The following is a 56,731-nucleotide window of genomic DNA, read 5'->3' on the forward strand; positions in this document are numbered from 1 at the left end:
GCCTTCCCACCCTCGCTCAGCCAATGGATGCGCGAGCATGGCATAGATGCCTACCAGAGCTATGGCACGGCCGATCTGGGCCTGATTGCCTATGAGACTAGCGCCCGTGAAGGTCTGGTGCTGGACGAGGGCGTGATCGTGGAGATCGTGCGCCCCGGAACCGGCGACCCTGTGGCGGAGGGCGAGGTGGGCGAGCTGGTCATCACCACGCTCAACCCCGACTATCCGCTGATCCGCTTTGGCACGGGTGACCTCTCGGCCTATCTTCCGGGAACCTGCCCCACGGGTCGCACCAATGCCCGCATCAAGGGCTGGATGGGCCGCGCCGACCAGACCACCAAGGTGCGCGGCATGTTCGTGCATGCCAAACAGGTGGCCGAGGTCGTCAAGCGCTTTCCGCAGATCGTCAGGGCCAGGCTGGTGGTGACGGGTGAGATGGCCAACGACCAGATGCAGTTGCTGGTTGAAACCACGGAAACCGCACCGGGCTTTGCCCTGCAGGTGATCGACGCCTTGCGCGAAGTCACCAAGCTGCGTGGCGAAGTGCAGATGGTGTCTCCCGGCAGCCTGCCCAATGACGGCAAGGTGATCGAGGACGCGCGCTCCTATCAGTGAAGCTCTGAAGAGCTGCCGGCATTCGACTGGCTCTGCGACCTAAAGGTTTTGTACTGGGACTTGAGCTTGGCCAAGCCCCTGCACATGTGTCGCCAATACGCGACAGGCAATCGGTTTGCTTTAACGCAAATGCAATGTGATCGCCCGCTCCATCAAGGGATAACACTTAGAAAATAACAAAAACCCCACAGATTAGCGCTACCTAGAATCCGGCTTTACGTCACGACAAGTCAACCGTCCTGGTCTGCTTGCACATTATTTTTAGGGAGACACTGTGAAAACTATTTTCAAGATCGCCACCATCGCTCTGGCCGCCACCGCAGCCATCAGCAGCCATGCCGACAGCTACCCAGCCGCTGGCAAGACGATCACGATCATCGTGCCTTTCACGGCAGGCGGCCCCACCGACAAGGTGGCTCGCGACCTGGCCGAATCCATGCGCAAGCAGCTTAACAATGCCACCATCGTCATCGACAACGCAGACGGTGCCGGCAGCACGATTGGCACGGCCAAGGCCGCACGTGCACGCAATGACGGCTACACGCTGCTGCTGACGCATATCGGCATGTCCACCATCCCGACGCTGTACCGCAAGCTGTCCTTCAACGTACTCAACGACTTCGAGTACGCCGGCATCATCAACGATGTGCCCATGACGCTGATCGGCCGCCCCACCCTGCCCGCCAAGAACTTCGCCGAAGTCAAGGACTGGGTCAGCAAGAACCAGGGCAAGGTGAATCTGGCCAACGCCGGGGTGGGCTCGGCATCGCACCTGTGCGGCCTGATGTTCCAGGCCTCGCTGCAGCAGGACATGACGCCCGTACCCTACAAGGGTGCAGCTCCTGCGATTGCCGATCTGATGGGCAACCAGGTGGACCTGCTGTGCGACCAAACCACCAACACCACTTCGCAGATTGCCGCCAAGAAGGTTCAGGCCTATGCCGTGACCACTGCCAAGCCTCTGACCACGCCTGCACTCAAGGACCTGCCCACGCTGCAGTCCCTGGGCCTGAAGGACTTCAACGTGACCATCTGGCACGGTCTGTACGCCCCCAAGGGCACGCCTGCCGATGTGGTGCAAAAGATCAACGAGGCCATGAAGGCTTCGCTCAAGGACCCCGAGTTCATCAAGCGCCAGGAAGCCCTGGGAGCCGTGATTGCCACGGACGACCGCACCAACCCTGCGGGCCACAAGAAGTTTGTGGAAGCCGAAATCGCCAAGTGGGGCAAGGTCATCAAGGCCGCCGGCATCTACGCCGACTGAGAACGCACGATCCGTTCAACGCAAAAAAGCCTGCATCTGCAGGCTTTTTTGTTGGGCAGCCGGAAGGTGGCCGGATCTACCAGGTCACTTCCTTGCCATCGGCTGCGCTGCGCCTGAGCATGTCGACAAAAGGCACGATGCGCTGACCCAGGACCACGCTGTCCTGGCTCGCAGGCGCTGAATCCTCATCCTGTGCGTCCTCCTCCGGCTGCTTGCGCCTGGCGGCCTCTTCGGCGGCAGCTGCCTCCAGCGCGGCAATGGCGGCCGGAATCTGCTCCACGGTGATGATGCCGTGCACCTCGTCGGGCGACTTGCCGATGATTTCCAGCAGCTTGCGGCCGTTGGCATCCAACATGATGAGGTCTGCCGTGGCACGCGATTTGAATTTGTAGGGCATGAGCGATTCCTTCAACGGTAGATGTATTCGCGGTTGAAAGGATAGCCGCTCTGCGCACCCGCCATCGCACCGCTGCGCAGATCGCCATCGGGTTTGCTGCACAGCATCTGATGCAACGCAATCCAGCCATGCTCGAAGCCCATGGCCGAGCCCGCCAGATAAAGACGATAGGCACGCAAAGCCTTGGCGGCCTTTTCCTCGTCGTACTGGGCTTGCAAAATGCTTTGAGCTTCGCCCAGCCTGGCCTCCAACCCATCCGACCAGGCCCAAAGCGTGCGCGCGTAATGCGGGCGCAAGTTCTCGGTATCCACCATTTCCAGTCCGCTGGCCGCCAGATCATGCAGCACGCGGCTGACATGCATGAGTTCTCCACCGGGAAAGATGTAGCGGTTGATGAACTCGCCCATGCCGGCACCCAGCTCCACATTGCTGACACCGCCCGCCGTGATGCCATGGACCAGGGCCAGTCCGCCGGGCCTGAGCATGGAATAAATGGTTTCGAAGTATTCCTGCAGATTGGCGCTGCCCACATGCTCGAACATGCCGACCGAGCCGATCTTGTCGAACGGCGCCACATCGCCCATTTGCCGGTAGTCGCGCAGCTCGACCTGAACCTTGCCCTGCAGGCCCTTCTCGGCAATCAGACGCTGCACATGATCGAACTGGTTGCGCGACAGCGTGATGCCATGGGCCTGCACGCCGTAATGCTCGGCCGCCCAGAAGATCAGCCCGCCCCAGCCGGAGCCTATGTCCCAGAAGCGCTCGCCAGGCTGGAGCTTGAGCTTTTTGCAGATGTGATCGAGCTTGGCCTCCTGCGCCTGCGCCAGGCTCATGCCCTGCTCCTTGTAGTAAGCGCAGGAATAGACGCGGCGCGGGTCCAGCCACAGTGCGTAGAAGTCGTCGGAGAGATCGTAATGAAACTGAATCTGCTCGGCATCGCGGGTCAGCGTGTGCATGGCCAGCGACCTGGCCTTGGAGACCGTCTGCCCCAGCCAGGAGGGCGTACGACTGACCGGATCACCGCGCAGCAGCCCGGCCGCTGCTCCCATGATGTCGCGGGAGCTGCCCTTGACCTCCACCCAGCCTTCGACGATGGCCGAACCAATCGAGCCGATCTGGCCGTCCAGCAGCGCCGCAACAGCCTTGGGAGAGCGAAAAATGAGTTGAACCGCACTGTGTTCAGGCCCGATACGCTCGCCCGAGGGAAGCTGTATCGATGCAGTCACAGGAAGTCTTGCTAGCAGCGGCTCCAATGTGCTCAACAGGTTTTTCATGAAAACCATTGTTCACATCGACTATGGCAGGGTCAAGACGGAAAACATCCCTGCCTAAAACTGCCTCCAGGACTGGCAGAGGATCAGCTGCTGGCTTTCACCAGCCTGTCGTAGGCCTTGAGGGTGGCTGGGGCCACAGACTGCAGCACTTGTTCATAAGCCGTCTTGTGACGCGCCAGCAAGCGCATGGAGGCAACGGTGCGGCTGCGGCAGAACCAGTGGCAGGTGTGTTGCATCAGCATCAGCTCGGCCGTCATGGTGAAGGCTCGGCGCTTGCGCTCCTCCTCGTCAGCCGCATCCCCCACACGGGCGGCCGCCAGCGCCTGGGCATGAAGCTTCATGGTCTCGCGCACATCCATGGTGGCCGAAGGCAGAACCCTGGTCATATAGGGCAGCGCCAGCGGCAGGGTACTGGCACGCGTCTGCTCGGCCGGCAGGGTGGCGAACTCATCCGCGAAACGCTGAAACTGGCTCACCAGACTGCTCTCGGTATTGGCCAGCACGGGCCAGATCTGTTCACGCCTCTGCGCATCCTTCTCGCCGATGACACGCAGATATCCCTCCATCAGATTGGCCATGAGCTTCTCGATCTGAAAGCGTGCCAGATGCTGGGCCAGAAGCTGGGTGTGCTGACGCTGCTCCTGCTTCTTGAGCACGTAGAGCACGGTGGTGACAATGATGGCGAGCGTTAGAAAATCCATGAAGCGAAACCAGACAGGCGGACAAGCGCAATGAGAAAAAGGATGAGTGTAGTCAGCCTGAGGGCTTTGCTGGGAATTAGTGCCGCAATTGCAGGCCTGACGGGCTGCAGCAGCGCCGGCTATTACTGGCAAGGTTTCAAGGGACAGATGCAGATTCTTCAGGCCGCACGACCTATTGATGACTGGCTGGCAGAAGACAGTACCTCCGCAGCACTGCGTCAACGCCTGCAGACTGCGCAACAGATGCGCCGCTTCGCCAGCCGGGAGCTGGCTCTGCCCGACAACGCCAGCTACACCCGCTACGCTCAGCTGCAGCGTCCGTTTGCGGTCTGGAACGTGGTGGCAGCCCCGGCCTACAGCCTGGAGATGCACCAATGGTGCTTTCCCGTCACCGGCTGCATTGCCTACCGAGGCTACTTCAGCAAGAGCGACGCACAAGCGCAGGCACGAACGCTTCAGTCCCTGGGGTTGGAGACCAGCGTCTATGGCGTGCCTGCCTACTCCACGCTGGGCTATCTGAACTGGCTGGGCGGCGACCCCTTGCTCAGCACCTTCACCTCCTGGCAGGAGGGTGACTTTGCCGGCCTGCTGTTCCACGAACTGGCCCACCAGCTGTTGTATGTGAAGAATGACACGGCCTTCAACGAATCCTTTGCCACCACGGTGGAACGCATGGCCACGCCCTTGTGGCTGCACAGCCATGCCAGCGCCGCCACGCAACAACGTTGGCAACAGAGCCTGCAGCGGCGCGAGCTATGGCAACAGCTGACGCGCGAGACCCGCCAGCGCCTGCAACAGATTTATGAACAGAAAAATACTGAAGCCTTTGATGCCAAAGTGCTGGAAGCCATCAAAAGCAAAGTATTTGACGAATTCCGCGCCACTTATGCGCAGCTCAGAGCGCAATGGATTGCCAGCGACGAGCCCCTGCTGACCAGCCTCGCCCTGCGCGAGCAGTATTACCGGCGCCTGACCCAGACCGATGAATGGGTGGCCCAGGCCAATAACGCCAGCTTCGGTGCCCTGGCCGCCTATGACGACTGGGTGCCGGCCATGACTCGCTGGTGGCAGCAACTGCGCGGCGAAGGCCCGGCCACTCCCGAGACCTGGCGCAGCTTCTATGCGCAGATGCGCGAGCTGGCAGCCTTGCCTGCTGAAGAGCGCAAGCTGCGGCTATGCACCCAATGGGGAAAAGCGGCAGAAACAGCGACTCAGTGCCAATAAATACTTCAAATTGACACAAAACAATTTTTTACAAGGGTTAACCATGTAGGAGGCTTCAGCGGTTTTTAAGAAAGTCCCGCCAGACTTCTCCGATACCTATTTTTTGCCGTCCACCGTGGCTACCCAAGACTCCGTTTCTGCCCCATTTTTCAAGGGGCTTTTTCAACCTCGCACGCCTCAGTTCATCGCTCTGGCCCTGGCCATCTGGCTGACACTGACGGCGAACTGGGCCCTGTGGCTGCGCCTGCCTTCCCTGGATGGCTATCACGGCAGTCTGGCCCTGCTGGCCCTGCGGGTTGTGCCGCTGGTGCTGGGCGCCAGCCTTCTGCTGACCTCTTTGTTTGCCTGGCCGCGCTTTACCAAGCCGCTCTGGGTGGCGCTGCTGCTGGTGGCGGCCAGTTCCCAGTACTTCATGGTCAGCTACGGCACCGTGATGGACAAGGGCATGATTCACAACATCCTGCAGACCGATGCGCGCGAAAGCTCGGACTTGTTCAACATCAAGCTGCTGGCCGAGGTGTTGATCATCGCCATACTGCCAGCCATCTGGCTGTGGAAAACCCCGCTCAAACGCGCCAACAGCGCCTGGCGCAATATGCTGCGCACCGCCTTGCTGCTGCTGGGCGGCATTGCCCTGATAGCCGCATCGCTGGCCGTTTCCTACCGCGATCTGGCCCCCGTGGTGCGCAACAATCTTTGGCTGCGCTACATGATCAACCCGATCAACCCCGTGCTGTCCGCAGCCTCGGTGGCGCTGGATCCTCTGCTCAACAAGCCCAGGCCTTTTGTCAGCATAACGGGCGGCGCGGCCCTGGGTGCCAGCTATGCCGCAGCCCAGAAACCGCCGCTGCTGGTGCTGGTGGTGGGCGAGACTGCACGCTCAAAGAATTTCAGCCTCAACGGTTACGAGCGCGATACCAACCCCGAACTGGCCAAGCGCGATGTGCTGAGCTGGCGCAATGCCCGCTCCTGCGGCACCAGCACCCGCGAATCGGTGCCCTGCATGTTCTCCAACCTGGGCCGCGAAGGCTTTTACGCCTCCAAGGTCGAGCATGACAACCTGCTCGACGTGCTGCAGGCCGCCGGACTGGCCGTGCTTTGGGTGGACAACCAGGCAGGCTGCAAAGGCGTGTGCAAGCGTATCCCCATGGCCGATACCGCCGACAGCGTGAATACGCCGGCCGGCAAGACGCTGTGCGCCCAGGATGGCGAATGCCTGGATGCTCTGCTGCTCAGCGGCCTGGACGAGCGCATCGCCAAGCTGGACCCCGCACGCCGGGCAAAGGGCCTGGTTCTGGTCATGCACCAGATGGGTAGTCACGGTCCCGAGTACTTCAAGCGCTCCACTGCAGACCTCAAGGCTTTCAAGCCCGAGTGCGCCACCAATGCACTGTCCAGCTGTTCGCAGCAAAGCGTGGTCAATGTCTACGACAACTCCATTCGCTATACCGACCACTTCCTGGCCCAGACCATAGACTGGCTCAAGACCCAGCAAAACCAGTTTGAAACCGGCATGTTCTACATGTCAGACCATGGCGAATCGCTGGGCGAGCTCGGTGTCTATTTGCACGGCATGCCTTACGCCATGGCGCCCGACGATCAAAAACATGTGCCCATGATTGCCTGGCTGGGAACGCTGGGTGCGCGCACCGGCCTGAATCAGGCCTGTCTGAGCAAGACTCTGGACCAGCCGCTCTCGCACGACAACCTGTTCCATACGGTGATGGGATTGATGGATGTCACTTCTCCAACCTACAAGCAGCCTCTGGATGCATTTGCCAGCTGCCGCACGGCCAGCTAGCCATTGACTGCGCAGCACAAAAAAAGCCTGCCGGATGCACGATCCGGCAGGCTTTTCCGCTTTCAGCAGCTGCGTATCACTCGCCCTGAGAGCCGCGGCGCGCCCAGCCCGTGGTGTGCTTTTCCAGCAGGTTGAACAACTCGTACATCACCATGGCCATGGCTCCCACCACGATCAGCCCCGCAAAGGCCAGGCCCATCTGCATGGAAGAGCCGGCGGAGACCAGCAGATAGCCGATACCCTCGTTGGCAGCCGTCATCTCGCTGACCGTGGTGCCGACGAAGGCCAGCGTGATCGCGACCTTGAGCGAGCCGTAGAAATACGGCAGGGAGCGCGGCAGGCCGACCTTGATCAGCACGTCCCAGCGCTTGGCTCCCAGCACGCGCAGCACATCCTCCAGTTCGGGCTCCAGCGTGGCCAGACCCGTGGCGATATTGACCATGATGGGGAAAAAGCTGATCAGAAAGGCCGTGAGAATGGCCGGGCCTGCGCCGATGCCGAACCAGACCACCAAAATCGGCACGAACGCTGCCTTGGGCAAGGCGTTGAAAGCCGTCATCAGCGGGTAGAAGGCCGCATAGGCCAGACGCGAGGAGCCGATCAGAAAGCCCAGCAGCACGCCCACCACGATCGCCAGGGCAAAGCCTGCCATCGTCACCCAGTAGGTGCGCCAGGCATGCATGGCAATCGTGCCCGCAAACTCATAGAGCTGATGGCCTATGGCCCAGGGGCTGGGAAAGATGAACTCCGAGACGCCTAAGCCCGAGCAGATGATCTGCCAGAGCAGGACGATCAGCAGCAACAGCAGCCAGGGAGCCCAGCGCTCGGCGGTTTTTTGATGTTTCATGATGCGCCTTATTGAGGAATGGCGGCAGCGGTTTCGGGGCCGCTCTTGCGCAGGGCGCCGATATGGCCGCGCAGCTCGTAGACGATGTCCGAGAACTCGGGGGTGTAGGTGACCTCCAGATCACGCGGGCGCGGCAGGTCGATGTCGCGGCGCACCACGAAGCGGCCCGGACTCTTGCTCATCACATAGACGGTATCGGCCAGGAACACGCTCTCGCGCAGATCATGGGTGACCAAGATCACATTGAACTTCTGCTCGGCCTGCAGGTCGCGCAAAATGCACCACAGCTCTTCGCGCGTGAAGGCGTCGAGCGCGCCAAAGGGCTCGTCGAGCAGCAGCATCTGCGGCTCGTGAATCAGGGCGCGGCAGATGCTGGCGCGCTGCTGCATGCCGCCGGAAAGCTGCCAGGGAAACTTGCGCTCATAGCCTGCCAGACCCACCTTGCCCAGCAGCTCTATGGCACGCGCCTCGTATTCCTTGCGCTTTTGCTTGAACTGCGAACGGTGCGGCTCCACGATCTCCAGCGGCAGCAGCACATTGTCCAGCGTGGTGCGCCAGGGCAGCAGCGAGGAGGACTGAAACGCCATGCCCGAGATCTTGAGCGGCCCTGCCACGCGCTGGCCATCGACCGTGATGCGTCCCATGGACGGCATCTTCAGGCCCGTGGTGAGCTTCATGAACGTCGACTTTCCGCAGCCCGAAGGACCGACGATGGCGATGAACTCGCCGCGCTGCACCGTGAGGTCGATGGCCTCCACCGCAAAGTGATTGGCCTGCAGCAGCTCTTCGTTATAGGCCAGCCAGACGTCTTTGAATTCGACGAAGGGCCGGACAGCTTCTGTATCTGATGATTTCATAAAAACAGGCTGTAGCGCCTGTCACACAAGCGCATCCAGCTATCAATCAATGAGCAATTACTTTTTGGGAAAGACGTCGAGATCCGCGACTGGCGGCAGAAAGCGGCCGTTCCAGAGCGTCTCGGGGTTCACGCGTGTCTTGGTCGCATAGACGTCCGAGATCTGGGAAGCCATCAGCGCCATGCGTGTGGAGCTGACCTGCCCAAAGCCCTCGCCACGCGCGTCGGCGGTGTTGATCACGGTGTCGATCGCCAGCTGCAGACGGCGGGTTTCGAGCGCCGTGTTGACGATGCCGTCGCGCTCCTTCACATAGGCAATGGCTGCGCCGGGATTAGCCATGACTTCCTTGGCGCCCTTGCTGAAGGCCTTGAGGAAGGCACGCACGGCTTCGGGGTTCTCGCGCACCAGCTTGGCGCTGGCGATGATGGCGTTGCCATAGAGCTTGACGCCATTGTCGGCAAACGGCATGACTGCCACATCGGCCGCCTTCACGCCCCGCGCCTCCAGGTTCAGCAGCGAAGTAAAGGTAAAGCCCGTGATGGCATCGATATCGCCGCGCACCAGCATGGTCTCGCGCAGCGGCGGATCCATGGTGGTCCATTGCACATCGCCGACTTTGTTGGCCTTGGCAAACAACGGAAAGCCGCGTCGGCCTGCATCAAAGACCGGCGCTCCCAGCTTCTTGCCCGTCAGGTCCGCCGGCTTGGCGATGGCGCTCTTCTTGAGCGCCATGACCGAGGCCGGCGTGTTGTTGTAGACCATCATCACGGCCACGGGCTTGTCCTTGACTTCGGGGTTGTTGGCATGAAACTCCATGAGCGCGGCCAGATCGGCAAAGCCCATGTCGTAGGAGCCCGATGCCACGCGCTGGATGGCGCCGCCCGAGCCGCTGCCGGCATCCACCGTCACATTGAGCCCTGCGGCCTGGAAATAGCCCTTGGCGACTGGCTGCAGAAACAGCGCCGCAGGCCCTTCAAAACGCCAGTCGAGCTGGAATTTTATGGGCGTTGCGGCAAAGGCTGCCGTGGCGCTGGCAAAGCTGCCCAGGGCCAGAACGGATTGTAGGAACAGGCGCTTGGTTTGCATGGTGGCTTCCCTCTCTCTATGTCAACGAATTGCGGTTGAATGCGTGCCGGGGCTCAGACTTTCCAGGCGCCCTGGTGTGAACTGCTGGCCTCTTCGATCAAGGCCGGCCCGATACATTCGATGGTGTGCGAAGCGGTCTGAAACACATCGCGGCAGGACAGCTCGGCATCCTTCTGATCGAGCCGCTCGCCACGGAACACGCGCAGCCGCTCGGCATCGATGCCATAGACCACGCGGCCGATGGCGGACCAGAAGATCGCGCCGGCACACATCACGCAAGGCTCGGCAGACGAGTACAGCGTGGCGACGGCCAGCTCATCGCGGGAATGCAGGGGGCTGGCCAGGCGGATGGCGGACAGCTCGGCATGGGCCGTGCAATCGCCGCTCTCGCCGTTGGCATTGCTGGCCCGGGCCAGCACGCGTCCGTCGGCCGCCACGATCAGCGCTCCAAACGGCCGGTTGCCGCGCTCGCGCGCCGTATCGGCAAGCGCAATGGCTTCACGCAGATAGCGGCCATCGCTGTCGCTCAAGGTCTGGGCTTGAGGCAGGGACATGGAGGCTTCCTCCTCAGGCCTTGAGCATGCGCGCCGACCTGGCGGGCAACATGCTGCTGTTGAACAGTGCGTCGGCAGATGGCGTGGTCTTGAGCGCAAAGGTCTGCACCACGCTGTCCAGCTGCTGCTCCATCAAACGCTTGCTGAAGTCGCCCAGTCCATGGCTTTTCGTGTCTGCCGCTGCCACATACTGTGCGGTGATGGACCAGCGCTCCAGCTCCAGCTTCTCATCGAGAATCGACTCGCGCTGGCGCACGGCGGCAATGCCTGCTGCGGGGTTGGCAAGGCATTCCACAATCGCACGGTTGGTGGCGCGCAGGAAGGCGGCCACGACCTGCGGCTTCTCGGCGATCAACTGGCTGGACGCGAGAATCGCATTGCCATACAGATGAACGCCTGCATCGCTGTAGCGCAGTATGGAAAGCTCCTCGGGCTTGAGGCGCGCAAAGAGCGACACCGCCGAGTCATGGAAATAGGTGGCGGCATCCACATCGCCACGCACCATGACGTTGTCGCGTGCCGAGAACTCCGTCGTCGACCAGGCAAACAGATCGGCGGGCAGATTCTTGCGCCGCGCCACCATGGGCCAGGCTCGGCGCGTGGACTCCACTGCCGCTGCAGCCACCTTCTTGCCCTTGAGACTTGCGAAGTCCGAAGTGATGCCTCTGTCCTTGCGCCCGATGATCACAAAGGGCGCGCGGTTGTAGTACTGGTAGACGGCCTGCACGCGAGGTGTGCCGGCGTTCTGTGCATTGAACTCGATCAGCGAACTGATATCGCCCAGTCCGAGCTGGTAGGCACCACTGGCGATACGTGTAATCGAAGCCACCGAGCCCGACCCTACGTCCAGACTCACTTCCAGCCCCTCATCGCGGTAGTAGCCGTTTTGCTGGGCCAGAAAGAACGGCGCCGTCTGGCCGTTGACGCGGAAATCCAGCGTGAATTTCAGCGGAGTCAGCGACTTGCCCTGGGCATGAACCCAGGGTGCGCCGCAAAGAGGCAGGGCGGCAAGAAATTGGCGACGTAGCATGGTGGAACTCTCAGGTCTCTGGCGACAGGAACGCCAGCAGCTGCCGCTGCTGACAGGACTTGAGCAATTTCCGGGCACTGCACGCGGATGCAGGCTGAACGCTTCTACTCGTTCAACCTTCTAGCAATTGGCGTGCCTGCTTTGGGTTGCGCCTCGCCAGGTATCAACAAAGTGCATGCAAAAGAGATGGATGCATGGATTCATGCATGGCAATGCACCAGATTGAAGCCATGCACCAAAACCAAGAGTGTCAGCGCCCTGGTAAATGGCTGGCACGCTGTTTGCTGCACTCAAATCAAGAGTAGAAGCGTTCAGCACGGTGCTCTGACCTTCCTCCGGTCAGCAGCTTCGCGGGTCATTGCTCTTGAAGTGGGTGCGGCACACAGCCGCGCCTGGTATCCACACTTCAGATGCCCGCACCAAGCCTCACTGGCAAAGCTGGTGTCTGAAGTCATCGCAAGAGAAATTCTTATGCAGACCATGACCAGCCACTCTTACAGCCTTGGCGAACTGGACAAGGAAGCCCGCATGGGCGGGCAAGGCGCAGAAACCTCGGCGCGCGAAGTTCGCGTCATAGACATCAGCGACTTCGAGCAGCGCAAGCAGGAGATTGCCGAGCAGATCTGGAGCGCTTCGATAGAAATCGGCTTCTTCCAGGTTTCCGGCCACGACATTGCCCAGGCCGATATCGACGCCGCGTTCGGTAGAGCCGAGCAGCTATTCGCCTTGCCGCCCGAAACCAAGTCGCAATGGCCGCTATCGCGCAATGCAGGCTGGGAGCACAAGGCGCAGATTCGCCCTTCCACGCGCACTCCCGACCAGAAAGAGTCCTATCAGGTCACACGCCCGCGCATGCAAGGCTTGTGGCCCAGCGAGCAGGAGTTGCCCGGCTTCAAGCAGGCCACGCTGGCTTTTGAGCATCAATGCTGGCAGGTTGGCATGCAGCTGCTGTCCTGCTTTGCCTACAAGCTGGGCTTTGACGATGAATTCTTCACCCGCGCACATGACCCCGCCGTGCCCAGCTACCAGAGCACGCTGCGCATGCTGCATTACTTTGCAGTGGACCCGGCGCTCAAGGACGAAATCGGCCTGTGGCGTGCAGGCGCACATACGGACTTCGACTGCCTGACGCTGTTGTTCCAGCGCGCCGGCCAGGGTGGGCTACAGGTGCTGCCCGGCAAGGAGGCCGAGACCCAGCAATGGACGCCCGTGAAGCCCGTGGATGGCGTCATCACCTGCAATATCGGCGACATGCTGATGCGCTGGAGCGACGACCAGTTGCCCAGCAACTTCCACCGCGTGCGCAACCCTCAGCCCCATGAGTACCAGGGGGCCCGCTATAGCCTGGCCTTCTTCTGCCAGGCCAATGAGGATGCGGTGATAGAAGGGCCGGCCAAAAAATATCCGCCCATCACAGGGGCGGAATATTTGCGTCAGCGCATCAGCGCCAATTTCTCGAACAGGTACTGACACCCCCTGAGCAGCCCTGCCGCTTCCTCCAAGGGGACGACACCTTCGGGGCGGCCCTTCCTCGGTGTCCCTGGCTGGGGGGCACCAGTTTCCAGCCCCCCGTCTCTGGTGCAGTGTGATGTGGTCCGAATTGAAACGACAAAGCCCCGGAGCCCGGGGCCTTGTCGGCGATCAGGGGTGGCGCGGATCAGCGCAGCGACTCGATGAGATCGATGTACTGCTGCTTGGCCTCATCCGGCGTTGTGCCTTCCAGCTTGGCCCAGGCATCCCACTTGGCGCGGGCCACCATGTCGGTGAAGCTGGGCTTCTTGGCTTCGTTGTCACCCTCGGTCGCCTGCTTGTACAAGGCATAAATCTTGAGCAAGGTGGCGTTGTCGGGACGCTCGCCAAGCGAGGTGGAATTCTTGACGGTCTCTTCAAACCGGGCGTTCAGATCGGACATGAAAGGTCTCCTGGGCTTTAATAGTCGAGGCCAGTGTAGCCAAAAATCCGGAAAATTAGAACGACCGTTCTTTTTATTTCACAAAGTACTGCAACGCCGGCAAGCAAGCAGCCCTTTGCGGCACGCACTCCCTCAAATCCGCCTCTTCGTGATTCGCCTCGCGGCAGCAGCAACGGACTGCCTTCAGAACATCATGCGCAGACCCGCATCAAAGCCCAATGCGCTGCGTGGCTGCATGCCGGGGCTGTTGCTGTAGGCCGGTTGCGGCATGATGACCGGGCTGCTGACGGCCAGCGGCGTCACCCCCATCACCGCAGGATTGTTGTGTCCATTGCTCACGCTGATGCGCGACACCGTGGTGTAGAGCGCCGTGCGTTTGGAGAGGTTATGCACATAACCCAAGGCCAGCTTGTTCACCGATGCGTCGCCGGCTCCCTGCCCATTTTTGAATTGCACCCTGGCCACCGACGCCCTGAGCTGATGCAGTCCGACAGGGATTTGCACACCAGCCAGAAGCCCGTCATAGCGGTCTGTGGCCCGCACATCGCTGCGCGCATTGCGCACCTGCGACCACTCGCCCAACACACGGACCGGACCGAAGTTGTACGAACCTCCCAGGTTCAAGGACTTGATGGTTTCCTTGCGGCCGTTGAAAGTGCCCAGCATGCTTTCGCCATAGCCCAGCGCAATATCGGTGGGGCCGCTGGCCCAGCCAATGCGCCCACCGGCATAGCGGCCGCGCCTGGCATCATTTTCCGGGAAGGCATACATCAGCTGACCATAAATTCCGCCCAGCCCTGTAGGCAGGTGGTAGCCGATGGAATTGTTGGCGCGCAGATAATTGTCCGTGCCTGCCGACAAACCGTTTCCCAGCAAGCGTTCGGGCAGCGTACCGCTGGTCTGCGTACTCAGCGCACGGTTGATGGCCAGGTTGCTGCTGACCACCGCCAGCAAATTGACGCCCACGCCGTTGACGGAATAGGGATCAAAGGCCCAGTCATTCAGAAACGACGGTGTGTGATCACGCCCAAGGCGCAGCTCGCCCCAATTGCCCGCCAGGCTGACGGTGGAGCGTCGCCCAAAGTTCAGCGCGCCGCCGCCCGTGTCGTTGGTCACTGGCGCTTCCAGCCACATGCTGGCAGACATTCCAGCACCCAGATCTTCAACGGCACGAACACCCAGACGGCTGGCCAGATTACCCGAGGGTGACAGCGCCCATATACCTTGGCTGGCCGTGCGGCCGGAGCCATCCCAGGAATTGCTGCGCACCATGTAGCGGCTGACGCCCGCATCCATGACACCGAACAGCGTCACCGATGACTGAGCGCTGGCCAGGCTGCTGGCGGACAAGGCAAAAAGACTCCAGATATAGCGTGAAATACGTGGCATTTCATGTCTCCTTTTCGTTATGAATTCGCGGTATTGATCCGCGAAATCACTCTAGAAAAGGAAGGCTGCAGCTCTTGTGCAGTTGATGCCATTCATTGCTTATTTGGTGCCATGATCCCAAGGTGAAATCCCTAGGAATGTCGCCCTGCCGCATGGCCAATGTCAGAAAAAAAAAAGCCGGCGCCTTGGGAAAGGCACCGGCACGGATTTTCGCAATGGTTTTACCCGCCCAATATTTGCGCCCAGCAGCTCATGGCACAAGTACCGTGGCCCCCACAGTCTTGCGCGCTTCCAATGCACGATGGGCTTGTGCCGCCTCGGCCAGGGCAAACTCCTGCTGAGGCTCGCTCACGATGCGCCCCGCCAGCACGTGCTCAAACAGCTCTGCAGCCATCTCCAGCATATGTGAACGGGGCTGGATGTAATGCATCATGGCCGGCCTGGTCATCCAGATCGAGCCTTTGGCGGCCAGCAGCGATGAGTCCACCACCACGGAGCCGGAAGAGGTTCCGTTGCTGACCAGCGAGCCACGCGGCTGCAGGCAATCGAGCGAGTCCATCAATGTGTCCTTGCCTACCGAGTCGTAAACCACGGGAACGCCCTTGCCTGCCGTGATTTCCTTCACTCGCTCGACGATGTTTTCACGCGAAGTCACGATGGTGTGCGCGCATCCGTTCGCCCTGGCCAGCTCGGCCTTCTCATCCGTGCTGACCGTACCAATCATGTTGACCCCCATGGCGCGAGCCCACTGACAGGCAATCAGGCCTACGCCTCCGGCAGCAGCGTGATAGAGAATGGTTTCACCGCCCTGCAGCGGATAGACCTGCCGGAACAGATACTGGGCCGTCATGCCTTTCATCATGAGTGTGGCTGCAGTACGGTCTGAAATTCCGTCGGGCAACGGAATCAGCACTTCTGCAGGCATCACACGCGCCTGTGCATAAGCGCCTTGCGGACCGATCAGATAGCCAACGCGGTCACCCACCCGGATATCCGTCACACCCGTTCCGACGGCCTCGACCACACCGACGGCATCCGAGCCCAACCCGTTGGGCAGGGCCAACGGATAACGCCCGGAGCGGAAGTACACATCGATGAAGTTGAGCGCGATATAGCTATGCCGCACACGGGCCTGGCCTGGGCCGGGGTCTCCCACAGCAACGTTTTCCAGTCGCAGAACTTCTGGACCGCCAGTCTCGTAAAAGCGAATGGCCTGAGTCATGAAATGCTCCTGTATCTATTGAGGTGCAGCAAGCGCTGCAAAGCAAAATCCGGGCATCCTCAGTCGCAGACATGCCCGGACCGATTGACGAGCCGGCTCAGTTCAGCTTGATGCCGAAATTCCTGACGATCTCGCCATTGCGTTGGTATTCGGCCTGCAGATCGGTAGACAGCTGCTCCAGAGTGCGCTCCTGGCGAATCGGCTCAAAGCCTGTGGCCGCATAACGTGCCTGCACCGCCTGGCTGGCATTGACCTTCTCCAGCGTGGCATTGATCTTCTCCAGCAACGGCTGCGGCGTCTTTGCCGAAGCAAACACACCCGCCCAGTTGCTGAAATCAAGCTCCGGATAACCGAGCTCTGCCATCGTCGGCACCTGGGGGTAGTCGGCCAGCCGGCTTTTGTAAGCCACGGCCAGCAGCCTGACCTTGCCGCTGGGAACCAGCGGTTTGGTGGTCACGGAGCCGTCGAACATCAGCGGGATCTGATTGCCCATGATTTGTGCCAGTGCCGGTGCAGAGCCTGGAAACGGCACATGCTGCATGTCCAGGCCGGCCTTCTGATTCAGGATCGCCCCTGCGTACTGCGATGCCGTCCCCTGGCTGTAGGAGGCAAAGGACAGCTGACCCGGATGGGCCTTGATATAGGCAATGGCCTCCTTGGCATCCTTGGCCGGGAACTGAGGCGAAGCAATGAAGACCATGACGGAGCGTGCCATCTGCGAGACGGGTCTGACATCCTTCATGGCATCAAAGCCCCCCTTGAGCACATGCGGAACCTCGGTCAGGATATTGGTCACCGTCACCAGCAGGGTATTGCCGTCTGAGGGCTGGGACAGCATGTATTTCACCGCCATGGCACCGCCGGCACCGGGGCGGTTTTCCACAATCACAGGCTGTTTGAGCTCATGCGCCAGCTGATCGCTGATGATGCGAGCAAACACATCGATCGTGCCGCCGGGCGGGGCAGGAACAATGAGCTTGACGGGCTTGTCGGTGAAAGCGAAGGCGCTGCCAGTTGGCAAAGCTGCAGCCAGCGCAATGGACAGCAGGACTGGAATGCGTTGCATCGTGCGCTCCTTTGACCTCAGGCGACTTTGCGCAGAAAACCCTGCTGAGCACCGTTGCGATTCGGAGCAAAGCCGTTCCTTGCCAGGCTCTCCTCCACCGTGTCGTAGAACACGCCGATCTGGCAGATTTCGCGCGCCTGGGCAGGAGTGGCGATGGGGCGGCTGCATTCCTTGGCAATGCGCACCAACTGCTCGATCTGCTCCACCGTGCCCATTTTTCGGGTTCGAGTCTGATTCCACAGATTGTCTTCGGTGCCGCAGCGCACATGCAGGCCCATGGCAATGCCCATGAGATTGATGGGCAGCACGTTCAGCACCGAGGCCTCTACCGTGAGCACCGCACCGTCGGGCACGGCGCGCAAAAAATTGGCCAGGCTGTAAACGCTGGGCTGGTCCATTCCGCCGCCGATGGCCACCCAGTTCAGCACCAGCGGACCTTTGTAGATGCCGCGACGCATCAGCCGCTCAACCGACTCGAAGCTGTTGATGTTGTAGCACTGGAAGGCACTCTGAATGCCGGCCGCACTGAGGCGGCGTATATGTTCTTCGGCCCAGCCCGGCTGTGCAGGCACGGTCATTTCCTTGTAGGCATTGAACACCGCTGGGTCCTCCATCGAAGTGCCCTCGATATCCCGCACATCGAACTGCTCCAGAATGTTCATCTGCGAGGTATTGATGGTCACCGTCACCTGATCGGGCTTGGGGTCCAGCTCGGCCAGCATGTGGCGGGTATCGTCAGACAGCCATTTGGCGGCCGCGCCATCGGTTTCGGGTGCAAAGCTGATCGACCCACCTACCTGGATGATCATGTCCGGGACGCGGGCACGCACGCCGGCAATCAGCTCGTTGAACTTGGAAAGCCGCTTGCTGCCGCGGCCGTCGAGCTCGCGTACATGCAAGTGCAGCACCTGGGCGCCGGCGTTGTAGCAGTCCACGGCTTTTTGAATCTGCTCCTCCATCGTGACGGGAATTTCGCCGGGGAAGTCCTCCGGCAGCCACGAAGGTGCATAAGGAGCTGCAGTGATGATGAGAGGCTGCTGATTTTCGGCAACCAGGTGACCGTCGAGGAAATTCATGATGATGTCTCCGTTGTTATATAAATGCCATGCCCGCACTCAGAGCCTTGCGTACAACTGTGCTTCGCACCGCCCGGCCAGGTTCTGCGCCTTGCCACGAACGTCTTTCGATGCTCAGAAAGTCGGTGTGCCGATGATTCCGGCGCGCTCCATCTTTCGATGGCTGGGCGGGTAGTCCATCACCGCGTAATGCTGTGTCGCGCGGTTGTCCCAGATGGCGATGCTGCCGGGCTCCCAGCGCCAGCGGACCTGGTACTCGGGGATCGCGGCCTGGCTGATCAAGAACTGCAGCAGACTGGATGAGCCCTGGGTGAAGTCCTGGCCCACACGCACATTGGCGGGCGTGTGGAAGTTCGTGAAATGAGTGGTGAAGCCGCTGACAAACAGCACTTTTTCACCGGTTTCCGGATGTGTACGAACCACCGGGTGCTCCGCATCCGGAAACTGCGCCTTGAGGGCCAGACGCTTCTGCGCAGGCATGGCGGCGCCAAAGGTGCACTCAATGCTGTGGCGTGCCCGCAGCGGGGCTATCACGTCCTTGATATGCGATGGAAGCATCTCGTAAGCCAGCGCCATATTGGCCCACATGGTGTCGCCGCCGACCGGTGGACATTCGACGCAGCGCAGCACGCAGCCCATGGGCGGCACCTCGCGCCAGGTGGCATCGCAATGCCAGGAGTTTTCATACCGGTCCAGCGGCTTGTCCGGCGTCTTGTAGATCTGCACCAGGCCGGGATGCTCGGGGTCGCTGCCGACCACCGGATGGTCCTCCAGCTCGCCAAAACGCCGGGCAAAACCGACATGCTCGGCGCGACTGATACTCTGGCGGCGCAAGAACAGCACCTTGTGCTTGAGCAAGGCCGTCTTGATCTCTGCGAAAAGCCCATCATCGCGCAGCGCATCCGCCAGTTGCACATCGACCAACTCCGCGCCTATGGCACAGGTCAGAGGGTTTATCTGCATCACTGTCTCCTACACTTTTTTGAACCCAGGCTTGTTGCTAGTCTCTGCCGCCCGGTAAGTCCACTGTAGAAAACCTGTGTCACATAGGTTGTGCATTTCATGCCGCACGCTATGCATCTCATGCCAGAATTTCTCCGAATTTTTGCGTGGAGCAGTCATGGTCACTTTTGTGCGCGCGGCATCTCTGACGAATTTCTCGGAACTCTTCAGCGAACTGGGAGGAGACCCTGATGCGGCATTGCGTCGTGCCGGCCTGCGCCCAGCCGTGGTGCGCGAGCAGGATCAGCTGATCGATGCATTGACGGCCGGACGCCTGCTGGAAGAAGCTGCAAGCATCACGGGTTGCGAAAACTTCGGGCTGCGCATGGCGCAATCACGGCAGGTTTCAAACTTCGGTGTCGTCAGCCTTTTGTTGCTGCACCAGCCCACCTTGCGCAAGGTGCTGAGCACGCTGATCGAGCATGTGCACATGCTCAATGAGTCGCTGGTGATTCATATGGACGACGCCAATGGCGTCGTGGTGCTGCGCGAAGAGTTCACCCTGCCGGATGCATTGCCGCAATCCATGGAACTGGCAATCGGCGTGCTGTTTCGTACCTGCAACCTGCTGCTGCATGAGCAATGGCGCCCGCTGCGGGTCTGCTTCAGCCACCCCGCGCCCGGCGACACCGGCCTGCACAAGCAGATGTTTCGTTGCCGCGTGGAGTTTGATGCGGACTTCAACGGCATTGTGTTTCGTACCGAGGACCTGGATGCACCCAACCCCTTGGCCGACCCGGTTCTGGTGCGCTATGCCAAGACCATGGTGGACACCACGCAGCAGGGCCGTCAGGCCTCCATCGGCCAGCAGGTGCGCAAGGCCATCTATCTCATGTTGCCCTCGGGCAATGCCACCTGCATCTGCGTGGCCCAGGGTCTGGGGCGCAGCGTACGGACCCTGCAGCGCGAGCTTGATGGTGAAGGCCTGAGCTTTACCGACCTGCTGCAGGAGGTTCGCTCGGATCTTGCCCAGCGCTATGTGCGCAACCCTGACTACCCTGTGGGCCAGATCGCCTCCATGCTGGGCTACAACAGCCACAGTGCCTTCACACGCTGGTTCAGCACGCTCTTTGGCTGCCCGCCCGAGGTCTGGCGTGAAAGAAATCTTCCACCCAGCCCGCAGCGGCGGGGCCAAGCCTTCAGCCGCGCGTAGGCTGGTCCAGCCAGCGCTGGGCCAGCTTGACCCAGAAGGTCGCTCCCAGCGGAATCAGCGCATCGTTGAAGTCGTAGCTGGGGTTGTGCAAGGTACAGGGGCCACCGCCATGCCCGAGGGCGCGATGATCACCATCGCCGTTGGCGATAAAGCAGTAGGCACCGGGCTTTTCCAGCAGCATGAAGGCAAAGTCCTCGGCCCCCATGGATGGCTCTTGCGGCACCACACCGGCATCGCCCAGAATCTCGCGCATCACGGCCTGGGCAAATTCGGCCTCGGGGGCCGTGTTGATAGTGGGCGGGTAGTTGCGCACGAACTCGAACGTGCATTGCGTGCCATGCGCCGCACAGACGGCCTCGCTGATCTGCTGCATGCGCTGCTCAATGAGGTCCAGCACCTCCAGCGTGAAGGTACGCACCGTGCCCTGCAGCTCCACGCTGTCCGGCACGACGTTGGTCGCCTCGCCGGCATGGACCATGGTGACCGACACCACGCCCGCCTCAATGGGCTTGACGTTACGGCTGACGATGGTCTGGAAGGCCATGATGAGCTGGGCCGCCACGGGCACCGGGTCCACCACCATATGTGGCATGGCCGCGTGGCCGCCCTTGCCGCGCACCACGATCCTGAACTCATTGCTGGATGCCATGGCAGGCCCTGCCCCCACGGCCATGGTGCCGGCCTTCATGCCCGGCCAGTTGTGCATGCCAAACACAGCCTGCATGGGGAACTGCTCGAACAGTCCGTCGTTGACCATCTCGCGGGCACCGCCACCGCCTTCCTCGGCAGGCTGGAAGATGGTGTAGACCGTGCCCTCGAAGCTGTCGCGATGTGCGGCCAGATATTGCGCCGCCGCCAGCAACATGGCCGTGTGGCCGTCGTGACCGCAGGCATGCATCTTGCCCGCATGGCGGCTGGCATGGTCAAAGGTGTTGAACTCCTGCATGGGCAGGGCATCCATATCGGCGCGCAGGCCGATGGCTCGGCCGCTGCTGCCGCCGTCGCGGCCATGGATGACGCCCACCACACCGGTCTTGCCCAGACCGCGATGGATCGCTATGCCCCATTGCTCCAGCTTCGCCGCGACCAGATCCGAGGTCCGTATTTCCTCGAAACACAGCTCGGGGTGGGCATGGATATCGCGACGCAGCGCGGCAATGTCAGGGGCGCTTGCTTGAAGTTCGGGCAGCAGGGCCATGCGCTCTCTCCTTGGGGTCATCAATGGCAAAGATGCCATGATGGCCCAAAGCGAGAGAGCTTGCGCCCTGCGCGCCTCAAAGCCTCACACCCGGACCTTTCCGTCGCCCGTAAGCATGGACAGCTCGACAAAACGCGGCTTGCCAGCCTGTGGGCGGAAGGCGATGGGAAAGCCCGCAACCTGCTGGCCATTCATGGCCTCCAGTGCCGCCACCAGGCCATCGCGCTGCAGCCGGCCAGCGGCAGCGGCAGATTTCAGCGCTTCGCCCACGACACGGGCAGCCAGATAGCCTTCCATGCTGGAGTAATCGGGCTGCAGCGAAGCACCTCCTTTCTGCAGGGCTGCCTGAAACTCACGCGCCAGGGGGTGCGAGGTCTTGAAGGGAGAGGGCACGACCTGGGTGACCACCACCCCCTCGGCCTCCTTGCCAAGGGCCTGTGCCAGTGCCGAAGTGCCCACGAACGACACGTTGTAGAACTGACCGCCATAGCCTGCCTGGCGTGCCGCTCGCACAAAGGCAGCGCTGGCCGCATAGGTGCCGACCTGCACGATGACATCGGCCCCCAGCGGCACCAGAGTCTTGACGGCCTTGGTCACATCCTGGGAGTTGCGCTCCACCGTGGCTGCACCCACGGGTTTGAGGCCATGGCCTTGCAGCGCCTGCATCACCCCCTCGAGACCTGACTGGCCATAGGCATCGTTCTGATGAAACACCGCGATCTTCTTGAGGCCCAAAGAAACCAGTTGCCTAACCATGAGCGCGGTTTCATCGGCATAGGAAGCACGCAGATTGAAGACCGCCTGCGCCAGCTTGGGGTCGCGCAGGCCGGCGCCCCCTGTCAGTGGAGCAATCAGCGGCAGCTTGGCTTTCTGCAGCAAAGGCAGTGCGGCCATGCTGGTGGGCGTGCCCAGATAGCCAAACAAGGCCATCACATCATCGGCAATGAATTTCTGGGTATTGGCCACGCAGCGCTCTGGCTCATAGCCATCGTCCAGCGTGCGCAGCTCCACCTGGCGGCGGCCGATGCCGCCCTGGGCATTGAGTTGATCGAAATACAGCTTGGCGCCCTGCACAAACTGCATACCCAGCTGTGCCGAGGGGCCGCTCAGCGCGCAGGACTGCCCAAGCACAATGGGCCCGCTCGAATCCTGGGAATGACTTGCGCCGATCCAGCTCCCGGCTGCCACAGCTGCGCCAGCAGTCATGAATTGACGACGATTCCACTCCACTCGCTTGTACTGCATTGCTCTTGATCTCTCTGTACGGGCTACTCATTGCTACGGGCTGGATCGGCCCGCTCCTGGGGTCTTGCATCTCAGGTTTTTTGACATGGATGCGCGCCGCATAATAGGCCCACAAAACGGTCTTCAGACGCAAACCGATCCAGATTTTCGAGCCCACGACATGCCTCATATCGTTCAAGTACGCGGTGCCTGCCCGCATGACTGCCCGGACACCTGCGCCCTGCTCACCACGGTGGTCGATGGCACGGCCACCAAGGTGCAAGGCAATGCTGAACACGCTCACACGGGCGGCGTGCTCTGCGCCAAGGTCAGCAAGTACACCGAACGCACCTACCACGCCGGGCGAGTTCTGCAGCCTCTCAAACGCAGCGGCCCCAAAGGCAGCGGCCACTTCACCCCCGTGAGCTGGGACGAAGCACTGAGCGATATTGCCCAGCGCCTGCACGGCATCGCCCGGCGCGCGCCCGAAGCCATACTGCCCTACAGCTATGCCGGCACCATGGGACTGGTACAGAGCGAGAGCATGGACCGGCGCTTTTTCCACCAGTTGGGCGCCAGCCTGCTGGATCGCACCATCTGCGCCAGTGCCGGCAGCGAGGCGCTGACCGCGACCTATGGCGGCAAGCTGGGCATGCGTGTGGAGTTCTTTGCCGAAAGCAAGCTGATACTGATCTGGGGCAGCAACAGCATCGCCAGCAATCTTCATTTCTGGCGCTATGCGCAGGAAGCCAAGCGCCAGGGCGCCAAGCTGATCTGCATAGACCCGCGCAAGAGCGAGACCGCCGACAAATGCCACGAGCATCTGCAACTGCTGCCCGGCACCGATGCGGCACTGGCTCTGGCGCTGATGCACGAGCTGATCGTGCACAACTGGCTGGACCATGACTACATCGCCCAACACACTCAGGGCTGGGACGCACTCAAGGCCAGAGCATTGCAATGGCCGCCCGAGCGCGCCGCCAGTGTCTGTGGCCTGAGCGTGGAACAGATTCAGTCCCTGGCCCGCGATTACGGCACGACCAGGCCTGCGGCCATCCGCCTCAATTACGGTATGCAGCGCGCGCGCGGCGGCGGCAATGCCGTGCGCGCCGTGGCCTGCTTGCCGGCTCTTGTCGGCGCCTGGCGCCACCGCGCTGGCGGGCTGCTGCTGTCCGCCTCGGGGGTCTCGCCGTTCAAGCGCGCAGATCTGCAAATGCCGCAGTTGCTGGGCGAGCGTCGCCCACGCACGCTGAACATGAGCCAGATTGGCGATGTGCTGCTGCATGAGGGCGATGCCGGCTTCGGCCCCAAGGTGGAAGCCGTCGTGGTCTATAACAGCAATCCCGTGGCGGTGGCGCCAGAGTCGGCCAAGGTGGCTGCGGGCTTTGCGCGCGAAGATCTGTTCACCGTGGTGCTTGAGCATTTCCTCACCGACACCGCAGACCATGCCGACTATGTGCTGCCCGCCACCACGCAGCTAGAGCATTGGGACATCCACGGCAGCTACGGCCATACCGATGTGCTGCTGAATCGCCCCGCGATCGAGCCCCAAGGCCAGGCGCGCAGCAACGCGCAGATCTTTCGCGATCTGGCCATGCATATGGCCAGGCTGGACCCCGCTTTTGCCGCGGCCTGCTTCTCTGATTCCGACGAAGCGCTGTGCCGCGCAGCGCTAGCACAGACAGCCATTGATTTCGACGATCTTCTGCAACAGGGCTTTGCCCATATCCCGCTGCCCGATGCACCGTTTGCCGAGGGTGGCTTTGCCACGCCTTCGGGCAAATGCGAATTCGACAACCCCGCCCTGGCGCGGCTGGGCATCAACCCCCTGCCCGACTATCTGCCCAATTACGAGCCGCCCACGGCCGCCTACCCACTGGCCATGATCTCGCCGCCGGCACGCAACTTCCTCAACAGCAGCTTTGCCAATGTGGCCAGTCTGGCCCGCATGGAAGAGCGCCCGCTGCTGGAGATGCACCCCGATGACGCAGCTGCGCGCGGCATTGCCGACGGTGACCGGTTACGCGTCTTCAACCAGCGCGGCGAGCATGTCTGCCACGCCGCCGTCAACGGCCGCGCTCGCACCGGCGTGGTGGTGGGCCTGGGCATCTGGTGGCGCAAGCAGGGAGCCAACGGCACGAATGTGAACGAGCTGACGCATCAGCAGCTCACCGATATTGGCCGGGCGCCCTGCTTCTACGACTGCGCGGTACAGGTGGAAAAGTTCAAGGAGTTGTCAGCCTGACGCGGCTGCATTGTGGTTGACCATGAGCAGGGCCACGGCGCGAGCAACCATAATGCAGACACTCAATGAATATGCGGCCGGGGTCTGAGCCTGTCAGAGCACACAGGTACAGCGCAGAGCCGCCCTGCTCTCGCGACATCATCTGTGAAGAAATCTCTCCCCTGGCACCACCGGCTTGCGCCTAACCGGCTTGATTTGCGTCGACTGATCCTGGTCCTGACCATCTGCAGCGCGCTGATCCCGTTTCTCAACACCTTCTATGCCGGCTATCTGGTGCAGCGCCAGCAGCTGATAGACAACACGCTTGAAGGTCACCATGCCTATGCAACCAAGCTGGCGCAGAGCACGGATGATTTTCTGCAATCCGCCCTGCAGCAGCTGGAGTACAGCGCCAATCTAATGGGCGCGCACATGGATGACGTGGACTATCTGGCCAAGGAGGCCACACGTCTGCGCCTGCAAACCAAGAGCTTCAACTCCGTCACCATCATCGACCCTACGGGCTATGTGCTGGCGACATCGCCCGAAACCCTGCAGATCAAGGGCAAGACACTGCAAAGCGCCGGAGTGGCACAGACCTTGAGCACTCGCGGCCCCGTCATCAGCCAGCCCTATATGTCCACGGCCGGCAACTACATCGTCTTTGTCTCGCAGCCCATTTTCGACCCTCAGGGCGAATTCCTGGGAGCGGTAGGCGGCAGCATCTACCTCAAGGAAGACAGCATCCTCGACACCCTGCTGGGCTCGCACTTCTACCAGGATGGCACCTATGTCTATGTGGTGGACAAGAACAAGCACATCATCTATCACCCCGACAACAATCGTATTGGCGACCAGGTGATCAACAACGATGTCATCAACGCCGTGATCCGAGGCGAGTCGGGTACGGCGCCGGTCGTCAACAGCAAGGGCGTGGAAATGCTGGCCGGCTATGCCGTCATCCATGCCTCGGGCTGGGGCATTGTGGCCCAGCGTCCCAAGGCGGCCACGCTGGCCCCGCTCAACAAGCTGATGCGCTCCGTGCTCTACAAGACCCTGCCCATCGCCCTGCTGATGCTGGTGGTCATCTGGTGGAGCGCGCGCCGCATTGCCAGCCCGCTGCGCCAGCTCGCCAATGGCGCTCACGATATGGACAAGCCCGAGACGGCGCAGAACATCCAGGCCGTCAAGTCCTGGTACTTCGAGTCCTACGAACTCAAGAAAGCCATGCTCAAGGGCCTGGGCCTGCTGCAACGCAATATCACCAAGCTGCGCGAGGACGTGAACACCGATCCGTTGACCGGGCTGGGCAATCGCCGTCATCTGGAGGCAGCCATCAGCGCCTTTCAGACGCAAGCGCTGCCGTTCTCGGTGATTGCCATCGACATCGATCACTTCAAGCATATCAACGACGGTTTTGGCCACGATACAGGTGACGAGGTGCTCAGACAGCTCGCACGCACCATGCGCGAGGTCTCGCGTGTCGATGACCTGCCCTGCCGCGTGGGTGGCGAGGAGTTTCTGCTGCTGCTGCCCGGCACGGGGCTGGAGGCCGCCGCCCATGCCGCCGAGCGCCTGCGTCAGCTGGTCGAGAAAATGGAGATACCGCCAGTGGGCCATATCACCATCTCGCTGGGCGTGGCCCACTGGCCCGACAGCGATCCCGATATCAAGGCCGTCTTCCAGCAGGCCGATGCCATGCTCTACGCAGCCAAGCGAGGTGGACGCAATCGTGTCATGGTCAGTGAGGCCTGCGAGCCTCCCAGCGAGCTCTGAGCCCGGCAGCACCGTAGTTCCGCTCCCACACTCAAGGCGTATCCGCTGTCACAGCCGATACGCTTTTTTTGCAGCTTATTGTGTGACTCCGTTGCACCAATTTGGCCATTGACGCTTCAAATTAGTGAGCATGCACCATAAGCGTTAAAAGGATTGAGCGCAAATTGATCTGAATTTCATAACAAGTTACTGATTTCATTGAACTAATGCCTTGAGCCCTCTGACCTGGCACAGCTCTTGCTGAAAACCCTTGCCCCGCAACCCCGGATGGACAGCGGAATACACAACAGCAAAGGAATTTCAGATGCCAGAGCCAAGCAAGCATGTCAGTCGCAGACAACTGCTCTCGATGATCGGAAAGGTCGCGGGCGGCAGTGCCATGTACCAAGCCATGAGTTCACTGGGCTACGCCGCCGAGTCGCATTACAGTGGTCCGGTCAAGCTCGGCAACGCCAGACCTGGCGCGTCGGTTCTGGTGCTGGGCGCGGGCCTGGCAGGCATGGTGGCAGCCCACGAGTTGCGCGCAGCCGGCTACAAGGTGCAGTTGCTTGAATACCAGAGTCGCGCCGGCGGTCGCTGCTGGACGCTGCGCGGCGGCGATGAGTTCAGCGAACTCGACGGTACACGTCAGAAAGTGGGCTTTGCCAAGGGCAACTACTTCAACCCCGGCCCCTGGCGCGTGCCCTACCACCACCATGCGATGCTGGACTACTACAAGCGCTTCGGCATCAAGCTCGAAGCCTTCAACCAGGTCAACTACAACGCCTATCTGCACAACAGCAAGGCCCTGGCCGGCAAGCCCCAGCGCTTTCGCCATGTGCAGACCGATGTCTACGGCCATGTGGCCGAGCTGCTGTCAAAGGCCACCAATCAGGGCGCGCTGGACCAGAGCGTCAGCCGGGAAGACAAGGAACGCCTGCTGGAGAGCCTCAAGGCCTGGGGCGTGCTGGACAAGGAATACCGCTACCGCGCCAGCAATGCGGTCAGCGATTTCCGTGGCTACGACATCGACCCCGGCGGCGGCCTGATGGCGCAGGCCAAACCGTCGACGCCCATGGGCCTGCACGAGCTGCTCGAATCCAATTTGTGGCGCCAGATGGGCGTGGGCAATATCTACGAATTCCACAGCGCCATCTTCCAGCCCGAAGGCGGCATGGACATGCTGGCCCAGGCCATGGCGCGCGATCTGGGCTCGGCCATACGCTACAACGCCAAGGTCACCAGGATCGCCCAGAACGACAAGGGCGTGACCGTGGACTATGTGGACGCCCTCAAGCCCGGCGCCACGCTGCAGGCCCGCGCCGACTGGTGCGTGTGCACGATTCCGCTGTCCATCCTGAGCCAGATCGAAGTGCAGGCCGGAAGCGCCATGCAGAACGCGATTGCTGCCGTGCCCTACGGCAGCTCCATGAAGGTCGGTCTGGAGTTCAAGCGCCGCTTCTGGGAAGAGGACGAACGCATCTATGGCGGCATCAGCTACACCGATCTACCGATCCAGCAGATCTCCTACCCCTCCACCGGCTATATGGGCAACGGCCCCGCCGTGCTGCTGGGCGCCTATGCCTTCGAGAACTCCAACAGCTACCGCTTCTCCTCGCTCAAGCCGGCCGAGCGCATTCGTCTGGCGCTGGAGTACGGCGCGCAGATCCATCCTCAGTACAAGCAGGAGTTCCTCAACGGTGTGTCAGTAGCCTGGCATCGCATGCCTTGGATCAATGGCTGCTTCGGCAACTGGACAGATGCGCTGCGTGAGCAGCACTACAAGGATCTGGCCCAGATCGACGGCCGCCTGGTGCTGGCGGGCGAGCATGTCTCGTACATCCCCGCCTGGCAGGAAGGTGCCGTGCTGTCTTCGCTGGACGCCATCCAGCGCCTGCACGCCAAGGCCTCCAGCCTCTGATCGCCCATGTCTGCAACAAGGAACTTCACCATGCACACATTGCACCGTCTTTGCTCCGCTTTCGCCCTGGCCCTGGGTCTCTCCGGCGCCGTCCTGGCCCAATCACAGAGCATGAAAACCCAGGATGTGAAAAACCTGCAAACACTGCAGTCTGCCGCCGTTCTTTCCATCTCGCCCGCCGATACCCAGGCGCTGATGCAGAACTTCTCTGCGGTCCGCCCGCGCTTCAGCCAGAGCGGCGGAGAGACCCTGTACCAGGCCATCTGCCAGGGATGCCACATGGTCAAGGGCGAAGGCGCCAAGGGCGCCGGCTTCTACCCAGCGCTGGCCTCCAACCCCAAGCTGGCAGCCGCTGCCTACCCGGCCTCGGTCGTCATGAACGGCCTGCACGGCATGCCGTCCTTTGCCAGCAAGCTGTCCGATGAGCAGATTGCCGACGTCGTGAACTATGTGCGCAGCAACTTCGGCAATCAGTACCCGGACAAGCTGTCTGCCGCCGACGTCAAACCCTTTCGCGTCACCCCATAAACCCATTCAGGAGATCACATGAACGTTCCATCCATCTTCAAGACCGCCACCACCGCCGCCTTGCTGGGCGCTGCAGTCCTGCTCACCGGCTGCGCTGCCACCACCTCCGGAAGCGGCGATGTGCTGCGCTACAAGACACCGGGCTCGACCTTCCCCATCGCTGCGGCCGTGGAAATTCCCACCGATGCCCGCACTGTCTATCTCTCCGGCAAGGTGCCGCCCGTGGTGGACAAATCCAAGCCCGCTGCTGATCCTGCGGCCTACGGCGGCGATACCGAGGGTCAGACCGTGGCCATCCTCAAAGGCCTGGAAGAGCAGCTCAAGAGCATGAATCTCACCATGAGCGATGTGGTGAAAATGCAGGTCTTTCTGGTGGCCGACCCCGCCAAGGGCAACAAGATGGACTTTGCCGGCTTCATGCGTGGCTACACCCAGTTCTTTGGCACGGCCGCCCAGCCCAACCTGCCCGCACGCTCGGCCTTCCAGATTGCAGCCTTGGCCAACCCGGCCTGGTATGTGGAAATCGAGGTCGTGGCCGTGCGCGCCGCCAAGCCCGTCAAGTAAGTAACACGCCGGCCTTGCATTCATCGCCGGCCCCGTCAGCGATGAATGCCGATTCCTGCGCTGCTTAGTGAGCGGTGGAGCCAGATCCCTGCTGGGCGCTGTGCGCATCCAGGGCCAGAAAATGGTGAACCACGGGCTTGTCCGGCCCCTGGTGGTAGCGCAAAGCAGCGGCCTGCAGATCTGCGTCGGCCTTGGACACGCGACCATGCTGGCGCAGGTGCTCGGCCCAGGACTCGACCAGGAACCACTCGATCACCCGGCCCGGCTCGCCGGTGTGCTCGGCCACGCCCCAGGCATAAGCCCCATCTCGACGACGCTCCTGGGCCACTTGCTGCATGGCCTGGAAAAAGGCGCCCAGGTCTTGATGCGCAATCCGGTACTCGACCTGAATCATGACCGGACCACGGTCGTGAGCCACGGGTTCTGCCAGCAAAGGCTCGGGCCAGTGGTTGGACGGCTGCAGATCGGCTTCGCCGCCAGGCAGCTTGACGCGGTGAAAGACCAGGGACACCAGCACCAGACCCAGGGCCCCGATCAGCAGCGTGACCGGCAGGCCCAACTGGCCGGCAATCAGGCCCCAGCCCAGGCTGCCCAGGGCCATGGCACCGTTGAATACCATCAGGTAGATGGCAAGACCCCGGCCGCGCACCCAGTTGGGCAGCACTGCCTGGGCCACGCCGTTGAGCGTGGTCAGCGCAACAATCCAGCCCAGGCCCAGCACCAGCATCAGCGCCACGGCAGCCCACTGAGGCGGCGCCAGGGTCAGCAGACCCATGACCGAGGCAGTAACCACAGAAGCCAGCAACACCAGACCGTCGGTATCGAGACGCTTGCGCAGCTTGGGCAGCAGCACGGCACCCAGGATGGCACCGGCCCCCACAGCGCCCAGCATCACACCGTAGAAACCGGCCGTGCCGCCCAGCATGCGGCGAGCCACCAGGGGCAGCAAGGCCCAGACCGAACTGGCGAACAGGAAAAACACAGCGGCGCGCAGCAGCACCACATGCAGCTCGCGGCTGGCACGGGCATAGCGCACACCGGCCCGGAAGGCGCCGAAGAACTGCTCGTTGAGCGCCGGGGCCTCGGCCTTGGGACGCTTCCACCAGATGAGGGCGGCGATCACGAACACATAGCTGAGCACGTCGAGGCCGTAGGCGGCTGCCGCACCGAAGCTGGCCAGCAGCAGTCCGCCGGCGGCCGGGCCGATGGCACGGGCGATGTTAATGCCCAGGGAGTTCAGGGCCACGGCGCTCTTGAGTTCGCTGCGCGGCACCAGTTCGGGCACGATGGACTGCCAGGTCGGCCCCATGAGGGCGGCGCCAATGCCGCCCACAAAAGTCAGGGCCACTAGGTATTCCACCGTGAGGGTGTTGGTCTGTGCCAGCACCAGCAGCGTGCCGCTCACGGCGCCAAGCAGCACCTGCACGCCGATGAGGAAACGGCGGCGGTCCAGGATGTCGGACAGCACGCCGGCGGGGATGGCCAGCAGGAAGACGGGCAGCGTGGCCGCCGTCTGGATCAGCGCGACGGCCGTGGGACTGGACGAGAGTTCGGTCACCATCCAGGCGCTGGCCACATCGCGCATGAAGCTGCCGATGTTGCCCAGCACCGTGGCGGCCCACAGCACTGCAAAGACGGGAATGGCCAGGGGCGCGAAGCTGCCCGAGGCGGCTTTGGTGTTATCCGGCATGGGAGTCTCCTAGATCGTGCCAGGCGACGAGCAGCATACCGCCGACCAGGCCCCAGTGTTCAAAAAATGCGTTGACAGCACGCTGGCGCTCGGCCTGCGGCGCTGCCCGGAAGCGGTCGGCCAGCAAGGCCGCCAGCACCGTGAAACCTGCGAGGGCCAGCGACTGCACCTGGGGTGCAGTGGCTACGGCATGCAGTGTCTCGCCCATCTCACACCGCCCAGCAGGCGCAGCCCAGCGCGCCCCAGAAGCCCTTGAGATCGGCCACGGGCAGCTTGCTGCTCCAGGCCGTAGCGTGGGCGTGGCCGTGCAGATTGCAGTTGCTGGCGCAGCCGCAGCTGGCAGCGGCGTTGCGCATCACGGACTGCAGCGGCGCGCCTTCCTGCACACCCCAGGCGCCGTAGCCCTTGAAGGTGCGCACGGGGGACCAGTCAGGCATGGCCAGGGGCGGGGCCGATTCGTCGAAGTCGGCGAAGGCGCCGGCGCCATAGACCATCTTGCCGCCCACCACGGTGAGCAAGGCCGAGGTGTTGGCAATGTCGGACTCGGGGCAGGCGAAGAAGTCGCGGTCGGGCACGATGAGGTCGGCCAGCTGGCCCACCTGGATGCGGCCTTTCTTGCCCTGTTCGTTGCTGAACCAGGTCACGTTTTCGGTCCACATGCGCAAGGCCTGGTCGCGGGTCAGGCAGTTGCGCTGGGGCGTGAGCTGCAGGCCGCCCACGGTCTTGCCCGTAATGAGCCAGGACAGCGAGACCCAGGGGTTGTAGCTGGCAACACGGGTGGCGTCGGTGCCGGCTGACACGTTGACGCCCTTTTCCAGCATACGCTTGACCGGGGGCGTGGCCTCGGCCGCGGCCGCGCCATAGCGCTCGACGAAGTATTCGCCCTGATAGGCCATGCGATGCTGCACGGCAACACCGCCGCCCAGAGCCGCAATGCGGTCGATGGACTTTTCGGAAATGGTTTCGGCGTGGTCGAAGAACCAGTTCAGGCCGGCCAGGGGGATGTCTTTATTGACCTTCTCGAACACATTGAGCGCGCGGTCTATGGTCTCATCGTAGGTGGCGTGCATGCGCCAGGGCCAGCGGTTCTGGGCCAGGATGCGCACCACTTCTTCGAGCTCGCCTTCCATGCCGGGCGCCAGCTCGGGCTGGGGCTGGCGGAAGTCCTCGAAGTCGGCGGCCGAGAACACCAGCATCTCGCCTGCGCCGTTGTGGCGGAAGTAGTCCGTGCCCTGCTTGTACTGCGAGCTGGCGGTCCAGCGCAGAAAGTCGTCCTTCTCTTCCTTGGGCTTTTGCGTGAACAGGTTGTAAGCCAGGCGGATGGTGAGCTGATCTGCATCGGCCAGTTCCTGGATCACGTCGTAGTCGTCGGGATAGTTCTGCATGCCGCCGCCCGCGTCAATGGCGCCGGTCACACCCAGGCGGTTGAGTTCGCGCATGAAGTGGCGTGTCGAGTTGACCTGGTAGCCGCGCGGCAGCTTGGGCCCCTTGGCCAGCGTGGCGTAGAGAATGGAAGCGTTGGGTTTGGCCAGCAGCAGGCCCGTGGGATTGCCGGCGCTGTCGCGCAGGATCTGGCCGCCGGGCGGCTCGGGCGTGTCCTTGGTGTAGCCCACAGCACGCAGGGCGGCTGCATTGAGCAGGGCTCGGTCGTACAGATGCAGGATGAAGACCGGGGTGTCGGGCGCCACGGCATTCAGTTCGGCCAGCGTGGGCAGGCGCTTTTCCACGAACTGGTGCTCGCTGAAGCCGCCCACCACGCGCACCCACTGGGGCGCAGGGGTCACGTCCACCTGGGCCTTGAGCATGGCCATGGCATCGGCCAGCCTCTTCACGCCGTCCCAGCGCAGCTCCATGTTGAAGTTCAGACCGCCGCGGATCAGGTGCAGGTGGTTGTCGATCAGACCCGGCAGCGCACTGCGTCCGCCCAGATCGATGCGCCTTGTCTGCGGACCTGCCAGGGGCAGGACTTCGCGGTCGCTGCCGACGGCGCTGAAGCGCCCCTGGCTTACTGCCACGGCCGTGGCTGTGGGGTTGCTGCGGTCCAGCGTGGTGAAACGGCCGTTGAACAGGATCAGATCGGGGGTGGAGGGCTGGGTCATGGTGTGCCTAGGGGGGTCAGCAACGCAAAGAAGGGATGAGAAAGCCGGAGAGGGGGCAAAAAAGGAGGCAGAGGCCGTGGCGAGCGGCCGCAGCCTGGGCCGAGGACCGCAGCCGTACCGACGTGCGGCGAGGACCACAGGCGCAGGATACGGCCGCGCAGCAGGCCCCTGCCCCTTTTTTAGCCTTCGTGCGCGCCGAACATGGTCTTGGCGTAGGTGATGCCGATGCCGTAGCCGCCACCCAGCTTCTTGGCAATGCCCGTGGTCATGTCATAGGTCTCGGTGCGGGCCCAGTCGCGCTGCATTTCCAGCAGGTATTGCAAGGAAGTGATGGGCTGGGCACCGGCCTGGACCATGCGCTCCATGGCGCGATTGTGGGCTTCGGTGGAGATGTCGCCGCAGGCATCGGCGATCACGAAGACCTCAAAACCCTGGTCCAGCGCCGACAGGGCCGGTCCGACGATGCACACGCTGGTCCACAGGCCGGCCAGCACGATGCGGGGCTTGCCGATCTCGTTGACCTTGCGGATCACGGCCTCGTCTTCCCAGGTATTCATCGAGGTGCGGTCCAGCAGGGTCTGGCCGGGGAAAGGCGCAGTCACTTCCTCGAACATGGGTCCCGAGAAACTCTTTTCTGCCACGGTGGTCAGGATGGTCGAGGCTCCGAAGCCGGCGGCAGCCGAAGCGACCAGGGCGGCGTTGGAGCGCAGCTGCACCGGGTCGATGGAGTGCGTGGCAAAGGCCATCTGCGACTGGAAGTCGATCATGATCAGCGTGTGGTCATGGGGGTTGAGCAGCTTGGCACCGGGCTTGGCGACGGCGACGGGACGGGCGATGGAAGCGTTGGCGTTGGTCATGGAGAAACTCCTGGGTAAAAGGTGAGCGAGAGGCTGCAGGGGAAACAGGAAAGCAGGATGAAACCGGGGTGTGAAAACTGTTGCTTACAAGGTGGGCAGTTCGCGGGGACGCAGGTCAAAGACCAGCACCTCGGCGTCTTCGCCCTGCTCGAAGCGCAGGGCCCCGGCGTTGCGGATGCGGGCGCCGTCGCCTTCGGACAGGTGCGCTCCGTTCACGCAGAGGCTGCCGCGGGCCACATGCACATAGACATGGCGCTCGGGCCCCACATCGAGTTCGGCGGACTCTTCACCGTCGAACAGGCCTGCATAGACCCGGGCGTCCTGGCGCACGGCCAGCGTGCCGTCTGTGCCTTCGGGGGCGATGATCAGGCGCAGGCGGCCGCGCTTGTCGGCATCGTCCACATGGACCTGCTGATAGCGTGGAGCGGCGCCACGCTCTGCGGGAACGATCCAGATCTGCAGAAAGTGCACCGGATCCTGGGCCGAGTGGTTGAACTCGCTGTGCTCCACGCCGGTACCGGCGCTCATCATCTGCACGTCGCCGGGACGGATCACCGAGCCCGTGCCCATGGAATCCTTGTGCTCCAGGGCGCCATCGAGCACATAGGAGAAGATTTCCATGTCGCGGTGGCCGTGGGTGCCGAAGCCCTGACCGGGGGACACATGGTCGTCATTGATGACCAGCAGATCCGAAAAGCCTTGCTGACTGGCGTCACAGTAGTGGCCGAAGGAGAAGGTGTGGCGCGATTGCAGCCAGCCATGGTTGGCGCGACCGCGGTGGTTGGATGGGCGAACTTCAAGCATTTCTCTCTCCTAGACAATCGATGGTGTTCACACTTCCTGCTGCTGGCCCGCTTGCCTTTTTCTTCTGCATTCCGTGTGGCGATGAATGAAGTATCCGCGGCCTGATATGCGGTTATGCTGAAAGAAAATTCCCTCAATCATCGATAATTTCGATGATTGTTTTTTAGGCAAATCCAGTATGCTCAAACTCTCTTTGGAAGCCATCGAACTGGTGGACACCATTGCGCGCTACGGCTCGTTCGCCGGTGCGGCAGAGCGCCTGCACAAAGTACCGTCGACCATCTCCTATGCCGTCTCCAAGCTCGAGGAACAGCTGGGTCTGAACCTGTTTGTGCGCAACGGCCCGCGCGTCAGTCTCACGCCAGCGGGCGAAGAACTGCTCCAGGAAGGGCGATGGCTGTTGGCTGCCGCGCGCCAGCTCGAATCGCGGCTGCGCCAGATCGCCACGGGCTTCGAGACCGAGGTGCGCCTGGTGCATGACTCACTGATCCCCACGAGCGCCTTCGGCTCCGACATTCAGGCCTTCGAGGCGCTGAACAGCGGCACGCGTCTGCGCATCGGCTGCGAGACGCTGACCGGCACCTGGGAAGCCTTGCGCGAAGGCAGGGCCGACCTGATAGTGGCTGCGGGCGAAGGCCCGGCCGGCGGCGGCCACAAGGCCGTGGCCGTGGGCCAGCTCGATTTCGTGTTCTGCGTGACGGCCAGCCACCCGCTGGCGCGCCTGGGCCGGCCATTGGCGCGCAGCGACCTGCTGGAGCACACCGCCGTGGTGGTGGGCGACGGCGCCCGTTCGCTGACCGACCGCACCGTGGGCCTGCTCACCGGCCAGCGACGCATCACCGTGCCGAGCATGCAGGCCAAGATCGCATGCCAGGCCGCCGGGCTGGGCCACGGCTTTGTGCCGCGCGCATGCGTGCGTGTAGAGCTGGAGACCGGGGTACTGGTGGAACTGGCGGTGGAAGAACCGCGCCCACCCGAAACCTTCTGGCTGGCCTGGCGCAGCGATGCCCGCGGCAGGGCCCAGCAATGGTGGCGCGAACGCCTCAGCCGCCCACTGCTGCCCGGCATACTTCCCTACTGAAAACGGCCCTGCAACTCAAGGTGGCAGGGCCGCTACGATGCGAGCCGACGAGGTCTGCGGCAACGGCTCAAGCCATGCCCAGGACCTCGCGAAGCTCAGGGAAAGGACGATCAGTCCAGCTTCACGCCGGCCGCCTTGATGACCTCACCCCAGCGCTTGGCTTCGGTGCGCGCCAGCTGGTGAAACTGCTCGGGCGTGCCGGGCAGGGCTTCCATGCCGAAGTCGGCCATGCGCTTGACCACGTCGGGGTCCTTGAGAGCTTTTTGCAGGTCTGCATTGAGACGCTGCACGATGGCTGGCGGCAATCCCTTGGGACCCAGAATGCCCTGGAAGGCATAGACCTCGGAATCCTTGAGACCCAGCTCGGCCAGCGTGGGCACATTGGGTAGATTGGGCACGCGCTTGGCCGTGCCTATGGCCAGGGCTCGCACCTTGCCGGACTGAATCACCGGCAGGCCCGATGCCAGATCCAGGAACATGCAAGGCACCTGGCCGCCCATCACATCGGCCAGCGCGGGCGCGGCGCCCTTGTAGGGGATATGGGTCAGGCTGGTGCCGGTGCGGTTCTTGAACAGCTCCATGGCCAGATGGTGGGGCGAGCCGTTGCCGGGGGAGGCGTAGTTGAGCTTGCCGGGGTTGGCCTTGGCATAGGCCAGGAATTCCTTGAAATCCTTGGCTTCGAACGCGGGGTTGACCACCAGCGCCATGGGGAAACGGCTGATGCCGCCCACATAGGTGAAATCCTTGTCGGGACTGAAGGGCAGCTTGCTGAACAGGTGCTCGTTGAACGCCAGGATGGCGTTGTCGGCCGACATGATGGTGTAGCCATCAGGCTTGGCCGCGGCAACGAGCTGGCCGCCGATATTGGTCGAGGCGCCGGGACGGTTGTCCACCACGATGGTCTGGTTCAGCGTCTTGCGCATGGACTCGGCCACGGTACGGGCCAGCACATCGGTGCCGCCTCCGGGTGGGTAGGGCACGACCCAGCGCACGGGGTTGGCAGGCCAGTCCTGCGCCATGGCAAAGGGGGATGCGGCTGCAGCCGAGCTGGCTGCCGCAGCAGCCAGGAATTGACGACGATCCATCGTTTGTCTCCTTGAGGGTGATGTAGGGGGTTGTGGAATGATTTTTGGACCCCGCCAGGCTGCCTTTTCTATTAATTGATAGCTGCCTGCGCTTGTCTCTATTCGGTTTGAATCGGCTTTGACTCCGACTTCTGTATGGGTGGCAGTTTGAAGCTCACGCGTTCGACCTGATAGCCTTTCTGACGCAGCAGCTCAGGCAGGCCCTTGGGACCGATCATGTGCAGCGCACCCACGGCAGCAAACACCGTCTTGCCCTGCTGGAGCTGACGAACAATGCCATCTGCCATGCCCGGATTGCGTCCATCCATGAGGCGCGCGTACTTGAGCCGATCACGCTCGGTCTTGATGCAGTCGCACCAGTCGGCATAGTTCTCCAGCTGTGTTTCATTGCCGCTGGCCCAGATATTCGCCAGCTGCTGCAGGATTTCCGGAGCCTTGGGGTCATCAAGCTGGTCCAGCCCGTCGCGCACGCTTTCCTGCACCTCCAAGGGATCATCGGAAAGCAGCTCCTCGAGCTGGGTCTGCGCCGACTCCAGCCCCAGCACGGGCTTGTGCAATGCATGGGCCATGCCTGCCAGCAGCAGATCGGCGCCAAACTCGGCCACCAGCCCCTGCTTGCGCCCCAGTTGGCTGACCAGGCCCAGCAGCTGGGCGTCCGGGCGTTGTGTGCTCAGATGCTCGGCACAGGCCTGCTTTCGATGCTGCGCCAGCCGGGCTTCCAGCTCTGCGGGCAGCGCAGGTGCGTCGACACGGGCCTGGAAGCCGTCGATCAACTGCTGCATGACCTGCGGATTCAGCACATCAAGCTCCAGCGCCAGCAGGTCCGCCCCATACATGGAGCGCACGATGGTGCGGCCGGGCAATATCCACTCCCGCTTGCCCACATGCAAAGTGCCGTAAAGCCAGCTGGTGCGCTCGCCGTCCTGCACGCGCCAGAGCAGGCCTCTGTCCTGCATATGGGGGGCCATGGCCTGCACTTCGGCCGGCGTTGGCGGGCTGAACGGCGGCGGGCAACTGGCAGCCGGTTCGGCGGCTGGTTCTGCCGCCATGGCCAGGCCCGTCAACAAAGCGAGCGCCATGGCCGGCACGGCCTTCAGAGGCAAAATCCAGCGCGAGAGATTCAGACTTGGCATGGGCATGGCGACTGCAACGAGGGCTTAGTCTTCAGAGCTATCCAGAGGCTGAGCTTCGGGCAAGTCATCCTTGCTGCCGCCGGGCGGCGCAATGTTCTGGTCGATGGCACCGAAGATGCTCTGGCCGTCCTTGCCCTTCATCTCGATGCGGATGGTGTCGCCGAACTGCATGAACTCGGTCTTGGGCGCGCCGTCCTGAATGGTCTCTATGCAGCGTTTTTCGGCGATGCAGCTATAGCCCTTGGGCCATTCCATGCGCTTGTTCTTGCCGCTGCCGCTCTCCACGCCCTTGTTGCTCACCGTGCCGCTACCCACGATGGAGCCGGCGCGTACATTGCGGGTCTTGGCGATATGGGCGATCAACTGGCCGAAGTGAAAAGTCATCTCCTCGCCCGCATCGCACATGCCGACCTTGCGGCCGTTCCAGGTGCTCTGCAGCGTCAGATGCAGACGGCCGCCCTTCCAGGCATCGCCCAGCTCGTCCAGTGTCACGGCCACAGGGCTGAAAGCCGTGGCGGGCTTGCTCTGGAAGAAGCCGAAGCCCTTGGCCAGTTCGCCGGGAATCAGATTGCGCAGGCTCACGTCATTGGCCAGCATGACGAGACGAACGCCATCCAGCGCATCCTTGGCATCCGTGCCCATGGGCACATCGCCGGTGACGACGGCGATCTCGGCCTCGAAGTCTATGCCCATGGCCGTGCTGGGCACGATCACATCGTCGCAGGGGCCGATGAAATCATCGCTGCCGCCCTGGTACATCAGCGGGTCGGTGTAGAAGTTGGCTGGCACCTCGGCATTGCGCGCCTTGCGCACCAACTCCACATGGTTGATATAGGCCGAGCCATCGGCCCACTGATAAGCTCGCGGCAGCGGTGCCATGCAGCGCTGGGGATCAAAGGGAAACGCGTGGCGGGCCTTGCCGTGATTGAGTTCATGCGACAGATCCTGCAGCTGGGGGGCCATATAGCTCCAGTCGTCCAGCACCTGCTGCATGCGATTGGCAATGCCGGTGGCATAGCAGGCCTGGCTCAGGTCGCGCGAGACCACGACCAGTTGCCCATCGCGCGAGCCATCCTTGTAGGTTGCCAGTTTCATTCTCTGTCCCTCTGCTCACGGCAGCGGTGCTGGCACAATGCCTGACAACGCTAGCCAAAATTACGATTGGTTAAATTGATTTAACTAAACAAAACACGATTCTATTGCAATGGAAAAGGAACGCGCAGGGATTCAGTCGGTCGAAGTGGGTTTCTCCCTCGTCGAGGCGCTGGCACAGGCCAGCGGACCGCTGATGCTCAAGGATGTCGCCGCCGCCGCCGGCATGAGTGCCGCCAAGGCTCACCGCTATCTGGTGAGCTTTCAGCGCATCGGACTGGTGACGCAGGACGAGCGCAATTCGCGCTACGACCTGGGTCCTGCGGCGCTCAAGATCGGCCTGGCCTCGCTGGCTCGCCTCGACCCGGTGCGTCTGGCGCGCGAGCGCATTCCGGCACTGCTTGAGTCCCTTAATCACACGCTGGCCATCGCCGTCTGGGGCAACCATGGCCCGACCATCGTGCATTGGGAGGAATCGGCGCAGTCCGTCACCGCCAATCTGCGCCTGGGCGACGTCATGCCCATGCTGGCCTCGGCCACAGGGCGCTGCTTCGGTGCCTGGCTTCCGCGCGAGGCGACGGCCGCATTGCTGGAGCCCGAAATCGAGCGCGCGCGCAAAGCCCGGCGCCAGGACCTGCCCCAGACCGAAGAGGCCGTTGCGGACATGCTGGCCGAAGTCCGTGCGCGCGGCACGGCCCGCGTGGTCGACACCGTACTGCCGGGCATCGTGGCCTTTTGCGTGCCTGTCTTCGATGCATCCGGCCATATCGTGCTGGGGCTGATGACCCTGGGCTCGCTGGCGACTTTCGACCCGGACTATGGTGGAGCCATAGACGCGCCACTGCAGGCGGCCGCCCGCCAGCTCTCCTGCGATCTGGGCTGGCGCGCCGACCCCAACCACTGAAACCCGCAATCTCAGAATCACGCTCATGGGCCGCTCCCCTCAGGCAAGCCAGGCACGCAAGACACTGCTGCCCATCACCGGCTTGGTGCTGGCAGCCCATGGGCTGTTGCTCTGGGGCCTGCCCGAACTGAGCCCGCCGGACAAAGCGGCGGACGACCAGATCGTGATGGAGACGCGCATGCTGCAGGCGCCCCCTCCTCCGCCGCCTGCACCCGCAGCGCCCAAGCCGGCTCCAGCTCCAGCGCCCAAACCCCAGGCCTCACCCCGGGCGCCGGCTCCTGCTCCCGTGCCTGCCCCAGCACCGGACGAACAGGAATCAGAGCCAAATCCGCCTCCAGCCCAGGAACCACAAACGCAAGAAGCGCCTGAAAAAGAAGCACCTACCAATACAGGGCAGCCCGCTGCTGCTGCAGAGCCGGCTCCCGAGCCCATGGCCGAGCCTCCCGAAGCCAATGGTGCCGACACGGCCCGCCCCATCCAGGTCACGCCCGCAGGCGGCGCGCCGCTGCCACCTGACTCTGTGCTGCCCGTCACCCTGCCCAACTCCGCCACACTGGAGTTCAATGCCTCGGGTCAGGTCAAGGGTTTTCAATATTCGGCCGGCGCCCAGCTGCAATGGCAGCATGACGGCCAGTATTACCAGGCCAGACAGTCGATCAGCATGTTCTTGCTCGGCGAGCGCGCCCAGACCAGCGAGGGGCTGATCACGCCCAAGGGCCTGCAACCGCTCAACTTCAGCGACAAGGGGCGCAAAACCCAGTCCGCCGCCTTTGATGTGGCCAGTGGCAAGGCGCACTACAGCGGCGGCCAGACCGATGCGGCCATCGGCGATGGAGTGCAGGACCGCCTCAGCGTGTTTCTGCAGCTCTCGGCCCTGATGGCCGCCGCCCCAGAGAAATACCCGCCAGGCACGCTGATAGAGCTGACCACCAGCAGCGCACGCTCGGCCGTGCGCTGGCAGTTCCGCGTGGGTGCCAGCGAGGCGCTGGAGCTGCCGTTTGGCAGCGTCATGGCGCTGCGCCTGGACAAACTGCCCGGCAAAAGCAGCAGCGACCAGCGCGGCTCGGTCTGGCTGGCTCCGTCCATGCAATACCTGCCCGTGCGCATCAAGCTCACCCAGGGACAGGACGACTTTGTCGACCTGCAGCTCAAGAAATATCTGCCCGCGCCGCAATAGCCTCCATGCCGCCCCCTGGCGTAAACCCCGGGAGCACCGCGCCCCAAGCGCTCACTCACCTCCCTGCCAAGGCCTGCAACCTGCATCGGCTCGGGCTGAACGCTGTCGCGCCATTCAAGGACTTGCCTACTACAGATCGGGAAAGCCGGTTGCCCACAACCATGTCAAATCCATGGAATACTGTGCCCAAGTGCCAAGAGCAGGCATTTCCACCTTGAAATGCGGCACCCTGTCGCCATATCCATGGCAGGCATGCTCATAACGGAAGTGAAAGGAGGAACACCATGCAAATGCTTTACGACTCTGAATCCTTTGCGGTGCTCCATCTGCGTCCCGATATGGAGGCAGACGCTCCGGCAGGCAAAGCCAAGGCCGAGACCGAGCAAGCCCACCAACTGCCGCGCCACGGCTTTGAAATCGTGGACAAGCGCTCGGGCAAGGAGGTGTATCTGGATGGCTCCTGGGCCGAAATGTTCCAGAAGCAGATCCTCGCCTGGCAGCAGGACGCCCCCACCGAGGAAGAGGTGGAGGAAATTCTCGATACCTACACGGGCCTGGCCCAGCAGCCGGTCATCATTCACTGAACACCCTGCAAAAAGCCACTCGAAAGAGTGGCTTTTTTGATGTCTGAAAGCACACTCTAGTGCTTGCCGGAAGAGCGCGAGCCGCTATGACTTTCTGCACAACAGCATCAACACGCAGGCACTCAGCATGCAGCCCAAAAAGCCCAGCAGCCCCCCAGCCGCACCCAGCGCAAGCCAGTAGCCCCAGTCAATGCCTTGCTCTGCGCAGTGAATCTCGCACTGGGGGTTGTGCTCCCAGGCCATCCACATCAGAAGTCCGGCCATCGCAAAGCCGGCGCAGGCGCTGATGATCAGGACCGACTTCCAGGGATTTCGCCTGCTGCGGATCATGGCCTCGCCCCCGGCAGCGCTCTGTTCAGCCACCGGTACAGCGGCGCTACCAGCAGCAGCACGGCAATCAGCCGGCAGACCTGGAAGGCCGTGACCACGGGCACGCCCAGTTGCAGGACCTTGGCTGTGATGGCCATCTCGGTAATGCCACCCGGCGATGTGCCCAGCAGCAAGGTGACCCAGGGCAGGCCGGTGGCCCAGTGCAGCAGCCAGGCAAAGCCGGCGCAGACTGCCATCAGGCCCACGGTACCCAGCGCCACCATGCCCAGCCAGCGCGGAGCCGTGTGCAGGAACTCACGTCGAAAGCGCACCCCCAGGCTTACGCCGATCACCAACTGGGCGGCATTCATCAACCATTGCGGCACGGCGGACAGCTCCAGGCCTGCCATGGTCAAGCCCATGGATACGGCCAGCGCCCCCAGAAACCAGGGATTGGCACGCCTGAGCCTGAGCATCAGCAATGCCCCGGCGCCGGTGGCCAGCACCAGCCAGGCAAAGCCTGGCCATTGCACGGTGCGCACGCTGGGCAGCGTCAGGCCCGGGTCGCCCTGCAGTCCCGACCATTGCAGTGCAAAGGGAATGCTCACCGTCACTATCACCAGCCGCAGGCTGTGCGCCGCCGCCACCAGATCTGTGCGCGCATGCTCGCGCTCGGCCAGCAGCGTCATCTCCGAGGCCGCACCTATCGCCCCCGAGAAATAGGTCGTGGCGCGCAAGCGCTCTTCATCCATGTCCGGTTGCGCCAGCATGGAGGGGGCCTGGACGCGATACAGCCAGCGCCCGAAGACCCAGCCCAGCAACAGGGCCCAGGCAATGGCCAGCGCAATCGCCCACCACAGACCGGCGACCAGTTCAGTCACCGCAGGCGTGAAGTACAGGCCCAGAGCTCCGCCTATCGTCCACTGCCCCAGATCGCGCAGCCTGGCCCAGCTTTGGGTGGGCGCCCCGCCAATCGATAGCAGGGAGACGGAAATCAGCGGCCCCAGCATCCAGGGCAGCGGCGTATGCAGCACCAGACAGAACTGGGCTGCCAGCCAGGCCAGCAGCAAAGTAGCGGCCACACGGGCCAGAAACACGGGAGGAAGCAATACGGACATGTGCACGGGAATCCGGCAAGGCACGACAATGGGCGCGCGACAGGGGCAATGCCCCGCAGTATCGCGGCAAAACTCGGTGGGCAAAGCCGGTACGAAATCTACAGCTACGAAGCCATGCCCCGTCTCAGACGAACGCAATCAGCTCATATGTGGACTTTCATTTCTGCGGCGCAGCCGCGCCAGCGTTTCAATCCTTTGGCCTTGACAGCTCTAGCCAGCGCCCTGCTGCTGGGTGGCTGTGCCCATCAAAGAACTCAGTTGACCTCCGACACCGAATGGCAGCAGACACTGGGGCAGTGGGCCGGAACACCGGCCATTCTGCTCGGCGAGCAGCATGACCAGATCGCCCATCATCAGTGGGAAGCAGCTACCGTGCGCCACCTGGCAGCGCAAGGCAGGCTCGCAGCCCTGGTGGTCGAGATGGCCCCCGCAGGCGGCAGCACCCGGAGCCTGCCCGCATCGGCCAGCGATGAGGAGGTGAAAACTGCTCTGCAATGGGCTCAGGGCGGCGGCCCGGGCGGCTGGCCCTGGCAAGACTATGGCCCGGTGGTGATGGCTGCCGTGAAAGCCGGCGTGCCCGTGCTCGGTGGCAATCTGCCACGTGCCCGGATGAAGCAGGCCATGGGCGAGTCCCGCTACGACGGACACCTGCCGGCTGCGGGCTGGCAGTTGCAGCTCGAGGCCATCAAGGATGGCCACTGCGGCCTGCTGCCCGAATCGCAGTTCGCGCCCATGGCCCGAATTCAGCTGGCCCGCGATGAATCCATGGCCAGAGTGACTGAAACAGCCGTACGCGAGCTGGGCCAGCCCGGCAAAAGCGTGCTGCTGGTGGCGGGCCGCGGCCATGTGCGCAGCGATATCGGCGTGCCGACCTGGCTGCCCGGCGATTTCAAGCAAAAGGTGGCGATAGCCCAAGCAGACAAGGCTCAGACTGCTATCGCCATGAAGGCAGACAAGCTGCTGACGCTGGAGGGCAACGCCTCCGAAGACCAGTGCAGCCAACTGCGCGAACAGTGGAAGAACAGACCTGCGACCAAGCCTTGACGGGCTGCTGCAGCGCTGGTGACCCTCAGCCCGCGGTCGCGACAGCCACCAGCGGCTGCCCCTCACGCGTCTTTTCCAGCAGGTGCGTGAAGTCCTCGGCCGGCAAGGGCCGGCTGCAGAAATAGCCCTGAAAGTAGTCACAGCCTTTTTGCTGCAGGAAGCTCAGCTGCTCCTGGGTTTCCACGCCTTCGGCCAGGACCTTCAGACCCATGGCATGACCCAGGGCAATGACCGAGCTGCTGATGGTCATATCGTCCGCGCTGTGCGGAATGTCGCGGATAAAGCCCTGGTCGATCTTGAGCAGATCGAGCGGAAAACGCTTGAGGTGCGCCAGCGAGGAATAGCCGGTGCCAAAGTCATCGATGGCCAGGCGCAGGCCCAGCTCGCGCAGGCGGTTGAGCACGGCCAACGCCTCTTCGGGCTTTTCGGCCAGTGCGCTTTCGGTGATTTCCAGCTCCAGCAGGCTGGCCGGAAAACCCGATTTGTTGAGCGCTTCGGCCGTCGCCCCGGCAATATCGGTCAGCAAAAACTGATGCAGCGAGACATTGACCGCAATCGCCAGATCGGGCAGTCCGGCGGCGCGCCATTGCTGGCCCTGACGACAGGCCTCACCCAGCACCCACAGGCCCAGCGGGCCGATGACGCCCGAGTTTTCCGCCACGGGAATGAAACGGGCCGGCGAGATCAGGCCTTCCTCTGGGTCCAGCCAGCGCAACAAGGCTTCAGCCCCCACCACGCGCCCCGTCGCCAGATCGATCTGCGGCTGGTAATACAGACGCATATGGCCCAGCTCCAGCGCACGGCGCAGGCGCGCCTCCAGCGCCAGACGCTCGCGGGCGGCCTGGGTCATGTTCTCATGGAAGAAGCACCAGGCATTGGAGCCTCTGGCCTTGGCGCCATACACCGCTGCATGGGCGCCCTGCAGCAGATCGTCGGCTGTCAATGCATGGTCGGGATACAGACAGATGCCTGCGCTGACGCTGACCACCACCGACAGGCCATCTGGCGTGGTCCAGGGCTGGCCGGCTGCGGCCATCAGGCGCTCGGCCACGTCCACCGCGCTGTCGCGACCGCAAATGGATTGCGCCACCACGCAGATTTCATCGCCCGCCAGGCGGCCAATGATGTCGCCGTGCCGCAAAGCACCCTGCATCTGCACAGACACATGCCTGAGCACCTCGTCGCCGATGGAGTGGCCATAGCTGTCGTTCACGTCCTTGAAGCGGTCGATATTGAACAGCAGCACGGCCATGCGACGGTTGGTGCTCTGACTCAACTCCACCGCCTCGCCCAGCATACGCGTGAATTGAGAGCGGTTGGGCAGACCGGTCAAGGTGTCGCGATGGGCCAGAAACTCCAGCTGCTGCTCGCGCGCCTTCTCGGCCGAGATATCGGTGAACATGCAGACGTAATGCGTCACCTTGTCGTTGGCATCCTTGACCGCGCTCAGCGACATGCGCTCGGGAAAGACCTCTCCATTCTTGCGTCGATTCCAGATTTCGCCCTGCCAGTGCCCTGTGGCATGCATGCTGGCCCACATGGCGTCATAAAAGGCCTTGTCATGCCGGCCGGACTTGAACATGCGCGGCGTCTTGCCCAGCATTTCCGCTTCGCTGAAGCCCAGCAGCTTCGTGAACGCGTGGTTGACCGAGAGAATTCGGCTGTGTGCATCGGTCACCACCACGCCCTCGATGGTGTTGTCCACCACCGTGGAAGCCAGGCGGCTGCGCTCATCGGCCTCGCGACTCGCAGTCTGGTCGGAGAGCAGGCCCGAGATCCGTATCAGGCGTCCGCTCTCATCCCTGTAGGCCTGGCCGCGTGCGCGGAACCAGCGATACAGACCGTCAAAGCACAGCAGACGCGCCGTCAGCACCAGCATGCTGCCCTGCTCCAGTGCTTGCTCGGCCTGGGCGCGCGCACCTGCGGCATCTTCGGGGTGCAGGCGCTGATGGAAATCGAACTCGCGGGCCAGATCCTGGCCCTGATAGCGCAGCAAGGCACTCATGCCCGTGGAGAAGTTCAGCCGCTGCTCAAGCGCGTCCCACTCCCACACGCCATTGCCGCTGCCCTCCAGCGCCAGGCGCAGCATAGTCTCGCTGCGCATCATGGCATTGCGCGCACTCACCATCTCGCTGAGATCCTGCAGCACGCAGACCAGGGCCACCGGCCCGTCCACACCCGAAGCCGCCACGCGGCTGGTGGTGCACAGCACGGGCGTAACCTTTCCGGTGCCGGCATTCACGCATTGGCGCAACACCTGGAAGTAATCGGTGCTGCCGTCCAGCAGGCGCTGCAGCTGCAGAGCAACGTCGTCCTGGTCATTCACAGGCACCAGAACACGAAAATCCTGACCGCGCAGCGACTCGACGCTGCAGCCCAGCCAACCCGCCAGCTTGGCATTGGCCCAGACAATCTCTGCACCGCCCACATGCACGCGAGCCATACCGGCCGGTGCGTGGCGCACCACCAGCTCCAGCTCCTGCGCCGTCTCCCGGCCACGCTGGTCGGCGCGCGCCTTGCGCTGCATGAACCAAAGTGCAATCAGCGCTGTCGCCAGCAACCAAACAATGAACAGGCCTATCTGCCAACGCAGAGACTGTCGATTCAGCGATACATCAAAATAGCCGAGCACGCCCGCCTGCGCCCCCAACCAAAGCATCCCCACGCACAAATAGAGGGTAACAATCACCCAGGGTGTGAGCGCAGAATGCCCCTCCTCGCTTTTCATGAATTTCCTTTGTCCGCAGGGTCCTCGCCTTGCTGCGACAATTGCCGAGCTATGACCCAAGCCTATATTTTGACTTTATCCTGCCCAGACCGACTGGGCCTGGTGCATGCCGTTTCCGGATTCTTGCTTGAACAAGGCGGCAATATTGAAGAAGCAGCGCAGTACAACGACCCGGTAACCGGTCTGTTCTTCATGCGCGTGCAGTTTGCCTGCGATGGCAAAGACGCCGCCTCTCTAAAGGCATCCGTTGCCGAATTAGCTGATCAATATCAAATGCAGTGGAGTTTGCACTCCAAGTCCGAGCGCATCAAGACCGTCATCATGGTCAGCAAGGAAGGCCACTGCCTCAACGACCTGCTGTTCCGCTGGAAGTCGGGCCTGCTGCCCATCGAGATCAAGGCCATCATCAGCAACCACCGCGAGTTCTATCAGTTGGCGGCCAGCTACAACATCCCCTTCCATCACATTCCCGTGACTGCCGCGACCAAGGCCCAGGCCGAAGAGCGCCAGTACGAGATCATCGAGGAAGAAGGCGCCGAGCTGGTGGTGTTGGCACGCTACATGCAGGTGCTGTCCAACGACCTGTGCAAAAAGCTGTCCGGCCGCGCCATCAATATCCACCACAGCTTCCTGCCCAGCTTCAAGGGCGCCAAGCCCTACTACCAGGCGCATGACCGCGGCGTGAAGCTGATCGGCGCCACCGCCCACTATGTGACGGCCGACCTCGACGAAGGCCCGATCATCGAGCAGGACGTGGCACGCGCCGACCATACAGACACCGTGGAAGACCTGACGGCCCGCGGCCGCGACACCGAGAGCCAGGTTCTGGCCCGTGCCGTGAAGTGGCATAGCGAGCGCCGCGTCATTCTCAACGGTCACAAGACCGTTGTGTTCCGCTAAATCCCTGGGCTTGGGATTGATTGTATGACCCGCAGCCCCGGCGCCTTGAACAGCATTACGGCCAGGCGGATTCCGCCGATACAGTGCCTGCTCACCTTCGAGGCTCTGGCGCGGCTGCGCTCGGTCACCTTGACGGCGGAGGAGCTGTGCGTAACGCCCAGTGCCGTCAGCCACAGAGTCAAGCAGCTGGAGCAGATTCTGGGGGCTCGCCTGTTCGGCCGAACGGATTTCTCGCTGACCACGGACGGCAGCTCCTATCTGGCCCATGTGCGTGAAGGCCTGGGCGCCTTGCAGCGCTTTCCAGGAGCGTCAGCCTCGCCTGGGCGCAGACGCCTGAAGCTGGCCGTCACCCCCACCTTTGCGCGCGTGATCCTGATCCCGCGCCTGCGCCAGTTCACCGAGGCCTATCCCGAGATAGACATTGCGCTGCAGGTGTCGATTCCGCTGCTGGATGTGATCGGCGAGGATGCCGACCTGATGGTGCGCTTCGGCGCCGGCCACTATGCCGATGTGGAGCATATCGAGCTGGCCCGCGACACGGTCACGCCGCTGGCCTCGCCCAGCTTCATCCGCGAACATGGCCCGTTCGAGCGCCCGGACGACCTGGAAGGCATGCCGCTGCTGCGCAGCCCGCTGGAGCCCTGGCGCACCTGGTTCGCAGCGACCGGCCTCGACATGGCCGAACCCAACGAAGGCTCGCAGTTCAACGACATCGGTCTGATGTGCGACGCCGCATCGGCCAGCATGGGCATTGCCCTGGTACGCCACAAGCTCGGCGCCCCCTGGCTGGAAAACGGTACGCTGGTGCGCCTGTTCGATGTCGATGCTCCCAGTCCCCACGCACACTATCTGTGCTGGAAGACCGGCATCATGGACCGCTGGGAATGTGCGGCCTTCGCCGAGTGGCTGCGCAAGGCCATGGGCTGAGCTGCAACCCGGCGGCTTCGCGGCGGCGCAGTTCTTGCTCGCAGTCCCTGGACCGGCGAACAGCCGTTGCACGGATAGCTCGATGGATAACGAAGATGGAGCACCCACTGCATGAACCTGCAGCCCAGGCTGTACCCCGGCCTTGACCAGAACCAGGCCCTCAACAGCGAAGCGTCCTCGCTGCTCATCCGCGCCCTGGCCGGCACGGGCAAGACGACCACGCTGGCCATCAAGGCCACCGACCTGATCCGCACCCAGGGCGCGCGCAACGTGCTGATGCTGGCCTACTCGGAGGCCGGCATCAAGGCCATTCAGGCGCGCCTGGACCGGATCTCCGCCGTGCGCCTCGAAGGCCTGCATCTGCTCACTCTGGAGCATTTTTGCGCCCGCCTACTCGAAGAGCAGGGCGACCCTGTCCCCATGCTCTCCTCCAGCCTGGAAAAGAACCTGCTCATCCAGCAGGCGCATGAAGCGCTGTCGCAAGAGGCCGAACGGCATGCCGAGCTCGACATACCCGAGCTGGCGGACTACTTCGCACGGCCTCTGGACATCAGCGCCTTCCTCGCTTTCGAGGCCCAGGCCAAGCAGTGCATGCTGGAACTCGACATCGACGACAGCGGCCTCAGCGCGCTGGCATATTGCCGCGACAACGCTCTGGACTACGGCCTGTACCGGCTGCTGCGCAGCTATGAGCGGCTACGCGCAGGCCCCACCCAGGAGCCGCTGTTCTATGCACCCGGCGACTGCACCTACGCGCTCGCCTGCCAGCTGGCAGCACTGGACTTCGACGCCGGCTTCCCGCTGCTGCAGGGTCGCTTCGAAGCCGTACTGTTCGACGAACTGCAGGACCTTGACGAAGCCGCGCTGCTGGTGCTGCGCCATCTGGCGCGCGGCAACGGACGCTTCATCGGTGTCGGCGACTTCAACCAGCACATACTGCCGGGCGCTTCCTCCATCTTTGGCGACAGCGCCCAGCGCATCCTGCAGGAGCTGCCCGCGGGCACCGGCCAGGCCACGCTCAACACGACCTATCGCTTCGGCCCCCTCATCTGCCAGGAACTGAACCAGCGCTTCGGCGTGGAGTTCGACGCCCATTACCGCAACGCCTCGGCCTGGTTCGAACATCGCCATGGCGATGACGAGGACTGCGCCCGGCAGTTGCTGGATATTCATGCCACCGTGGCCCGTCTGCCCCGCAAGCCGCAGGACCCGCCAGCCGTGCTGCGAGTCATCCTGCATTCACCCGAAGATTCGGTACTGCTTGAATGGCTGTTCGCCCACGAGGGCGTGCACTATGCCTGCAAAGGCATGCAGCGCTTCTACCAGCGCCGCGAAATCGCCCTGGTGCTGGCCATGCTGTGGGCCATGCAGGGCTGCAGCGGCGGTGCGCTGCTCTCGCAAGGCATTCTGAGCAGCGCTGCCGAAGGTCTGATGCGCTATGTGCGCCATGCCAGCCCGCCCGACCGGGATCTGCTGGCCAACGGCCTGTTCGACATGACTGCACTGGGCGACGCCCCGCCGGAGTCCGACACGCTGCGCATTGCCGCCGAACTCATGGGACAGCAAGCCGCCATGCGCCGCTTCCTCGCCGCCTACATCGCACCAGACTCCCCCTGTGCCCGGTTGCTGGCCTTGCCCGCAGACCAGTGCGCCGATGCGGGGCAGTTGCTTCTGCACCCTCTGTTGCGACAGTTCTTCGCCCAGGCCCCCATCAGCCAGGACGAACTGCGCCAGTGCCTGGCCAGCCTGCAAGCGCTGTCGCGCATCTGCGCCGGGCTTTCCGTCGATGAATTCCTGGGCCGCCTCAGCCTCATGGTCCAGTCGAGCATCGCGCAGCATCAGCGCCATGAAAAACCCAGCTTGCAACTGCTCACGGTAGAACGCAGCAAAGGCCATGAATACGAGTATGTGGCCGTGCCCTTTGTCAATTCCAGGCACTTCTCGCCCAATGCGAGCGACCCACAGCGCAACATGCTCTACGTCGCCATGACCCGCGCCAGCAAGCGCCTGTGGATACTGGAGAGCAGATGACGACGCAAGGCCATGGGGCGATGCAGATCAAGTCCGTACCTCATAAGCGGGTCAAAACACCATAACGTCGCCCCCAGCCGACATGGCCACAGTTGCCCTCTCCCCCCCTTGTTGCAGTCCTCCCACCATGGGCTCACAACAACGAGGAGGAGACCCATGCAAACCCCATCGCGCTGCGCCTGGCTACTGGCCGCCGGCATCACCGCCTGCCTGACCCTGCATGCGCAGGAGAACAAGCTCACCATAGGCGCCAGCTTGCCACTGTCAGGCTCGCAGGCCGAGGCCGGCAAGGAAGGGATGAGCATCATGCAGGCGCAGGTGGAGGCATTCAACAAGCAGGGAGGCCTGGGCGGCAAAGCTTTGACACTCAAGGTGCTGGACGATGGCTACGAGCCGCAGCGCGCCGCCGGCAATGCACGCCAACTGATCCAGGAAGGAGCCCTGGCCCTGCTCAACTGCTGGGGAACGGCCAGTTGCACAGCCATGCAACCCGAGGTACAGCAAGGCCAGACGGCCCTGGTGGGCGTGATTGCCGGAGCCGGCAGCATGCGCCAGCAGCCGGGCCGTTTCATCTATCCGCTGCGCGCCAGCACCCAGGCAGAAGTCGCGGCCATGCTGCAGCAGATGCAGACCATAGGTCTGCGGCGGATCGCCATCGTTCACCAGAACGACGGCTTCGGCAAAAACAGCCTGCAGATCGCCCTGAACGCCTTTGCAGCCAATGATCTCAAGGCCGCGGCAACTCTGGCCGTGGAGGCTTCGGGCAGCAACACCCCGGACCTGGCCAGACAGCTGGCCGCCCTGCCCGATCTCCAAGGCGTCATCGTGCTGGCGGGCGCCCCTGCCACCATAGGTCTGATCACCATGGCCAGACAGGCTCATGTCACGGCGCCTTTCTACAACCTGGCCGCCCAGGCCAACCGTGCGGTGGTGCAAGGGCTGGGCCCTTATACACGCGGCATTGCCTTCACCACCCTGGTACCCAGCCCCTGGAAGGGCGCGGTTCCGGCCATCAAGGACTACCAGCAGCTCCTCGACCACGGCGGCATGCCGCCGGCCTCCTATCTGGGCCTGGAAGTCTTTCTCAACACCCGAACCTTGCTGGATGCGCTGCGTAAAGCTGCGCCCACAAGCAATCGAGCGGGCTTGCTGGCCGCCCTCGACGCCATGGGCGAGATTCGCTACGGCGCCATGCATCTGCGCTTCACACCGCCGCGCAGCGGCTCCAGCTATGTGGGGCTGACCATGATTGATGCGAGCGGTCATTTCAGGGAATAAATCAACTCCAAGTCTTATTCATCAATCGTCAATAGCTATTGTTTCAAGAGCAAATATCATCATCGTCGCAAAGCATTTCAAGCAGCTTTGCAATAAAGCTCACACCAATGCGCGGGCGCATCCCCTACATTTGCAGGCATGACGTTCGCCAGCACTTTTACCGATCTCGTCGCCACCTCCAGCGCAGCGGCCAACGCCGCACACCACCCGCCCGAGCAGTCCGAGCGTGCTCGGCGCCAGGCCGAGGTGGTGGAGGCACTGCGCCCCCATGTGCCGGCGCATGCCCTGCTCTATCAGAGCGAAGACACCACGCCCTATGAGTGCGACGGACTGACGGCCTACCGCCAGCGCCCTCTGCTGGTCTGCCTGCCCGAGACTTATGCTCAGGTGCAAGCTGTGCTCCAGGCCTGCCACGCCATAGGAGCGCCCGTCATTGCACGTGGCGCGGGCACCGGGCTTTCGGGTGGCGCCATGCCTCACCCCATGGGCGTGACGCTGTCGCTGGCCAAATTCAACAAAATCCTCAAGGTCGATGCCTACAGCCGTACAGCCCTGGTGCAGTGCGGTGTGCGCAACCTCGCCATCAGCGAAGCCGCTGCCCCCTACGGTCTGTACTATGCGCCCGACCCCAGCAGCCAGATCGCCTGCACCATCGGCGGCAATGTGGCCGAGAACTCGGGCGGCGTGCACTGCCTCAAGTACGGGCTCACGGTGCACAACGTGCTCAGGGTCAAAGGCTTCAGCATCGAAGGCGAGCCCGTCGAGTTCGGCTCGGATGCGCTCGACACCCCCGGCCTGGACCTGCTGGCCGTCATGATAGGCAGCGAAGGCATGCTGGCCGTGGTGACCGAGGTCACGGTCAAACTCGTGCCCAAGCCCCAGCTGGCGCGCTGCATCATGGCCAGCTTCGACGATGTGCGCAAAGCGGGCGACGCAGTGGCTGCGGTGATCGCGGCCGGCATCATTCCCGCCGGACTGGAAATGATGGACAAGCCCATGACGGCCGCCGTGGAGGACTTTGTGCGTGCCGGCTACGACCTCACGGCGCAAGCCATCTTGCTGTGCGAGAGTGACGGCACGCCCGAGGAGGTCGAGGAAGAGATCGCCCGCATGAGCGAAGTTCTGCGCCACGCCGGCGCCACGGCCATCACCGTCAGCGAAAGCGAGGAAGAGCGTCTGCGCTTCTGGAGCGGGCGCAAGAACGCCTTCCCCGCAAGCGGTCGTATCAGCCCCGATTACATGTGCATGGACTCCACCATTCCGCGCAAGCGTCTGGCCGACATCCTGCTGGCGATTCAGGAGATGGAGAAGAAATACCAGTTGCGCTGCGCCAACGTGTTCCATGCAGGAGACGGCAATCTGCACCCCTTGATACTGTTCGATGCCAACAACCCCGACGAACTGCACCGCTGCGAGCTGTTCGGAGCCGACATTCTGGAAACCAGCGTGGCCATGGGCGGCACGGTGACGGGCGAGCATGGTGTGGGCGTGGAAAAGCTCAACAGCATGTGCACCCAGTTCACAACGACCGAGAACGCCCAGATGTTCGCGCTCAAGGCGGCGTTTGATCCGCAATCGCTGCTCAACCCCGGCAAGGTGATTCCCACGCTCAACCGCTGCGCCGAGTACGGCAAGATGCTGGTGCGCGGCGGACAGATTGCCCACCCCGATCTGCCGCGCTTTTAACCTCCTGGAGAACCATGCAGCGCAAATACAGGTTGATTCTGAGACTGTCTGCGCTGCTGCTCATGGTTGCCAGCCCAGGTGCGCATGCACGCGGCTATGCCTCCACCGGCAAATGCGGTATCTATCCACGCCTGGCCATCACCAGTCCCTCGGGCACCTGCGTAGGGCTGATAGCCGACGATGCCCATGGTCTGCGCTTTCCGCGCCGCGTATTGGAGATTGAGCCGGGCCGTATCTGGGTGCTGGACATGGGCAACTGGATGCCCCAGGTGGGCCAGCTGATCGAGCTGCGCCTGCCGCCAGATGCGGCGACTCCCGCCAATGCCAACACCACGGCCAGGGCCGTCGAAGCCAGAGTGTTGCTGAGCAAGCTCAACTACCCTTCGGGCATGGCGCGCGGTCCGGACGGAAAAATCTATATCGGCGAGGCCGACAAGATATGGCGCGCTGCAGTGCCTTCACTCGGACAGACACCTCAGCCCGAGTTGCTGGCCAGCGGCCTGCCGGCCGACGGTGCGCACCTGCTCAAGGAGCTGGCGTTTGCGCCGGACGGCAGCCTCTACGTCAATATGGGATCGGCCACCGATGCCTGCCGGGGTGAAGACCAGAAGCAAGCCGTGCCCTGCCCCGAGCGCAGCGCGGCCATGCCGCGCGCTGCCGTCTGGCGCATGGTGCTGCAGGCCGGAAAGCAGCCCGTCAAGGAATTCAAACCCTTTGCCAGCGGCCTGCGCAACTCCATGGCGCTGGCCGTGATGCCCGACGGCCCTGCGGCAGGCACCGTCTGGCAAGGCGAAAACAATATCGACTACCGCGACCCCAGGCAACCGCCGGAGGAGCTCAACCTGCTGCGCGCGGGTGCCGACTACGGTTGGCCTTACTGCATAGGCGCACGCCAGAACGCACAGGGTTATGAAAAGCGCTTTGACTGCAGCAAGACCGAGGCACCGCATATGCTTTGGCCCGCCCACGTGGCTCCGCTGCAAATGCTGGCCACGCCTATGGGCAGCGCGTTTGGCGGGCAATTGCTGGTGGCCTGGCACGGCCAACGCGCAGACGGTCAACGCCTAGTGGGCTTTGCGCGCGACGACAAGGGCCGGCCCTCTGGCAAACCCATTCAATGGCTGAGCAACTGGGACGCCAGGCCCGGTCTGCGCCCCGGCGGGCGCCCCACGGGCATGGGCCTCGATCATGCGGGCCGCCTGCTGGTAGTGGAGGACTTCAACCGCAGCCTGCTGATGCTGATGAGTGAAGCGGGCACGGCGCCAAGACCCAGGTAACCAGGTAAGGTGCTCAGTTCAGCAGATCGCGTCCACGTGCCAGAAACCTCGCGTACTCCTCGTCGGGGACAAACAGGCCGCCCGTGGTCCAGACAATATGTGTGGCGTTTGCCATGTGCGGCAGCAGCTTCTGGCGCTGCAGATAATCCTGACCCGCAACACTCTCCCAAAGGGCGCGCGGACCGCTAAAGCCCGCTGCGGCCGATGGCTCGATCTGCAGCCCCTCTCTATCCTTCAACAGGCACAGATGACAAAACAGGGTTTCGTCCTCCACCGTGAAAACTCCGCCGAGAAAACCACGCACCACGTCGGCAGCCAGCTCCGATGCACGCGGCACTGCCAAGCCATCGGCCTCGGTCTGGTTGTTCAGGCCCAGCTCATAGACCGAAGGATGGGCTTCCAGACCAGGCAGCGCTGCAGCACCGGCGAGCATCTCCACCATGAAGCAGGGCGACTGCACGGGCTCGGCAAAAAAACAATGCACATGCGGCCCGAATGCCTGCTGCAGACCCAGCGCCACGCCGCCGGGCGCCCCCCCCAACGCCGCAGGGAATATAGACAAACAAAGGATGCGTCTCATCCACGGCAGTCCCGTTCTCTGCAAGTTGCGCGACCAGGTGCGGAGCCGCCGCCGCATAGCCAAGCAGCAGCGAAAGCGAATGCTCGTCATCCACAAAGTGACAGTGCGTATCCTGGTCGGCCAGCGCGCGGCCTGCGGCCACGGCCTGGGCATAGTCGCCGGCATGCTCCACCACCTGCACGCCACGGGCTCGCAGGCGCTGCTTTTTCCACTCCTTGGCATCGGCAGACATATGGACCGTTGCCTTGAAGCCAAGGCCCGAAGCCATGACGCCAATCGACAGGCCCAGATTGCCCGTGGAGCCTACCGCCACCTGGTAGCTGGCGAACACCGCACGCGCAGCATCGGAGGCCAGTTGCAGATATTCGCCATCGGCCAGCAGGCCATGCTGCAAAGCGATCTGCTCCGCATACTCCAGCACCTCATGCACGCCACCGCGTGCCTTGATGGAGCCCGCTACAGG

General features: G+C 62.8%; 49 protein-coding genes and 1 pseudogene (2 of these 50 only partly in view). 22 read left to right on the forward strand and 28 right to left on the reverse strand.

Annotated features, from left to right (window positions below; genetic code table 11):
* A protein-coding gene (locus V8Z78_RS06490; protein ID WP_003068645.1) for a phenylacetate--CoA ligase family protein crosses the window boundary here: on the forward strand, positions 1-615 show its final stretch. Its footprint begins 633 nt before the window's first position; the window shows 615 of its 1,248 coding nt (coding positions 634-1,248); the start codon falls outside the window, past its left edge; the stop codon is at positions 613-615.
* Between the two features lie 274 nt (positions 616-889).
* A complete protein-coding gene (locus V8Z78_RS06495; RefSeq protein ID WP_003068642.1) occupies positions 890-1,879 on the forward strand; it encodes a tripartite tricarboxylate transporter substrate-binding protein in 990 nt (329 codons plus the stop codon).
* Between the two features lie 76 nt (positions 1,880-1,955).
* Here V8Z78_RS06495 and V8Z78_RS06500 read toward each other — a convergent pair whose 3' ends face one another.
* The 3 genes from V8Z78_RS06500 to V8Z78_RS06510 all read right to left on the reverse strand — a co-directional run bounded on the left by V8Z78_RS06500 (position 1,956) and on the right by V8Z78_RS06510 (position 4,251).
* Positions 1,956-2,276 (reverse strand): DUF1840 domain-containing protein, encoded by a 321-nt coding sequence (locus tag V8Z78_RS06500; RefSeq protein WP_279091491.1) that lies wholly within the window; start codon positions 2,274-2,276, stop codon positions 1,956-1,958.
* An 11-nt stretch (positions 2,277-2,287) separates the two neighbouring features.
* Positions 2,288-3,559, reverse strand: coding sequence for a class I SAM-dependent methyltransferase (locus V8Z78_RS06505; RefSeq protein ID WP_349731103.1), 1,272 nt, complete (start codon positions 3,557-3,559; stop codon positions 2,288-2,290).
* A 74-nt stretch (positions 3,560-3,633) separates the two neighbouring features.
* Positions 3,634-4,251, reverse strand: a complete 618-nt coding sequence (locus tag V8Z78_RS06510; protein ID WP_349731104.1) for a hypothetical protein — start codon at positions 4,249-4,251, stop codon at positions 3,634-3,636.
* Between the two features lie 42 nt (positions 4,252-4,293).
* Between V8Z78_RS06510 and V8Z78_RS06515 the strand changes: the two genes are divergently transcribed.
* Complete coding sequence (locus tag V8Z78_RS06515; protein ID WP_280032367.1) at positions 4,294-5,475, forward strand: aminopeptidase; 1,182 nt, start codon at positions 4,294-4,296, stop codon at positions 5,473-5,475.
* Positions 5,476-5,590: 115 nt separating this feature from the next.
* A complete protein-coding gene (locus V8Z78_RS06520; protein ID WP_231879747.1) occupies positions 5,591-7,276 on the forward strand; it encodes a phosphoethanolamine transferase in 1,686 nt (561 codons plus the stop codon).
* A gap of 76 nt (positions 7,277-7,352) precedes the next feature.
* Here the strand turns inward: V8Z78_RS06520 and V8Z78_RS06525 are convergent, their stop codons facing one another.
* Genes V8Z78_RS06525 through V8Z78_RS06545 form a run of 5 tightly spaced genes read right to left on the reverse strand, consistent with a single transcriptional unit; the run spans position 7,353 to position 11,650 of the window.
* Entirely contained in the window at positions 7,353-8,123 is a 771-nt protein-coding gene (locus V8Z78_RS06525; protein WP_003068629.1) for an ABC transporter permease, read from the reverse strand.
* A gap of 8 nt (positions 8,124-8,131) precedes the next feature.
* Positions 8,132-8,980 (reverse strand): ABC transporter ATP-binding protein, encoded by an 849-nt coding sequence (locus V8Z78_RS06530; RefSeq protein ID WP_179626951.1) that lies wholly within the window; start codon positions 8,978-8,980, stop codon positions 8,132-8,134.
* Positions 8,981-9,037: 57 nt separating this feature from the next.
* Positions 9,038-10,066 carry an ABC transporter substrate-binding protein gene (locus V8Z78_RS06535; protein ID WP_224649058.1) on the reverse strand — a complete coding sequence of 343 codons (1,029 nt, stop codon included), beginning with the start codon at positions 10,064-10,066 and terminating at the stop codon, positions 9,038-9,040.
* Between the two features lie 53 nt (positions 10,067-10,119).
* The gene (locus V8Z78_RS06540; RefSeq protein ID WP_046461678.1) at positions 10,120-10,620 is read right to left on the reverse strand and encodes a nucleoside deaminase; all 501 of its coding nucleotides are present in this window, start codon (positions 10,618-10,620) and stop codon (positions 10,120-10,122) included.
* A 13-nt stretch (positions 10,621-10,633) separates the two neighbouring features.
* Positions 10,634-11,650 (reverse strand): ABC transporter substrate-binding protein, encoded by a 1,017-nt coding sequence (locus V8Z78_RS06545; protein WP_057093742.1) that lies wholly within the window; start codon positions 11,648-11,650, stop codon positions 10,634-10,636.
* A 471-nt stretch (positions 11,651-12,121) separates the two neighbouring features.
* Between V8Z78_RS06545 and V8Z78_RS06550 the strand changes: the two genes are divergently transcribed.
* On the forward strand, positions 12,122-13,120 hold the full coding sequence (locus V8Z78_RS06550) for an isopenicillin N synthase family dioxygenase (protein WP_039050118.1): 999 nt from the start codon (positions 12,122-12,124) through the stop codon (positions 13,118-13,120).
* Between the two features lie 187 nt (positions 13,121-13,307).
* On the opposite strand, the gene V8Z78_RS06555 is transcribed toward V8Z78_RS06550, so the two are convergent.
* The 6 genes from V8Z78_RS06555 to V8Z78_RS06580 all read right to left on the reverse strand — a co-directional run bounded on the left by V8Z78_RS06555 (position 13,308) and on the right by V8Z78_RS06580 (position 19,278).
* Positions 13,308-13,562 carry an acyl-CoA-binding protein gene (locus V8Z78_RS06555; protein WP_003050754.1) on the reverse strand — a complete coding sequence of 85 codons (255 nt, stop codon included), beginning with the start codon at positions 13,560-13,562 and terminating at the stop codon, positions 13,308-13,310.
* A 183-nt stretch (positions 13,563-13,745) separates the two neighbouring features.
* Positions 13,746-14,951: a porin gene (locus V8Z78_RS06560; protein ID WP_003068617.1), complete on the reverse strand. Its 1,206-nt coding sequence runs from the start codon at positions 14,949-14,951 to the stop codon at positions 13,746-13,748.
* 250 nt (positions 14,952-15,201) lie between these two features.
* Positions 15,202-16,173: a quinone oxidoreductase family protein gene (locus tag V8Z78_RS06565; RefSeq protein WP_003068616.1), complete on the reverse strand. Its 972-nt coding sequence runs from the start codon at positions 16,171-16,173 to the stop codon at positions 15,202-15,204.
* Between the two features lie 97 nt (positions 16,174-16,270).
* Complete coding sequence (locus V8Z78_RS06570) at positions 16,271-17,239, reverse strand: Bug family tripartite tricarboxylate transporter substrate binding protein (protein ID WP_349731105.1); 969 nt, start codon at positions 17,237-17,239, stop codon at positions 16,271-16,273.
* Between the two features lie 17 nt (positions 17,240-17,256).
* The gene (locus V8Z78_RS06575; protein ID WP_349731106.1) at positions 17,257-18,315 is read right to left on the reverse strand and encodes a beta-keto acid cleavage family enzyme; all 1,059 of its coding nucleotides are present in this window, start codon (positions 18,313-18,315) and stop codon (positions 17,257-17,259) included.
* A 114-nt stretch (positions 18,316-18,429) separates the two neighbouring features.
* Positions 18,430-19,278 (reverse strand): TauD/TfdA dioxygenase family protein, encoded by an 849-nt coding sequence (locus V8Z78_RS06580; protein WP_012840018.1) that lies wholly within the window; start codon positions 19,276-19,278, stop codon positions 18,430-18,432.
* A gap of 157 nt (positions 19,279-19,435) precedes the next feature.
* Between V8Z78_RS06580 and V8Z78_RS06585 the strand changes: the two genes are divergently transcribed.
* Positions 19,436-20,470 carry an AraC family transcriptional regulator gene (locus V8Z78_RS06585; RefSeq protein ID WP_003068608.1) on the forward strand — a complete coding sequence of 345 codons (1,035 nt, stop codon included), beginning with the start codon at positions 19,436-19,438 and terminating at the stop codon, positions 20,468-20,470.
* Here the strand turns inward: V8Z78_RS06585 and V8Z78_RS06590 are convergent.
* Both V8Z78_RS06590 and V8Z78_RS06595 read right to left on the reverse strand, forming a co-directional pair.
* Positions 20,457-21,668: a M20 aminoacylase family protein gene (locus V8Z78_RS06590; RefSeq protein WP_057093753.1), complete on the reverse strand. Its 1,212-nt coding sequence runs from the start codon at positions 21,666-21,668 to the stop codon at positions 20,457-20,459. The genes V8Z78_RS06585 and V8Z78_RS06590 overlap by 14 nt on opposite strands.
* 84 nt (positions 21,669-21,752) lie before the next feature.
* On the reverse strand, positions 21,753-22,913 hold the full coding sequence (locus tag V8Z78_RS06595; RefSeq protein ID WP_349731107.1) for an ABC transporter substrate-binding protein: 1,161 nt from the start codon (positions 22,911-22,913) through the stop codon (positions 21,753-21,755).
* Between the two features lie 160 nt (positions 22,914-23,073).
* Here V8Z78_RS06595 and V8Z78_RS06600 point away from each other — a divergent pair, with 160 nt between their 5' ends.
* From V8Z78_RS06600 to V8Z78_RS06620, 5 genes are all read left to right on the forward strand, one after another.
* Positions 23,074-25,137, forward strand: a complete 2,064-nt coding sequence (locus V8Z78_RS06600) for a molybdopterin-containing oxidoreductase family protein (protein ID WP_349731108.1) — start codon at positions 23,074-23,076, stop codon at positions 25,135-25,137.
* A 195-nt stretch (positions 25,138-25,332) separates the two neighbouring features.
* Complete coding sequence (locus V8Z78_RS06605; RefSeq protein ID WP_218895015.1) at positions 25,333-26,892, forward strand: sensor domain-containing diguanylate cyclase; 1,560 nt, start codon at positions 25,333-25,335, stop codon at positions 26,890-26,892.
* 304 nt (positions 26,893-27,196) lie between these two features.
* Positions 27,197-28,792, forward strand: coding sequence for a flavin monoamine oxidase family protein (locus V8Z78_RS06610; RefSeq protein ID WP_256628833.1), 1,596 nt, complete (start codon positions 27,197-27,199; stop codon positions 28,790-28,792).
* Positions 28,793-28,822: 30 nt separating this feature from the next.
* Entirely contained in the window at positions 28,823-29,320 is a 498-nt protein-coding gene (locus V8Z78_RS06615) for a c-type cytochrome (protein ID WP_280040397.1), read from the forward strand.
* 18 nt (positions 29,321-29,338) lie between these two features.
* Positions 29,339-29,884 carry a RidA family protein gene (locus V8Z78_RS06620; RefSeq protein WP_003068595.1) on the forward strand — a complete coding sequence of 182 codons (546 nt, stop codon included), beginning with the start codon at positions 29,339-29,341 and terminating at the stop codon, positions 29,882-29,884.
* A gap of 64 nt (positions 29,885-29,948) precedes the next feature.
* Here V8Z78_RS06620 and V8Z78_RS06625 read toward each other — a convergent pair whose 3' ends face one another.
* From V8Z78_RS06625 to V8Z78_RS06645, 5 genes are all read right to left on the reverse strand, one after another.
* Positions 29,949-31,574, reverse strand: coding sequence for an MFS transporter (locus tag V8Z78_RS06625; RefSeq protein ID WP_349731109.1), 1,626 nt, complete (start codon positions 31,572-31,574; stop codon positions 29,949-29,951).
* Positions 31,564-31,782: a hypothetical protein gene (locus V8Z78_RS06630; protein ID WP_003068591.1), complete on the reverse strand. Its 219-nt coding sequence runs from the start codon at positions 31,780-31,782 to the stop codon at positions 31,564-31,566. Before V8Z78_RS06630 ends, V8Z78_RS06625 begins: the two co-directional genes overlap by 11 nt.
* Position 31,783: 1 nt before the next feature.
* Positions 31,784-33,673, reverse strand: coding sequence for an amidohydrolase (locus V8Z78_RS06635; RefSeq protein WP_349731110.1), 1,890 nt, complete (start codon positions 33,671-33,673; stop codon positions 31,784-31,786).
* Positions 33,674-33,852: 179 nt separating this feature from the next.
* Positions 33,853-34,530, reverse strand: coding sequence for an isochorismatase family protein (locus tag V8Z78_RS06640; protein ID WP_003068587.1), 678 nt, complete (start codon positions 34,528-34,530; stop codon positions 33,853-33,855).
* An 84-nt stretch (positions 34,531-34,614) separates the two neighbouring features.
* A complete protein-coding gene (locus tag V8Z78_RS06645) occupies positions 34,615-35,334 on the reverse strand; it encodes a pirin family protein (RefSeq protein ID WP_349731111.1) in 720 nt (239 codons plus the stop codon).
* A 178-nt stretch (positions 35,335-35,512) separates the two neighbouring features.
* On the opposite strand from V8Z78_RS06645, the gene V8Z78_RS06650 reads away from it, so the two are divergent.
* The gene (locus tag V8Z78_RS06650; RefSeq protein ID WP_349731112.1) at positions 35,513-36,415 is read left to right on the forward strand and encodes a LysR family transcriptional regulator; all 903 of its coding nucleotides are present in this window, start codon (positions 35,513-35,515) and stop codon (positions 36,413-36,415) included.
* 110 nt (positions 36,416-36,525) lie between these two features.
* Here the strand turns inward: V8Z78_RS06650 and V8Z78_RS06655 are convergent, their stop codons facing one another.
* The 3 genes from V8Z78_RS06655 to V8Z78_RS06665 form a co-directional block, all read right to left on the reverse strand.
* The gene (locus tag V8Z78_RS06655) at positions 36,526-37,500 is read right to left on the reverse strand and encodes a Bug family tripartite tricarboxylate transporter substrate binding protein (protein WP_279087558.1); all 975 of its coding nucleotides are present in this window, start codon (positions 37,498-37,500) and stop codon (positions 36,526-36,528) included.
* Between the two features lie 98 nt (positions 37,501-37,598).
* Positions 37,599-38,639: a TraB/GumN family protein gene (locus tag V8Z78_RS06660; protein ID WP_057093764.1), complete on the reverse strand. Its 1,041-nt coding sequence runs from the start codon at positions 38,637-38,639 to the stop codon at positions 37,599-37,601.
* Positions 38,640-38,657: 18 nt separating this feature from the next.
* Positions 38,658-39,728: a fumarylacetoacetate hydrolase family protein gene (locus V8Z78_RS06665; RefSeq protein WP_003068575.1), complete on the reverse strand. Its 1,071-nt coding sequence runs from the start codon at positions 39,726-39,728 to the stop codon at positions 38,658-38,660.
* Positions 39,729-39,837: 109 nt separating this feature from the next.
* Here V8Z78_RS06665 and V8Z78_RS06670 point away from each other — a divergent pair, with 109 nt between their 5' ends.
* The 3 genes from V8Z78_RS06670 (at position 39,838) to V8Z78_RS06680 (ending at position 42,390) form a co-directional block, all read left to right on the forward strand.
* On the forward strand, positions 39,838-40,629 hold the full coding sequence (locus V8Z78_RS06670; RefSeq protein ID WP_349731113.1) for an IclR family transcriptional regulator: 792 nt from the start codon (positions 39,838-39,840) through the stop codon (positions 40,627-40,629).
* A 25-nt stretch (positions 40,630-40,654) separates the two neighbouring features.
* Positions 40,655-41,806: a DUF3108 domain-containing protein gene (locus tag V8Z78_RS06675; RefSeq protein ID WP_003068571.1), complete on the forward strand. Its 1,152-nt coding sequence runs from the start codon at positions 40,655-40,657 to the stop codon at positions 41,804-41,806.
* Positions 41,807-42,090: 284 nt separating this feature from the next.
* A complete protein-coding gene (locus tag V8Z78_RS06680) occupies positions 42,091-42,390 on the forward strand; it encodes a BTH_I0359 family protein (protein WP_003073714.1) in 300 nt (99 codons plus the stop codon).
* Between the two features lie 84 nt (positions 42,391-42,474).
* Here the strand turns inward: V8Z78_RS06680 and V8Z78_RS06685 are convergent, their stop codons facing one another.
* Positions 42,475-42,720, reverse strand: a complete 246-nt coding sequence (locus V8Z78_RS06685) for a hypothetical protein (protein WP_003068567.1) — start codon at positions 42,718-42,720, stop codon at positions 42,475-42,477.
* Positions 42,717-43,817: an AbrB family transcriptional regulator gene (locus V8Z78_RS06690; protein ID WP_057093770.1), complete on the reverse strand. Its 1,101-nt coding sequence runs from the start codon at positions 43,815-43,817 to the stop codon at positions 42,717-42,719. The genes V8Z78_RS06685 and V8Z78_RS06690 overlap by 4 nt, the downstream gene beginning before the upstream one ends.
* Positions 43,818-43,964: 147 nt before the next feature.
* Between V8Z78_RS06690 and V8Z78_RS06695 the strand changes: the two genes are divergently transcribed.
* Positions 43,965-44,861, forward strand: coding sequence for a ChaN family lipoprotein (locus tag V8Z78_RS06695; RefSeq protein ID WP_057093773.1), 897 nt, complete (start codon positions 43,965-43,967; stop codon positions 44,859-44,861).
* 25 nt (positions 44,862-44,886) lie between these two features.
* On the opposite strand, the gene V8Z78_RS06700 is transcribed toward V8Z78_RS06695, so the two are convergent.
* The gene (locus V8Z78_RS06700; protein WP_349731114.1) at positions 44,887-47,589 is read right to left on the reverse strand and encodes an EAL domain-containing protein; all 2,703 of its coding nucleotides are present in this window, start codon (positions 47,587-47,589) and stop codon (positions 44,887-44,889) included.
* 51 nt (positions 47,590-47,640) lie between these two features.
* Here V8Z78_RS06700 and purU point away from each other — a divergent pair, with 51 nt between their 5' ends.
* From purU to V8Z78_RS06730, 6 genes are all read left to right on the forward strand, one after another.
* A complete protein-coding gene (purU, locus tag V8Z78_RS06705) occupies positions 47,641-48,489 on the forward strand; it encodes a formyltetrahydrofolate deformylase (RefSeq protein WP_046461656.1) in 849 nt (282 codons plus the stop codon).
* Positions 48,490-48,513: 24 nt separating this feature from the next.
* A complete protein-coding gene (locus tag V8Z78_RS06710) occupies positions 48,514-49,416 on the forward strand; it encodes a LysR substrate-binding domain-containing protein (RefSeq protein ID WP_012840040.1) in 903 nt (300 codons plus the stop codon).
* A gap of 111 nt (positions 49,417-49,527) precedes the next feature.
* On the forward strand, positions 49,528-51,447 hold the full coding sequence (locus V8Z78_RS06715; RefSeq protein WP_349731115.1) for a UvrD-helicase domain-containing protein: 1,920 nt from the start codon (positions 49,528-49,530) through the stop codon (positions 51,445-51,447).
* A gap of 156 nt (positions 51,448-51,603) precedes the next feature.
* Positions 51,604-52,725: an ABC transporter substrate-binding protein gene (locus V8Z78_RS06720; protein ID WP_349731116.1), complete on the forward strand. Its 1,122-nt coding sequence runs from the start codon at positions 51,604-51,606 to the stop codon at positions 52,723-52,725.
* 138 nt (positions 52,726-52,863) lie between these two features.
* Positions 52,864-54,411 (forward strand): FAD-linked oxidase C-terminal domain-containing protein, encoded by a 1,548-nt coding sequence (locus V8Z78_RS06725; protein WP_349731117.1) that lies wholly within the window; start codon positions 52,864-52,866, stop codon positions 54,409-54,411.
* 14 nt (positions 54,412-54,425) lie between these two features.
* Complete coding sequence (locus V8Z78_RS06730) at positions 54,426-55,688, forward strand: PQQ-dependent sugar dehydrogenase (protein ID WP_003068547.1); 1,263 nt, start codon at positions 54,426-54,428, stop codon at positions 55,686-55,688.
* Between the two features lie 13 nt (positions 55,689-55,701).
* Here V8Z78_RS06730 and dsdA read toward each other — a convergent pair.
* A pseudogene (gene dsdA / locus V8Z78_RS06735) lies at positions 55,702-56,731 on the reverse strand (D-serine ammonia-lyase); it runs 303 nt beyond the window's last position.

It is taken from the genome of Comamonas sp. wu1-DMT, from assembly GCF_040187805.1.
Taxonomy (GTDB): Bacteria; Pseudomonadota; Gammaproteobacteria; order Burkholderiales; family Burkholderiaceae_C; genus Comamonas; species Comamonas thiooxydans.

What these genes read in the sequence shown, in the direction of transcription:
- V8Z78_RS06500 (WP_279091491.1), bottom strand. Translation starts at nt 2,276, where the DNA reads ATGCCCTACAAATTCAAATCGCGTGCCACGGCAGACCTCATCATGTTG.
- V8Z78_RS06505 (WP_349731103.1), bottom strand. Translation starts at nt 3,559, where the DNA reads ATGGTTTTCATGAAAAACCTGTTGAGCACATTGGAGCCGCTGCTAGCA.
- V8Z78_RS06510 (WP_349731104.1), bottom strand. Translation starts at nt 4,251, where the DNA reads ATGGATTTTCTAACGCTCGCCATCATTGTCACCACCGTGCTCTACGTG.
- V8Z78_RS06515 (WP_280032367.1), top strand. Translation starts at nt 4,294, where the DNA reads ATGAGTGTAGTCAGCCTGAGGGCTTTGCTGGGAATTAGTGCCGCAATT.
- V8Z78_RS06525 (WP_003068629.1), bottom strand. Translation starts at nt 8,123, where the DNA reads ATGAAACATCAAAAAACCGCCGAGCGCTGGGCTCCCTGGCTGCTGTTG.
- V8Z78_RS06530 (WP_179626951.1), bottom strand. Translation starts at nt 8,980, where the DNA reads ATGAAATCATCAGATACAGAAGCTGTCCGGCCCTTCGTCGAATTCAAA.
- V8Z78_RS06535 (WP_224649058.1), bottom strand. Translation starts at nt 10,066, where the DNA reads ATGCAAACCAAGCGCCTGTTCCTACAATCCGTTCTGGCCCTGGGCAGC.
- V8Z78_RS06540 (WP_046461678.1), bottom strand. Translation starts at nt 10,620, where the DNA reads ATGTCCCTGCCTCAAGCCCAGACCTTGAGCGACAGCGATGGCCGCTAT.
- V8Z78_RS06545 (WP_057093742.1), bottom strand. Translation starts at nt 11,650, where the DNA reads ATGCTACGTCGCCAATTTCTTGCCGCCCTGCCTCTTTGCGGCGCACCC.
- V8Z78_RS06550 (WP_039050118.1), top strand. Translation starts at nt 12,122, where the DNA reads ATGCAGACCATGACCAGCCACTCTTACAGCCTTGGCGAACTGGACAAG.
- V8Z78_RS06555 (WP_003050754.1), bottom strand. Translation starts at nt 13,562, where the DNA reads ATGTCCGATCTGAACGCCCGGTTTGAAGAGACCGTCAAGAATTCCACC.
- V8Z78_RS06560 (WP_003068617.1), bottom strand. Translation starts at nt 14,951, where the DNA reads ATGCCACGTATTTCACGCTATATCTGGAGTCTTTTTGCCTTGTCCGCC.
- V8Z78_RS06565 (WP_003068616.1), bottom strand. Translation starts at nt 16,173, where the DNA reads ATGACTCAGGCCATTCGCTTTTACGAGACTGGCGGTCCAGAAGTTCTG.
- V8Z78_RS06570 (WP_349731105.1), bottom strand. Translation starts at nt 17,239, where the DNA reads ATGCAACGCATTCCAGTCCTGCTGTCCATTGCGCTGGCTGCAGCTTTG.
- V8Z78_RS06575 (WP_349731106.1), bottom strand. Translation starts at nt 18,315, where the DNA reads ATGAATTTCCTCGACGGTCACCTGGTTGCCGAAAATCAGCAGCCTCTC.
- V8Z78_RS06580 (WP_012840018.1), bottom strand. Translation starts at nt 19,278, where the DNA reads ATGCAGATAAACCCTCTGACCTGTGCCATAGGCGCGGAGTTGGTCGAT.
- V8Z78_RS06585 (WP_003068608.1), top strand. Translation starts at nt 19,436, where the DNA reads ATGGTCACTTTTGTGCGCGCGGCATCTCTGACGAATTTCTCGGAACTC.
- V8Z78_RS06590 (WP_057093753.1), bottom strand. Translation starts at nt 21,668, where the DNA reads ATGGCCCTGCTGCCCGAACTTCAAGCAAGCGCCCCTGACATTGCCGCG.
- V8Z78_RS06595 (WP_349731107.1), bottom strand. Translation starts at nt 22,913, where the DNA reads ATGCAGTACAAGCGAGTGGAGTGGAATCGTCGTCAATTCATGACTGCT.
- V8Z78_RS06600 (WP_349731108.1), top strand. Translation starts at nt 23,074, where the DNA reads ATGCCTCATATCGTTCAAGTACGCGGTGCCTGCCCGCATGACTGCCCG.
- V8Z78_RS06610 (WP_256628833.1), top strand. Translation starts at nt 27,197, where the DNA reads ATGCCAGAGCCAAGCAAGCATGTCAGTCGCAGACAACTGCTCTCGATG.
- V8Z78_RS06615 (WP_280040397.1), top strand. Translation starts at nt 28,823, where the DNA reads ATGCACACATTGCACCGTCTTTGCTCCGCTTTCGCCCTGGCCCTGGGT.
- V8Z78_RS06620 (WP_003068595.1), top strand. Translation starts at nt 29,339, where the DNA reads ATGAACGTTCCATCCATCTTCAAGACCGCCACCACCGCCGCCTTGCTG.
- V8Z78_RS06625 (WP_349731109.1), bottom strand. Translation starts at nt 31,574, where the DNA reads ATGCCGGATAACACCAAAGCCGCCTCGGGCAGCTTCGCGCCCCTGGCC.
- V8Z78_RS06630 (WP_003068591.1), bottom strand. Translation starts at nt 31,782, where the DNA reads ATGGGCGAGACACTGCATGCCGTAGCCACTGCACCCCAGGTGCAGTCG.
- V8Z78_RS06635 (WP_349731110.1), bottom strand. Translation starts at nt 33,673, where the DNA reads ATGACCCAGCCCTCCACCCCCGATCTGATCCTGTTCAACGGCCGTTTC.
- V8Z78_RS06640 (WP_003068587.1), bottom strand. Translation starts at nt 34,530, where the DNA reads ATGACCAACGCCAACGCTTCCATCGCCCGTCCCGTCGCCGTCGCCAAG.
- V8Z78_RS06645 (WP_349731111.1), bottom strand. Translation starts at nt 35,334, where the DNA reads ATGCTTGAAGTTCGCCCATCCAACCACCGCGGTCGCGCCAACCATGGC.
- V8Z78_RS06650 (WP_349731112.1), top strand. Translation starts at nt 35,513, where the DNA reads ATGCTCAAACTCTCTTTGGAAGCCATCGAACTGGTGGACACCATTGCG.
- V8Z78_RS06655 (WP_279087558.1), bottom strand. Translation starts at nt 37,500, where the DNA reads ATGGATCGTCGTCAATTCCTGGCTGCTGCGGCAGCCAGCTCGGCTGCA.
- V8Z78_RS06660 (WP_057093764.1), bottom strand. Translation starts at nt 38,639, where the DNA reads ATGCCCATGCCAAGTCTGAATCTCTCGCGCTGGATTTTGCCTCTGAAG.
- V8Z78_RS06665 (WP_003068575.1), bottom strand. Translation starts at nt 39,728, where the DNA reads ATGAAACTGGCAACCTACAAGGATGGCTCGCGCGATGGGCAACTGGTC.
- V8Z78_RS06670 (WP_349731113.1), top strand. Translation starts at nt 39,838, where the DNA reads ATGGAAAAGGAACGCGCAGGGATTCAGTCGGTCGAAGTGGGTTTCTCC.
- V8Z78_RS06675 (WP_003068571.1), top strand. Translation starts at nt 40,655, where the DNA reads ATGGGCCGCTCCCCTCAGGCAAGCCAGGCACGCAAGACACTGCTGCCC.
- V8Z78_RS06680 (WP_003073714.1), top strand. Translation starts at nt 42,091, where the DNA reads ATGCAAATGCTTTACGACTCTGAATCCTTTGCGGTGCTCCATCTGCGT.
- V8Z78_RS06685 (WP_003068567.1), bottom strand. Translation starts at nt 42,720, where the DNA reads ATGATCCGCAGCAGGCGAAATCCCTGGAAGTCGGTCCTGATCATCAGC.
- V8Z78_RS06690 (WP_057093770.1), bottom strand. Translation starts at nt 43,817, where the DNA reads ATGTCCGTATTGCTTCCTCCCGTGTTTCTGGCCCGTGTGGCCGCTACT.
- V8Z78_RS06695 (WP_057093773.1), top strand. Translation starts at nt 43,965, where the DNA reads ATGTGGACTTTCATTTCTGCGGCGCAGCCGCGCCAGCGTTTCAATCCT.
- V8Z78_RS06700 (WP_349731114.1), bottom strand. Translation starts at nt 47,589, where the DNA reads ATGAAAAGCGAGGAGGGGCATTCTGCGCTCACACCCTGGGTGATTGTT.
- purU (WP_046461656.1), top strand. Translation starts at nt 47,641, where the DNA reads ATGACCCAAGCCTATATTTTGACTTTATCCTGCCCAGACCGACTGGGC.
- V8Z78_RS06710 (WP_012840040.1), top strand. Translation starts at nt 48,514, where the DNA reads ATGACCCGCAGCCCCGGCGCCTTGAACAGCATTACGGCCAGGCGGATT.
- V8Z78_RS06715 (WP_349731115.1), top strand. Translation starts at nt 49,528, where the DNA reads ATGAACCTGCAGCCCAGGCTGTACCCCGGCCTTGACCAGAACCAGGCC.
- V8Z78_RS06720 (WP_349731116.1), top strand. Translation starts at nt 51,604, where the DNA reads ATGCAAACCCCATCGCGCTGCGCCTGGCTACTGGCCGCCGGCATCACC.
- V8Z78_RS06725 (WP_349731117.1), top strand. Translation starts at nt 52,864, where the DNA reads ATGACGTTCGCCAGCACTTTTACCGATCTCGTCGCCACCTCCAGCGCA.
- V8Z78_RS06730 (WP_003068547.1), top strand. Translation starts at nt 54,426, where the DNA reads ATGCAGCGCAAATACAGGTTGATTCTGAGACTGTCTGCGCTGCTGCTC.